Source organism: Megasphaera massiliensis, from assembly GCF_000455225.1.
Classification (GTDB): Bacteria; Bacillota; Negativicutes; order Veillonellales; family Megasphaeraceae; genus Megasphaera; species Megasphaera massiliensis.
Genome location: NZ_HF954535.1, coordinates 123,622 through 181,292, shown reverse-complemented (window position 1 = coordinate 181,292; position 57,671 = coordinate 123,622). Strand labels below are relative to the sequence as shown.

Genomic DNA, 57,671 nt, shown 5'->3' with positions numbered 1-57,671 from the left:
GGCCGGATCTTCTTTTCCCCAGCGGTCGAGGAGATCGGCATAACCGGCGATGACCGTAATGGGTGTCCGAAGTTCATGAGAGGCGTCGCTGATAAACTGCTGCTGCTTCTTGTAGCCGTATTCGATTCGGTCTAGGGCCTGATTGATGGTTACGGCTAAGTCGTGGAGTTCATTTTTATTGTCCGATAGGGCAATTCGGTTGTCGAGGCGGTTGACTTCGATGGTCTTTACGGTGTCATTGATGACCTTTAACGGTGCCAATGATTTTCTCATGAAGTACATGCCGGTGACGATGGTTAGAATGAGGCTGATGAGGATGGAGGCTAACAGCTGTTTGGACAGGAGGGAGATGAAGTTCGTTTCTTTATCCGGTCGCTGTGAAAAACGGAGGTAATAATTCATTCCCTGTTTATTTGTCCAAAGACGGTAATAGGAGAATTCTGAAGCTTCATTCCCTTGGACCTTCGTAGGCAAGGGGTTTTCTTCAGGCGTACTGATAGCGTCGTCGATATAACGGTCGCTGAGTTTTCGAACGGCGTGAGTCGGCCCATTGTCGATGATAAGATGGCCGGCACCGTCATAGATTTGTAAATTCATCTGTGGCGGTATATTGGCTTGGACGAAGATGGTCGTATCGACTTTTCCATACGTATCTAAATAGTGCACGGCTGCTTCGGCATTATCCATCAGTTGATCGCGCAAGGCGTTGTTCATAATATAATGAATGCTGGTAAGAGTGGCGACGGATACTGTCAGCAGGATGAAGAAGACGATGGCGGAGTAGAGCAGGACCATCTTGGCAAAGATGGGCAGTGGTGCGATAAGAACTTGTCGGATAAGCCAGCGATTAATCTTCTGCCACATAGCCGACTCCCCGAACTGTACGGATATAGTTGCGGTAGTCAGGACCGAGTTTGCCGCGAAGATAACGGATATAGACGTCGACGATGTTCGTATCACCGGCAAAGCCGTATCCCCAGACTTCTTCCAGAATACGCGACCGCGATAAGACGATATTTTTATTCACGATTAGATAGACGAGAAGCTCGAATTCTGTCTTCGAGAAGCGGATTTTCCGAGGGCCGATGACGGCTTCATGGCGGTCGACAAATACCGTCATTTCACGGAGATGGAGATATCGTTCTTGATTTTCAAGCTGGCGACGTTCTCTCAGAAGGGCCCGGATACGGGCAAAGAGCTCTTTGCTGTTAAAGGGTTTCGTCAGGTAATCGTTGGCCCCGCTGTCCAGGCTGTAGACCTTAGTTTCGATATCATCCCTTGCCGATAGCATCATAATCGGAACATTCGATAACTCTCTCGTTCGTTTACAGATGCTCAGTCCGTCGATGTCGGGGAGCATGATGTCGAGGAGTATGAGATCGAAGCGTTCCTGGCAAATGCGGTCTAAGGCGGCGGCGCCGTTATACTCAATCCCGCAGTCATAGCCTTCGTGCTCCAGTTCCATTTGGATGAACCGAGCGATTGGTTTTTCGTCTTCAACGATCAAAATACTTGTGTTTCCAGGCATATAAAAACCTCCGATCAAAAGTAGTTTTACACCCCGTTTACTTATATACTTTCTATTATAACGTATATCCTCTCTCTTTTGTACCATCGACTTATGTCTTTTTTGTATCGCTCACCTGGACATTATCACAAAAAAGTCACAACAATTTAATCTCTTTTTAATGTTTAGGCATTTACTTTTTCCGAGAACCTGTTATGATAGTAAGTGTAGAAGAGATCATCTACGAGATGTTGGAGATTTAAGTCTGTTCATTACACCCCTCGAACACCCCTTATCTTATTTCTTCAACTGCTGAGATATTGTCTTCCCCCGATGATATCTTGCAATAAGAAAAAGCCGGCCCCCCTCGCCGGCTTTTTTCTATGGGTGCAATAATGACGATGAACTATGATTTTGAATAAATTTTGAGAAAAATATTTTGTGTTATGCCAAAAAGCTAGGAAATACCTATATCTTCACCCTTTCGGTATTCATTGACAAGTTTTTGGATTCGTGCAATAATGGAACAGACGACGGGGGTTACCCCGAAAATTGATGTTGGGAGGTGAAAAATATGCATGTTATTTCCGACGAATGCGTAAAATGCGGCGCTTGCGCTAGCACCTGTCCTACGGGCGCTATCGAAGAAGGCGAAACGAAATACGTTGTAACTGATTCCTGCATCGATTGCGGCGCTTGTGAATCCGCTTGTCCTACCGGCGCAATTTCTGCTGAATAATTGCCAGGGCAATTCAATAAGAAAAGAGACATGTATTGGCATGTCTCTTTTTTTATTGAATTGTATCCTTGTCCTATGCTAAAATAAAGTGACTGTAAGTTACATAGTAGGAGGAATTTACCTTGTATGTATTAGGCATTGCCTTGGCCGTCGCCTTTGTCGACCAACTCACGAAGTTTGTTGTGCAGCAGGAAATGGCCCTTCATGAATCCATTCCGGTTATCCCGGGATTTTTTCATATTACTTATATTTTGAATAAAGGCGCTGCTTTTGGTATTTTAGAACATCAACAGTGGCTTTTTTTAATTATTGCCCTTATTTTATTCCTTTTATACGGTATTTTTCGAAAGAAAATGCCGAAACATCCTGTAGTTTCCGGCGGAACCGGACTGCTTCTAGGAGGAGCTTTGGGCAACGCTGTCGACCGGACCTTTGCCGGTGCCGTGACGGATTTCTTTGATTTTAGAATCTGGCCGGTGTTTAATGTAGCCGACATCGGCATCGTCGTCGGTGTGGCTTTATTGTTATGGTATAGTTGGACGCATCTGTCGGATAAATGAGGTTGAAAAATGGAACATAAAGAATTTGTTATTACAGCAGAAGCGAAGGGAAAACGCCTCGATGTCTATTTGGCGGCAGCCCTCGATGTTTCGCGAAGCTATGCGCAGCAGCTCATCCAAGGTGAAGACGTTGTTGTAAATGATAAGCAGGCAAAGTCTAATTATCGTTTGAGTGAAGGCGACGTCGTCTGCGCTCAGTTAGACGTACAGGAAGAATATAATGTGGAGCCTGAGAATATCCCCCTCGATGTCGTTTATGAAGATAAGGACATCATCGTCGTCAATAAGGCACGAGGCATGGTCGTTCATCCGGCAGCCGGGAATTTTGACGGGACATTGGTCAATGCCCTGCTCTACCACTGTCAGGGGGAACTGTCCGGCATTAATGGCGTCATCCGGCCGGGCATCGTTCATCGTTTGGACAAGGATACGTCAGGAGTCATGGTCGCGGCTAAGACTGACGAGGCTCATAAAGGCCTTGCCGAGCAGATAAAGGCCCATTCGGCGCACCGAACCTACTGGGCCTTGGTCCATGGCAATATTTCCGAAGAAAAGGGTGTTATCGATGCTCCTATCGGCAGGCATCCGAAGGATCGCATACGGATGGCGGTGACCTTTAAGGGCGGCCGCGAGGCCGTTACTCATTTCCGGGTCCTCAAACGTTACGGTGACTATACCTGGGTGGAATGTAAACTGGAGACGGGGCGGACTCATCAAATTCGCGTTCATATGGCCTATATCCATCATCCCGTCGTAAATGACCCCTTATATGGGTATAAGAAAGATGATTTTCCCATTGACGGGCAGGCACTTCATTCCCATTCGCTCGACTTAGTTCATCCTGTCACGAAACAGTTGATGCACTTTGAAGCCCCGGCGCCGGACGATTTTCTCGAATGCCTGAAGCGGGCCGAACAGAAGGAGTGACAGTATGTGGAAAGAAAAGACACTGCTCATGGATGAAAAAGCGATGGGGCGGGCCATTCGCCGTATTGCTCATGAAATCATTGAACATAATAAAGGCCTCGACAGTACGATCCTGGTCGGAATCCATACCCGAGGAGTTCCTTTAGCCAAGCGACTGGGGCAGGAACTGACGGCCATCGAAGGGCGAACGGTCCCGGTCTACGATCTGGATATTTCGGCCTACCGTGACGATGGCCGCAAGAGTCCCATTGCTATTACCGATGCCAGTAAGTTCGATGCTGACGGCAAGACCGTCGTTCTCGTTGATGACGTCTTGTTTACCGGTCGGACAGTCCGGTCGGCCTTAAACGCCATCATGGAATTGGGGCGTCCGCAGTTCATCGAGCTTGCCGTCCTCGTCGACAGAGGGCATCGAGAACTCCCGATTCGGGCCGATTACGTCGGCAAAAATGTACCGACGTCACGTAGAGAAGACGTGGCCGTTCAATTAAAGGAAACGGACCGACAGGATCGCGTTATTCTGCGGGAATTGACGAAATAAAGGCCCAGAGGCTGCCGCTTTGCGGCAGTCTTTTTTTATTGATTTCCCCTTTATTTATGCTATACTTAAGAAAAAACATACGTTTTGCTATATATTCAGAAAGAAGGGGTTGTGATGAAAAAGATTTTAAATGATGTCGATAGTGTCGAAGCCGAAATGATTCAGGGTTTGGTCAAATCGGCACCGAAGATGCTGCGCAAACTCGATTACGGTACGATTGTCGTGAGAGCCAATAAAAAAGAAGGCAAGGTTGCCTTGGTCAGCGGCGGCGGAAGCGGTCATGAACCGGCCCACGCCGGTTATGTCGGAGCGGGGATGCTCGATGGTGCCGTTGCCGGTACGGTATTTACGTCGCCCACACCGGACCAGGTACTGGAAGGTATTAAAGCCGTGGCCACGGAGCAAGGCGTTCTCTGTATCGTTAAAAACTATACCGGTGATATCATGAATTTTGAAATGGCCGTTGAAATGGCCGCCGATGAAGGCATCACGGCAGACTATGTCGTTGTCAATGATGACGTCGCCGTTCGTGACAGTCTGTATACCACGGGTCGCCGCGGTGTAGCCGGTACCGTTTTCGTCCATAAGATTGCCGGAGCCAAGGCGGAACAGGGGGCATCATTGGCAGACGTAAAAGGCGTTGCCGAAAAGGTCGTTGCCAACGTCCGTTCCATGGGCATGGCTATCGAGCCGTGTACTGTTCCGGCAGCGGGGAAGCAGGGGTTTGAACTAGCCGATGACGAAATGGAAATCGGAATCGGCATCCACGGTGAACCGGGGACTCATCGGGAGAAACTGCGTCCGGCTAATGAAATCGCCAAGATGCTCATCGATGAAATTTTATCCGACCTCGACTATAAAGGCAGGGATGTCGTCGTTATGGTCAATGGCATGGGCGGCACTCCGCTTATGGAACTGTATATCGTCAATAATTTTGTACAGGACTATCTCAAAGAGCAGGGCGTCCATGTCTATGACACGATGGTTGGCAACTACATGACCTCCATTGAAATGGCAGGATTTTCCTTGACGCTCCTGCGCTTGGACGATGACATGAAAGCCCTCTATGACGCACCGGCAGATACACTGGCTTGGAAAAAATAAAAGGGGATGATTTCGTTGGATACGAAGCAGATGGCGGCCATCATCGAAGGAATGGCTAAGAAGATTGAAGCAGAAAAAGACTTTTTGACCCAGCTCGACAATGAAATTGGCGATGGGGATCATGGAATCAATATGGCACGAGGCTTTGCAGCCGTAGAAAAGAAACTGCCGTCTTTGCGTGACGGTGATATCGGTTCTCTTCTTAAAGGCGTGGGTATGCAACTCGTGTCGACGGTCGGCGGCGCTTCGGGGCCGCTCTATGGAACGGCCTTCATGAAAGCCGGTATGGCCTGCAAGGGCTTGACGGAACTCGATGGCCCGGCCTTTGTCAAAGCGATGGAGGCTGCTGTAGACGGTATTAAGATGCGCGGCAAGGCGACAGAAGGCGAAAAGACGATGCTCGATGCCTTGTGCCCGGCCTTAAAAGCCTTGCAGGATGATGTCGCTGCCGGCAAATCTTTAAAAGAAGCCCTGACAGATGCAGCCGCTGCTGCTGAAAAAGGGGTAGAATATACCAAGACCATTATTGCTACGAAGGGGCGGGCCAGCTATTTAGGCGAACGCAGTGTAGGCCATCAAGACCCGGGGGCGACATCGGCACTCTATTTGCTGCAGGTCTTGGCAGAAATGGCATAAGATATAGGAGTTGAAGAAAATGGTAGGAGTCGTATTGGTTTCACATAGTCAGAAAGCTGCCGAAGGGGCGGCGGAACTCGCCCTTATGATGGCACCGGATGCGCCGGTCAAGGCTGCCGGAGGCCTCGAAGACGGTAGTCTCGGTACGAGTTTTGAAAAAATCAGTGCTGCCGTTGAAGGGGCAGATCAAGGGGATGGGGTAGCCTTGATCATGGATATGGGCAGCGCCGTCATGACGGCTGAAATGGTGGCCGAAAGCATGGACGATCGGAAAATCCGTCTCTTGGATTGCCCTTTTATCGAAGGCGCTGTCATTGCCGCTATTGAAGCGGCCGGCGGCACCCCTCTTTCGGCCATGCAGGAAAAAGTAGAATCCAGCCGGGATAGGAAGTTGTAAGCAGTCACGATGAAACACTTTTTTAAACGACTCTCCCTCATCTTTATTTGTCTGGCCGTTCTCGTCGCCGGTGTCGGCATGTATATCGGCAATATGGCCTACGAAGAATTTTACGATGCACCGTGGGATCAGATACTGGGGATTGAAAATCACAGCCGCGACGTTTCGACGATCCGTCAATGGGAACGGGAACGGGATTGGGAACCGGTCCGGGTCAATGCGCCGGACGGAAAAATCCTGCGCGGGACCTATATTGAAAATCGCCGCGACTCACACAAGACGGTTATCCTCATCCATGGTTTGTACCAAAATAGAACAATGTGTCTGCCCTACATGGATGAATACCGCCGCCTGGGTTATAACATTCTGCTCATCGATTTGCGGGGCCATGGTGAAAGTGAAGGCGACCACACCGAATGGGGGATAAGCGAAGTCGATGACTTACTGATGTGGTGTCAGTGGCTGCAAAACCGCGATCCGCAGATGACCATCGGTCTGCACGGTATTTCCCTTGGCGCCTCGATGGCCTTATTGTACGCCGGCAGTGAATACGGTCAGGATGTATCCTTTGTCGTCGCCGACAGTGCCTATGGCAATATCATCTCCCTCGGCCGGGAAAAATTATGGCAAGCCGTCGGTGACAAACGGGCTATTTGGGGATATAACCTTCTCGATCCCTTCTTCCAGGCGGCCATGTTCTACCATACCCATAAAATGGTGTCGTCCCTGGAACCGGCCCAGGCTGTAAAACGGATGAAAGTCCCGGTACTTTTTCTTCACGGTAGTGAGGATGAATTGGTTCCGGTGAAGACCGCCAGAAGTTTATATGACAACTGTACGAGTCCTAAGAAGGAAATTCATATTTTTGAAGGATCTCCTCATGCTGTTGGCATTGAGACCGATCAAAGTGAATATATGCGTGTTTTGAGCCAATTCTTAGAAGAGGATGCCGATTCAGTCTAAAAAATGTCTGGATCTATGCATTTCCGATACTTGACTATTTTTCGATACCCGACTATTATTAGTATAGTACATTTCCGCCATCTACTAGATATGGTAGATGGCGGTTGTATGTCTACGATACATTGTTGGAGGAGGAAATGGAATGAACGAACAAGAATGGCTCGGCAGTGACAATCAGCTGGGACTCGATATTTGGAAGAATAAATACTGTGATGATGGCGAAACTTTCGACCACTGGCTTGAACGAATCAGTGGCGGCGACAGTGAAGTGGCTGATTTGATCAAAGAAAAAAAGTTTCTCTTTGGCGGCCGCATCTTGGCAAACCGCGGACTGGAATGCGAAGGCAAAAAGATAACCTTATCCAATTGCTACGTCATGACACCGCCGGAAGACAGTATTGAAAGCATCTTCGACCGGGCCGGGAAACTGGCGCGCACCTATAGCTACGGCGGAGGATGCGGCATCGATATTTCTCAGCTCAGTCCCAAAGGCGCCCGCATCAACAACGCGGCTAAAGAAACGAGCGGTTCCATTTCCTTTATGACTCTCTATTCGCTGGTTACGGAACTTATCGGCCAGAACGGGCGTCGCGGCGCACTGATGATTTCCATCGACTGTGCTCACCCGGACGTGCTGGATTTCATTAAGCTTAAAACGGACCTTGATAAAGTTACGAAGGCCAATATTTCGATTCGCCTTAGCGATGAATTCATGGAAGCCGTCAAGGAGCATAAGCAGTTCCGCCTGCACTTTACTCGTAAAGAAACGGGGCAGGTCATCGAAAGCTTGGTCAACGCAGCTGATGTATTCCGTCTCGTTGCTGAAACGAACTGGGATTATGCCGAACCGGGAGCCCTCTTTTGGGACCGCATCAAGTCGTGGAACCTCTTGGCCAATACGCCGGAATTCTCCTTTGCCGGGGTCAATCCCTGTGCCGAAGAACCCTTGCCGGCCGGTGGTTCATGCCTCCTCGGCAGCCTCAACTTGGCAAACTTCGTAACATCCCCCTTTACGCCGAATGCTTCCTTTGACTTTGACGAATTCAAGCGCTGCGTCGTCATCGCCGTTCGCGCTTTAAATGACGTTCTTGAAGAAGGCCTTCCCCTCCATCCCTTGGAAGAACAGCGGGAAAGCGTTACGGCTTGGCGCCAGATCGGCCTCGGTATCATGGGACTTGGTGACATGCTTATTCAGATGGGACTGACCTATGGCAGTAAGGATGCCGTTGATTTCTGCCATGATATCGGCTTTGCCATGGCGGATACGGCCATTGCCGCTTCGGCGGATCTGGCACACGAACGGGGTGCCTTTGCTAAATGCCATATCGATGAAATCATGAGCACACCGTATTTTAAAGCCAATACGACGGATGCAACGGCTGAAAAGGTAAAGGAATACGGCCTGCGCAATTCCCAGTTGCTCACCATCGCGCCGACGGGAACCTTGTCGACGATGCTCGGCATATCCGGCGGGATTGAACCGATTTATGCCAATTTCTACGAAAGAAAAACTGAATCCCTTCACGGGACGGACGTGTACTACAAAGTCTATACGCCTATCGTGGAACGGTATATGAAGGCCCGTAAGCTGAAAGATGACGGCGAATTGCCGGATTACTTCGTCACGGCCTTGACCCTCGACTACCGCGAACGCGTCGCCATGCAGGCTGCTTGGCAGCGTCACATCGATGCGTCCATCAGTTCGACAGTCAATGTACCCAACAGCTTCACCGTCGAAGATACGGAAAACCTCTACCTCTTGGCCTATGAAAACGGCTGCAAGGGCCTGACCTTATTCCGTGACGGCTGCAAACGGGCCGGCATCCTGACGACGCATGAAGAAGAAAAACCGGTACCGACGGCCGGCGAAGGCCTCGAACGCGGTGAAATCGTCAGCATCGACGACAACGTCATCGGCAAGAAGCGCAAGCTCATTACGGGCTGCGGCAGCCTGCACTGCATGGCCTTCTTTGATCCCCAGACCGGGGCTCTGCTTGAAACGTATTTGAGTAAGGGATCTACGGGCGGCTGCAATAACTTCATGATCGGCCTGTCGCGTATGATTTCTATCAGCGCCCGTGCCGGCATCGATATTTATACCATCGTCGATCAGCTCAATTCGACGGGGAACTGCCCGTCCTATTCGGTCCGCCGGGTGACGCGCGGTGATACCAGCCGCGGCTCGTGCTGCCCCATGGCCGTCGGCAATGCCCTCCTCGACATGTTCGATGAAGTCCAGCAGGAACTGCAGCAGACAGAATCCGTCGCCAGCGGTCATACCCCACCGGTGAAAAAAGCTCCGGTCCGCCCGAGAGCTGAAAAGAAAGTCACGGCTGAAAGCATCCTTTGCCCCCAGTGCGGCGAACCTTTGACCTTCGAAGGCGGCTGCAATACCTGCAAGAACTGCGGCTGGAGTAAATGCAGTTAAGGTAAGTGGGAGGGCTCATCGCCCCAAAAATCGATGCGTCATCCCACTATAGTTATGATGTCGTATCGATCCTATAGGCTGAGATGAGGGGAACCATTTATTAAAAAAATTCCTTGTGTGGATGAGAATGCAGTCTGTAAAGGGCGTAAATGTTTTTTTACTAAAGCCAGTATTGACAGACTGGGACATTATGTTTATAATATACATAATTTTACAGAAAGCGATGAAAGAGAAGCAAATTACGGGTCTTTTCAGAGAGCTGCCGGTCGGTGCGAGGCAGTATGGCTGTAAGGCGTTCCGCTCCGGAGCTGCAAATGATGAATTTGACGGGTACGCCCGATACAGCGGTACAAGTTGGCCGAAAGGCAAGTTGGGTGGCAACGCGGGAATACAACTCTCGTCCCTTTGATGGGACGGGAGTTTTTTTTATAGCAGAAGACTTTCCCTGCGGTCTTCGCTTCATAAGAGGGGGAGAAACATGAAAAGAGTGTACAATTTCAATGCCGGTCCATCGGCAATGCCTTTGGAAGTACTGAAAGAAGTGCAAGATGAATTTCTCGATTTCAATGGAACCGGTATGAGTATCGTTGAAATCAGTCATCGCAGTGCCGCCTATCAAGCTATGCAGGATGATACGGTGGCCATGCTGAAGAAGCTCTTGGTCGTTCCGGATGATTATCATATCGTCTTTATCCAAGGCGGCGGCAGTATGCAGTTTACCATGCATGCAGCCAATTTCCTGAAAAATCGCGGCGGGTATTTGAATACCGGCGTCTGGTCCAATAAGGCTATGGAAGCGGCGTCCTTTTTCGGCGAAACCTATGAAGTCGCTTCGAGTAAGGCTGAGGGATTTTCTTATATTCCCAAAGCGGAGAGCTTCGTCGTAAAAGCGGATACGGACTACGTCTATATGACGTCGAACAACACGATTCACGGGACGCAGTGGAAGAGTTTTCCTTCCTTCGACGTGCCTTTGTTCTGCGATATGTCCAGCGATTTTCTCAGCCGTCCCGTCGATATCAAGCAGTTTGACTTCATCTATGCCGGTGTTCAGAAAAATGTCGGTCCTGCCGGCGTCGTCGTAGCTATCATCAAAGATGATCTCTTGAAAAAAGTCTGCCGCGACTTGCCGGTCATGATGCAGTATAAGACCTACGTCGATCATGATTCAACGTATAATACACCGCCGGTGTTCAATATTTACTTCGTCAATAAAGTCGCTCACTGGCTTGATCGTAACGGCGGCCTCTCGGCCATGGCGAAGCGCAATCAGGAAAAAGCAGCCCTCGTCTATGACGCCATCGATGAAAGCAACGGCTTTTATCGGGGCCATGCCGCGAAAGATTCACGCAGTCTGATGAACGTTACCTTCAACCTGCCGACACCGGAATTGGAAGCTCAGTTCGTCGCAGCCGCAGCCGAACAGGATCTCATCGGCATCAAAGGGCACCGCTCCATCGGCGGCTGCCGGGCTTCTCTGTATAACGCCGTTACGGAAGAAGGCTGCCGGGCCTTGGCGGATTTCATGAAAGATTTCCATAAAAAGCATTAATATTGTATATAAGGAATAGGATCTATAGGGGGATACGAAAATGAAAATTTTAGTCAGCGATGACGTATCGATGAAGGGCGTAGAGCTCCTTCGTGAAAATGGTTACGAAGTCGACGTTAAGAAAAATCTCGATGAAGAAGGGCTCATCGCCTGCATTGGCGAATACGACGGCCTCATTACCCGCTCGATGACCCACGTTACGGAAAAGGTCATCGCCGCCGCAACGAAACTGAAAGTCGTCGGCCGTGCCGGTGTCGGTGTCGACAGCATCGACTTGAAGAGTGCTACGGCTCGCGGCATTGTCGTCGTCAATACGCCGACGTCGAATACGTTAGCGGCGACGGAACACACCTGCGCCATGATTATGGCCATTACCCGCCACATTCCGCAGGCTCATAATTCCCTGATGGCCGGCAACTGGGACCGCAAGACCTTTACGGGCATTCAGCTCCAGAATAAGACTCTCGGCATCATCGGCGTCGGCCGCATCGGTTCGCGGATTGCAAAACGGATGCAGGCCATGGAAATGAAGACCATCGGCTATGACCCGTATATTCCCGAAGAACGGTTTAAACAACTCGGCGTTGAACCCGTCGATTTAGATACCCTTCTCGAACGGTCGGACTACATTACGATGCACACGCCGCTGACCAAGGAAACGACAGGCCTTATCGGTAAGGATGAAATTGCCAAGATGAAAGATGGCGTGCGGGTCATCAACGTCTCGCGCGGTGCCGTCCTCGACATCAATGCCCTGGCCGATGCCTTGAAGAGCGGCCACGTAGCCGGCGCTGCCATCGACGTATTTCCGACGGAACCGCTTACGACGGATATCAATCCCTTCGTTGGTATGGACAATGTCGTCATCACGCCGCATCTCGGCGCTTCGACCGTAGAAGCACAGATCGGTGTTTCCGTTGACGTTGCCGAAGGCGTCATGGAAGCCTTGAAGGGCGAACCCGTTGCTACGGCTGTCAATATGGCTCCCGTTCCGCCTCATGTCTACAACGTTATCCATCCTTATTTCGACCTCATGGAACGGATGGGGAATTTAGGCGTATATTTGGCCGATGCACCCATGAAGGAAATCGAAGTCGAATATACGGGCGAACTGGCCGATACGGAAACGCGCCTTTTGACGACGGCCGTTCTTAAAGGGGCTTTAAATCCCATCCTGCAGGAATCAGTCAATTACGTCAACGCTTCTGAAGTGGCTAAGACGCGCCACATTGCCGTTAAGGAAATCAACAGTCAGTCCAACAACTACTTTGTAAACTCAGTTACTGTCCGCGTTCGGACCAATAAAGGCGAACACGCCATTGTCGGCGTCCTGTTCAATGGGACGGAAGCGAAAATCGTTCAGATCGATGAATACCGCGTCGACTTTAAACCGGAAGGCTACTTGCTCCTCGTACCCCACGTCGACCAGCCGAATATGATCGGTCAGATTTCGACCATCCTCGGCCAGGCTCATATCAACATCATGGGCATGCAGGTCGGCCGCATGACGACGACGGGCAACAACATCATGGCCATTGCCGTCCAGGATGATATTCCTAACGACATCATGGTCAAGCTCCGCTCGATCAACGGGATTCTCGACATTAAACTCATTCACTGTGACACACACTAAAAGGGGAAGATTATGGTACGCATCATACTTATTCGCCACGGCGAAACACAATGGAACATTGAAGGCCGCTACCAGGGACAGGAAGACACGCACCTCAGCGAACGGGGCCAGCTCCAAGGCCGCATGGTTGCTGACGGCTTAAAGAATACGCCCATTGACGTGGCTATTTCAAGTCCGCTCGAACGGTCCTACATGACCTGCTCTTTCTGTGCGGCGCTTCACGGTCTCACGGTCTTAAAAGATGATCGCCTCCTTGAAATCAATCACGGTGATTGGGAAGGGCGGCTGGCTGATGACATCAAGGCTCAGTATCCTGATGAATTTCAGCGCTGGCATACGGCGCCTCACACGGTCACCATGCCGGGCAAGGGCGGCGAGTCCTTGGAAGACGTCCGCAGCCGTGTCCGGGCGGCCTTCGATGATTACGTTCAGAAATATGAAGGCAAGACGGTCTTGGTGGCAGCTCACGATGCCGTAAACAAGGCCATCATTTGTGACGTTCTGGGCCTTGATTTAAGCCATTTTTGGCAGATCAAGCAGGACAATACCTGCATCAACGTCTTAGAATGGCAGGATGGGACCTGGCGTTTGGTCCTGCTCAATTCGACGAATCATATGGGGTATTTGTTCAGTGGTATTGAACAAAAAGGGTTATAATACTATCGCAGCGAGGTAGTTAAAGTATATTTACAGAGGAAGGAAGCAGCTATCATGTTAGATACGAAATTCATCCGCGACCACGTAGAAGAAGTAAAGGAAAATATTAAGAATCGCCACGCCCATGCCGACGTCGACGCCTTCGTCGCCTTAGACGATAAACGGCGTGAAATCCTTCAAAAAGTCGAAGCCATGAAGAATGAACGCAATACGGTTACCAAGGAAATCAGCCAGCTCAAACGCAATAAAGAAAATGCCGACGCCCAGATTGCCGCTATGAAGAAACTCGGCGACGACATCGACGTCCTCGATAAGGAAGTCAAGGCTGTCGAAGCCGATATGCACGCCATCCAGCTCATGATCCCCAATATGTGCCATCCGTCGGTTCCGGTCGGCAACGACGACAGCGATAACCCGGAAGTCCGCAAGTGGGGCGAACCGAAACAGTTCGACTTTGAACCGCTGAACCACTGGGACGTCGGCGAACGCTTAGGCCTTCTCGATTCTGAACGGGCCGCAAAGGTTACCGGTGCCCGTTTCTATTACTATGTCGGCGCCGGCGCCCGTTTGGAACGCGCTGTGTACAATTTCATGCTCGACCAACATACGGAAAAAGACGGCTACACCGAAGTCATTCCGCCATATATCGTCAATCGCGATTCCATGACCGGTACGGGTCAGCTGCCGAAATTTGCGGAAGACATGTATAAGCTCAATGTCGAAGGCGAAGAAATGTATATGATCCCGACGGCAGAAGTACCGCTTACCAACTATTACCGCGGTGAAATCATCGACGGCAGTAAACTGCCGATTTACTTCACGTCCCTGACACCGTGCTTCCGCGCTGAAGCCGGTTCTGCCGGCCGCGATACGCGAGGCCTCATTCGCCAGCATCAGTTCCATAAAGTCGAAATGGTAAAATATTCGGCTCCGGAAACGAGCTACGATGAACTCGATAAACTGACACAGAATGCCGAAGATATCTTAAAGGCTTTGGGCCTTCCCTATCACGTCGTCTGCCTCTGCACGGGCGATATCGGTTTCTCGGCTGCCAAGACTTTCGACGTCGAAGTCTGGTTCCCGGCCCAGGGGAAATACCGTGAAATTTCTTCGTGTTCCAATACGGAAGATTTCCAGGCACGGCGGGCTAACATCCGCTTCCGCCGGAACCCGAAATCGAAGCCGGAATTCGTTCATACCTTAAACGGTTCGGGCTTGGCTGTAGGCCGCACGGTCGCTGCTATTCTCGAAAACTATCAGCAGGCTGACGGCTCGGTCGTAGTACCGGAAGTCCTTCGTCCGTACATGCACTGCGACGTCATTACGAAAGAAAAATAAAAGTCTCGTCCCTGAGATGCTGTTAAAAAAACTCCTGTCTAAAAGCAGGAGTTTTTTACTTTGCCTAGAAATAATACTATATATGTGTTTTCGTTATTTTTAGACAAGGAGGTTCCTTATGAATCGCGTATTGACCTTGGAGTTTGTCCGCGTTACGGAAGCGGCAGCGGTAAAAGCCGGCCGTCTCATGGGGAAGGGCGATAAGAATGGCGCCGATCAACTGGCTGTCGACGGTATGCATTCGATCTTGTCGACGGTTCCCATCGACGGTACGGTCGTCATTGGCGAAGGGGAAATGGATGAGGCCCCCATGTTATATATCGGCGAAAAAGTCGGTGCCGGTGGTACGGAAGTCGATATTGCCGTCGATCCCTTGGAAGGGACGAATTTGACGGCAAAAGGGCAGGACGGATCCATTTCGGTCATGGCTATTGCCGGGAAAGGTGATTTACTTCACGCGCCGGACATGTATATGGAAAAGCTCTGCGTCGGACCGCGGGCTAAGGGGCGTATCGACTTGAATCAGTCGGTGCCGGAAAACCTGCGCCGCATCGCCGAGGGCTTAGAACGAGGCATCGATGACTTGACCGTCGTCATCCTCGACCGGCCGCGCCACAAAGACCTTATCGACGAGTGCCGCAGCGCCGGTGCCCGTATCAAGCTCATTACCGACGGCGACGTTTCACCGGCGGTCGACGCCGGTATCGAAGGTTCCGGCGTTCACGTCGTCATGGGAATCGGCGGTGCACCGGAAGGGGTTCTGGCAGCGGCCGCCTTGAAGTGCCTCGGCGGCGATATGCAGGCCCGCCTCATTCCTTATACCGACGAAGAACGGCAGCGCTGTTTGGATATGGGCATCAAAGATATTAACAAGGTCATGACCCTCGATGATCTGGTAAAAGGGGATGACTGCATTTTCTCGGCGACAGCCATTACCAATACGCCCATGATGCGCGGCGTTCAGTACTTTGGCGGCGGTGCCCGGACGATGTCCGTCGTCATGCGTTACCGCAGCGGAACGATTCGTTTTATCGATACCTTCCACCGCTTCAATAAAGAAGCGAAATGGAGTATCCACCTATAACATTTCCTTTACAAGGTATTCCTAAAAAAGGGCTTGTCGCCTAGGCGCCAAGCCTTTTTTTTTCTTCCGTTTATGGTAGAATAATTTGATAGTAATTATATGCTCAATAGAATGGCATCTTCAGGCATCGCGTCTTTGGAGGCCATTTAGATAAAACTACTCGAATACTATTAGGAGGCACCAGAATTGGAGAAACTTGTTATTCATGGTGGAAAGCCCTTACAGGGCACTGTTCGCGTCAGTGGGGCTAAAAATGCCGTACTGCCCATTATCGTCGCATCTATGTTGGGAACGACGAAAAGTACATTGACCGAGATTCCGAAGCTCGCTGACGTCCATACCGTCTGCGACGTCATCGAATCCCTCGGCGTCCATATAGAACACCCCGAAAGAGATACCCTTATCATTGATGCCCGGGAGTTGACATCGACGACGGCACCGTATGATTTGGTCCGCCGCATGCGTGCGTCCTTTTTAGTTATGGGACCGCTCTTGGCCCGCAAGGGGAGAGCACAGATTTCCCTGCCCGGCGGCTGCTCCATCGGTGCGCGTCCGATTGACTTGCACCTCAAGGCCTTTGAAGCCATGGGTGCCGTCATCAACCTTGAAAACGGCGATATCGAAGCCGTAGCCCCAAATGGGCTGCAGGGCGCTCAGATTTACCTTGATTTCCCCAGTGTCGGTGCGACGGAAAACATCATCATGGCTGCTTCCATGGCTAATGGCAAGACGGTCCTCGAAAATGCTGCTGAAGAACCGGAAATCGTCGATTTGGCAACCTATCTGAACAGCATGGGTGCCAATATTCGCGGTGCCGGTACCAACGTCATCCGCATCGAAGGTGTCAAGGAACTCCACGGTGCCAGCCACGCCGTTATCCCCGACCGCATCGAGGCCGGTACCTTTATGATCGGCGCCGCTATGACCAAGGGCAACATCTTCGTTGAAAATGCCATTTCAGAGCATTTGAAGCCCCTTATTTCTAAGTTAAAAGAAGTCGGTGCCGAAGTGGAGGAAGAAATCGACGGTATCCGCGTCATCGGCCATGAGCCTTTGCGGCCGGCCGATATAAAGACCTTGCCTTATCCCGGCTTTCCGACGGATATGCAGGCGCAGTTCATGGCGTTGACGACGCTCTGCCAAGGAACGAGCGTCGTTACGGAAACGGTCTTTGAAAACCGCTTCATGCACGTCGATGAATTTAAACGGATGGGTGCTAAAATCCGAATCGAAGGACGCAGCGCCATCGTAGAAGGCATAGAACAGCTTAAAGGCGCCTCGGTCAATGCCACCGACCTGCGTGCCGGAGCCGCCCTGGTCCTGGCGGGCTTGGTCGCTGAAGGCGAAACGGAAGTCGGTTATCTATACCACATCGACCGTGGTTACGATAATTTTGTATTAAAATTACAAAGGCTAGGTGCAGATATTGTTCGCGTCAATATTGAGGAAGAAGAAAACTAAAAAAAAGGTACAGCCGGCACGGCATTCCCGCTCGTTCTTTTTATCGAACTGGTTTGCCAGTGATATTGCCATTGATTTGGGGACGGCCAACATTATTGTATTCGTTAAAAATAAGGGCATCGTCGTCAATGAGCCGGCCGTCATCGCCGTCGATACGATGGAAAATAAGGTCGTTGCCATCGGCCGCGAAGCCCAGGCTATGATCGGGCGGACGCCGCGCAACATCCATGCCTACCACCCCCTGCGCAACGGCGTCATTGCCGACTACGATGCGACGGAGTACATGCTGCGGTATTTCATCCGCCGGGCCATTGGGAAGTCCTTGTTTTTTAAACCCCGCGTCGTCATCTGTGTCCCGTCGAGCGTTACCAACGTCGAACGGCGGGCTGTCATCGAAGCGGCCATGCAGGCCGGAGCCAGAAAGACGACGGTCATGGAAGAACCGCTGGCAGCAGCCATCGGGGCCGGCCTCGATATTGCCACGTCGAACGGGTCTATGGTCGTCGATATGGGCGGAGGCACGACGGATGTCGCCGTTCTCAGCCTGAGCGGCATCGTCATCAGTGAATCCCTGCGCATCGGCAGCAATACCTTTGATGAAGCCATCATCCGTTATTTGGAAAAGATAAAGCACGTCACCATTGGCCAGCACACGGCAGAAGAGCTGAAAATCTTAATCGGCACGGCTATGAGCGACGGCCGCCGCATGACGGCTGACGTCCGCGGCCGCAGCACGGAAACGGGACTTCCCGTATCGATTGATATCGATTCACAGGAAATCCGCCTGGCCATCGACGAACCGATTCAGACCGTCCTAAAGACGATCGTTTCCATCTTAGAAAAGACACCGCCCGAACTGGCGGCGGACATTGCCGACCACGGCATCGTCCTCACCGGCGGCGGATTACTTCTCGATAGTTTTGACCGTCTTATTTCCCGTACGACCGGCATGGCAGCCTATCTTTGCGAAGATCCGCTGCTCTGCGTGGCCCATGGTGCCGGCAAGGCCGTCCGAGAAATGGACCGCTTAAAAGATAGTTTTGATGATTTATAACTGTTTCGCTCTTTCAGTGAAATAGGGAATGGAGGGAGCCGTCATGAAAAAACTTTACAGACTCGCCGTATTAGCCGGACTCGCCGGTCTTCTCGCGATGCCGGCAGCTGCGGCTGATGTATCCTATATAACCGTATTGAGCGGCAGCGTCGTCAGTGTAGCCCCTGTCGGTGCCGCTGTTAAAGAAGGAGATGTTCTTCTTACGGTCAATTCTTTAGCCGGTCCGATGCCGGCAGCCCGTTCTGATAAAGACGGTGTTGTTAAATCGGTCCTCGTCCAGCCGGGCTCGCAGGTACAGCAGGGCGCCGTTGTCGTCGTGGTGGAAACGAAATGATGAAATCCTCCATGACGAAGAAAGTCTCTGCTTTACGGCGTATGGTGGGCCGAGTCTGTCTGACTGCGGCCTTTTCCTGTCTTTTGGCGGTTTCGGCACAGGCTCAGGAATTTATGAACGTCAGTGACGTCCAAATCGGTATGACCGGCTATGCCAAGACCGTCGTTCAAGGGACGGAAATCCAGACCTTCCCCGTTGAAATCTTAGGGGTCATGAAGAACAGCGGCCCGTCGGGGGATTTGATTCTGGCCAAGTTTTCCGGTCCCCTCATCGAACAGACCGGCGGCATTGCCCAAGGGATGAGCGGCAGTCCGGTTTACATCGACGGTAAGCTCCTCGGCGCCGTTGCCTACGGCTGGTCCTTTACCAACTCCCGCATTGGCATGATTACGCCCATCAACGACATGTTGAAACTGTGGAACGTGCCGACCAAGGAGGAAATCCGGCCTTTCAACGCCCGTGAATCGTCGCTCATTCCCATTGCTACGCCGTTGATGATGTCCGGTTTTGATACGACGTCGGCCGAGTGGATGAAGAGCAAGCTGCCCGATTATAATTTCATGCCCGTCGATACGGCATCGGCCAGCACCGATGATGTCGCCATGCCTTTAGAACCCGGCAGCAGTGTGGCTGCCGCCTTCGTTAACGGCGATATGAAGATGGGCGCTATCGGTACGGTTACCTACGTTGACAACGATCACATCGTCGCCTTTGGTCATCCTTTTTTGAAAAAGGGCAGTATCAATTATTTCATGCATAATGCCTATATTTTTACGGTTGTCAACAACCTGTCCAGCTCTTTCAAATTAGGATCTATCGGTGCTGAAGTCGGCAAGATTACCCAGGATCGGGGCGCCGGCATCAGCGGTCAGTACGACTATTTGGCACCGGGCATTCCGGTTACGATCAACGTACGCGATACCGATACCGATACGGCCATGACTAAACGCGTTAAGATCATTGAAGACAATGAACTGACCCCTGTTTTAGCTGCGACGACGGTCTATAATACGGTCAATAAGACCATCGACCGCACCGGCGGCGGCACGGCGACCTTGTCCTATACCATTCGCTCGTCTAATGGCCGCGATAAGGACATTACCCGCCACAATATGTATTATTCTGAAGAAAATATCAATGAAAAGAGCATTGATGAATTGTACAATGTTCTCGATATCTTAAAGCACAACGAATTTATTGATTATCCCGTTCTCGATATCACCATGAACGTCGATATTACCCAGGCCCGCAAGTCGGCCTCCATCGTCGATGCTACAGCCGCTCCGGTTGTCGTAAGTCCCGGGGACAACGTATACTTTAAAGTAAAACTCCATCCCTACCGCGGTGTCGATGAAGTGAAGACCATGAGCTTTACCGTGCCTAAGGATCAGCCCTTGGGGGATATGGTATTAGAAGTCCGCGGCGGCGGTGTCATTCCTTTGCCGTATTTGATCGAAAAGCAGCGCTACAACTTGACCGATGAAATCATCAAACGCCTGCGTCGCTACAAAGATTTTGATGCTTTGAAAAAAGAAATTGACAAGGAAGACTCCAATAATGATTTGGTCATTGAAATCCTCGATCAGGGCGTCAGCATGATCAATGAAAGCGGGACCAAGGTGAGCAAGGAGAAAATCCGCGGTAAAGAACCGGGAACCAGTGCCAAAGATGTCATTAAGCCGAGCAAGCACAATGTGGGCGACGACAATCAAAGCGATGCCAAGTCATCCATCGCTACGCCGTACATCGTCAAAGGCGACGGCCAGATAACGATTAAAGTCGTAACCCCGGAAAAACGCGATGCCTTCCTCGCCAAGAACCACAATATCAATGAAGCCAAGGCGATCATCGGTGATGAATCGGATGGAGCGTCTCAAGATGACGAACTGGTAAAATCCGACAAGACCGATGACAGCAAGGATACCGATAAAAAGAACGACAAAAATCAAGATAAGGACGGCGGTAAAGATGCGGCTTCCGTGATTCGGACAGTCGACCTCGATCTGTTCCACTGAGTGTAAAACCGGCTCTTTTACCGGACAAATCGTCCTGCTTTAATAAGACCTGAAAAGGGCTGTCTTCGGACGGCCCTTTTTACTTGCCATTTTTCGCATAAAATGCTATTATTTTACCTATGGAAACTCAAATTAGAATTTTAGTTTTCAGCCTTTATTTTCTCACAATTTAGGCACAATTAAATATTGGTGTTTTACATCCATTTTTAATAATGGTATAGTAAAAGTAGTCTACTACTTAGGGAAAGGGCGGTCTTTCATGCAGAAACTTTTAGAAGACATTGGGAAGTTTACCATCCATGTCTTTGAACAAGTCGGTGTCATCGCCATCCTTTTTGCCCGGACGCTGCGCCAGCTTCCGAAGAATCAACGGCAGCTGATGTTCAACCAGATGGCTCATCTCGGCGTCAATTCCCTGCCTATCGTCAGTATGACACTGCTCTTTGCCGGTATGGTCATGACCTTACAGATCGTCGACATTCTCCTGCGCTACGGAGCACAGTCGACCTTAGGCGGCGTCATGTCCGTTGCTATGGGGCGTGAGTTGGGTCCTATCTTAACGGGCGTCGTCATGGCCGGCCGCGTCGGCGCTGCTATGACGGCAGAAATAGGGACCATGAAGGTTACCGAGCAAATCGACGCCCTGCGCTGCATGGCCGTCAATCCTATTGCTTATTTGGTCGTTCCTCGATTTATTGCCTGCGTCATCATGGTGCCGATGCTGGCTTTTTACGGCTATGTCATCGGGACGGCCGGCGGCTACGGCGTGGCGACCCTCGGGGCCGGTCTGACGCATTTTACGTATGTAAATTCGATTGAATTATTTACGAACATAAGCGATGTCGTCCTGGGCATGGTCAAAGCTATGTTTTTTGGCGGTATCATTGCCCTCGTTGCCTGCAATGAAGGCATGAATGCTCAAAGTGGTGCTGAAGGCGTCGGTCAGGCGACGACGAAATCCGTCGTGACATCGATCATCTTTATTTTTATCTGCAATTATATCTTATCCGTTTTATTATATTGAGGAGGATCATGATTCGTCTTCGCGATGTGACCGTCGCTTATGGCGATAAGGTCATACTGGACAACATTAATTTAGACATTCATCAGGGAGAGACCTTGGCCGTCCTCGGTGCCAGCGGTTCCGGCAAGAGTACGATCCTGCGCCTCATCATCGGTCTGCAAAAGCCGACAAGGGGCCATGTTTTCTTCCATGATACGGATATTACCACTTATGATGAAGACCAGCTGATGGAGGTTCGCCGTCACATGGGGATGGTTTTTCAGTATTCCGCCCTCTTCGATTCCATGACGGTTGGTGAAAACGTAGCCTTCGGCCTTCGTCAGCATACTCACGACGATGCGGCGACGCGGCAGCGAATCGTCAAGGAAAAACTCCATCTCGTCGGTCTCGATGGGATTGAAGATATGATGCCCAATGATTTATCCGGCGGTATGAAAAAACGCGTCAGTTTAGCCAGGGCCATTGCCCTCGACCCGCAGGTCATCCTCTATGATGAACCGACGGCCGGCCTCGATCCGCTGCGCTGCATGGATATCAATCGTCTGGTCGTCAGCATGCAAAAACAGATTCACGCCACCTCGGTCATCGTTACCCACGATATGGATTCGGCTTTTTTTGTCGCCGACCGGTTGGCTTATTTACAGGATGGGCGCTTTCGGCTCATTGCCGATAAAAAAAGTTTTGCCCAAACCGATGACGAAGACGTTCAACGCTTTATCCACGGCGGTCGTCTTCCGGAAGAAAGAGGGGATAGTCTATGAAGTGGAGCTCAGAAGCCAAAGTAGGTTTCGTCACCATCGTCGCTGTCCTCTTATTCAGCGGCGTCGTCATGGGCCTGGCCCATATCGAACTCTTTGGCAAGCCGGGCTTTGTCATCCATACCGAATTTAATGATGCCAACGGGCTGCAAAAAGGAAATTCTGTCCGCTACGTAGGCGTCCATGTCGGTAAGGTCGAAAAAGTAACGCCGTCGCGAAACGGCGTCGACGTGACCATGAAAATCGATAAGGGAACAGAAATTCCGAGGGACTCGAAAATCGTCATTACAACGGACGGTCTCTTAGGGGAGAAAATCGTTTCTATTTCTCCCGGTGCCGACCGCAGCCACCTCTTAGCTGACGGCGATTATATCGACGGCAAGCAGGGCAAGACCATGGACGATATGATGGACAGCGCCAGCAAACTCATGGGGAGCGCCGATGAGATGGTCAAGAGCCTCAATGCCGTTATCGGTGATGAAAAAACTCAGGCTGCCATGCGCGGTTCCATTCAAAATATCGATGCTATTACGGGCCGGACCAGTCAGATGCTCGATGCCAACGCGGCCAATGTTGAAGCGATTACGGCTAACATGGCGGCGGTGACGGCGCAAATGAATGCGTCTATGCAGCAGCTCGATGGTGACGGTGCGACCTCGGCCAATGCCCGGGAAACGGCGGCCAATATAAAATCGATTACCGATCGCTTTGAAAATATCGCCCAGTCTATGGAAAAGATGACGACTGACCCCAAGACCCAGGCCAATATCCAGACGACGCTCGATAATACGGCCCAGATAACGACCAAGGTCAATAAAATCCTTGGCGGTTCATCGGATATCAAAGTCGAAGGCGAAGGCGGACTCTTATATAACACGACGAAGAACGAAACGAGCGGCAATGTAAATTTTAGGGTGTACCGCGGCGATAGCTTTGGCTTGATCGGAGCTGAAAATATCGGTAACGGTACGAACCTCAACTTACAGTACGGCCGTCGTAACGGCATCTTTGATTTGAGGGCCGGATTGATCAACGGCGACCTCGGTATCGGTACTGATTTATTCCACGACGGGCCTTTTCGCCTGTCCCTTGAAGGGTACGATCCCGATGACTGGCGTTTTCGCTTAAAAGCCCAGTATCGGCTGACGTCGGATCTCTACCTTTTCAGCCAGTTCACGCGGCCCATGAGTCGTCGCGATGGCGGCAACTATTATGGTATTAATTATGCTTTTTAGCAAATTCTATATAAAGAAAACAGGGGGTACCCATGATGAACAACAAACTGTATAAGAAATTGGTCATCGCCATGATGATTACAACCATAAGCACAGTCGCCGTTGCGTCCGCTGACGATACGACGGCATCGGTCCGTCCTGTCGATCTGTCCCAGGCCGATGAAGTCCAGGCCCGGGCTAAAGCGGAAGATAAGGAAATCAAAGCCCAGCAGGCACAGCAGAAAAAGGCTGCTAAGGCCGAAGCGAAGGCACGTGCCAAAGCCAATGCCCAGACCGCGGATATTACGCCGGAAATGCGTGAAACACTGGCCCAAAAGATTGCCGATGATTCGGCGAAACTGGCTGAGAAAGAAGCGGCTAAACGGGCTAAGAAAAATGAAATCGATCCGGTCATCGTCGTCGGCCGCGTGCCGACGAACGGCGTCGTCGATTTGACCTTGCCCAGAACGGTTCAGATGGCCCTCGATTACAACCGCGATATCAAGAACTCCAAGTACTCCCTGCGCAAGGCAGAATATGCCATCGATGAAGCCAGAGCCGGCAGAGCCCCCGTCGTCGACTACACCTTCAGCGCTCAGCGTACGCGGGCTACGAACGCCAGCCTCGCTTCGTCCCGGAGCACAAATGCCATTTCCAATGCCTTTGGAAACTCCCTGGCTGTGACCATTCCTCTCTATACGGGCGGTAAGGTCGAAGGCAGTATTGACGTTGCCAAATTGGGTAAAGTCGATGCCCAGGAAGAAATCCTCCGTGTCGAACAGGCGACGAAATATTCGGCTGTTGAAGGCTACTATGCCCTCTTAGCCTATCAGGAATTACAAGGCGTCTATCAGGAGGCCGTTACCAATCTCCAGGGCCATTTAGATAACGTCCAGGCCCAGTACAACGTCGGCACGAAAGCCCGCGTCGACGTCTTGTCGTCTGCTGTTTCCCTGGCCAATGCCAAGACGACAGCCGTTACGGCCGAAAATAATGTGGCCATTTCCGAATCGAATTTAAATAATATCCTCGGCCTGCCGTTACAGACGCAGCTCAATCTGGCCGATCATCAACTGCCCTTTAATACTTACAACATTTCCCTTCAGGAAGCCACGGACTACGCCATGAGATACCGCCCGGAAGTCCTCCAGGCAGCCCTTGCGGTACAGCAGGCTGAACGAAACATCTCTATTGCCGACGCCGGCAATAAACCGACGGTTTCGGTTACCGGCGGCAATAGCTGGTCGGATAATAACTTCCCCGGCGTCGATTCCGACCGCCGCAGCTGGAATATCGGTGCCGGTGTAACCTACACCTTCTATGACGGCGGCGCGACTAAAGCCAAGGTCAACCAGGCTAAACAAGACCTCTTGGTTGCACGGGAAACGGAACAGGCCACGCGCGAATCGGTACAGCTCGCCGTCAAGCAGGCCTACCTCAATATTCGCAGTGCAGCGCAAAAGGTCGAAGAAACGCAGACCATTGTCGACCAGGCCCGCGAAAACTATCGTATCCAGAACATCCGCTATCAGGCAGGTGTCGGCATCAACCTGGACGTTCTTGATGCCCAGCTGAGCCTCAATGAAGCTCAGGTCAACCACATCCAGGCCCTGTACGACTACAACGTCGGCATTGCCAAACTTGAACAAGTCATGGGTGTCGACGTCGAATCAGGCGTCATCCATCCGTCTTTGAACGGAACAGGCGGTCAATATTAAGGGAAGAGGACGATGACAGGTTTTTAACAATTTTCGGAGAAACGTTCCGATTTGTCATCTATTTCTTGATTTTCCGCAATACCATAGGTAGAATAAAGAGAGAATTAGAACGTGTAATTCTCTCTTTTTTCGTATGTGGAGCTTGCTTATGAAGAAAAAATGGATTGCTGCCTGCGGTTTTTCCGCTTTTTTTCTATCTGCCGGCATTGCCTTGTGGATGGAAAAACCGGCTTTAACCCAAATGGCGAGCAATATGATTACGACAACTGCAAACAGTAAACTGAATGGAACCTTGGGGTTCTCTTCTCTTGATATATCTTTGACCGGCCAAGTGGTCTTGGCAAAACCGGTTATTAAAGATTCGCAGGGCCGCATCGTTTTCGAAGGCGAGGACGTCCGCATCTATGTCAATCCCGGTAAGATTGTAACGGCGTTAAAGCAAGGGGAAATCCTCCAGGCATTGGATACAGCCGACGTCAATGAACCGGTCCTTCATCTGTGGCAGAATCGAGACGGATCGTGGAATATCACGTCGATTTTGAAACCGACGGAAAGCAGCAGTGATTCCGGCTTTCGCGGCGTGATCCGTGTTCATGACGGTACGGTACGGGCGCTGTTGCCTGATAATACCCTCGTCGTCGGGAACGACGTTATGGCCAGTGTTTCCTTCGCCAAGTACCCGTCCATGGACATCGATGCCGATATGAATGTCGACGGACAGAAAATCACGGCTCATGGAAGGTATGCTTCCAGTCGGCAGTATGACTTTGTCGTCAATGCCGATGCCGTCGACGCCCGGTATGCGTCCTTCCTCATTCCGGCCTCAAACGACGTCGTCCTTCAGAACGGCACTGTCAAAAATGCCAAGGTCCGCGTTGCTGACAGTCACAAGGGCTTTTTCATGTCCGGTCAGGCCGATTTTGCGGACGGTAAATTGGATGTAAGCGGCGTTGCCATTGACGAATTAAAAGGCCATGCCGATCTTACGACCAACGACGTTACCCTGTCAGGTGTCGAGGGCTTGGCCAACGGTCAGGCCTTCCGCATCGACGGTAAGGTCGTAACCAATGGGGATGTTCCCGTTTTCAATCTCAACGTCGACGTACCCGGTGCGGATGTGACGGCTTTCGCAGGCTACATCCCGGAAGGAACCAGCGGGACGGCGGATTTTAAAGGTATTGTCTGGGGCTCGACAGAGGATGTCCGAGTGAAGGGAACTGCCGGTATTCATAACTTTGCCTATAACGGCTACACCGTCGATGAGGCTTCGGCTGACGTCAACTACAGCGGTCAGATGGTGACCGTCGATTCTCTGACGGCCCGGGCTTTTGGCGCCTACATCAAGGGGAAGGCCCAATATGATGTAAATACAGGTGCCTATGCCGCCGAAGCCGACGTAAGAGGCCTTGATTTGACGGCTGTCCCCGATATGCCGGTCGGGGTTATGGGCCTCGTTTCGGGCTCGTTCCGAGCTGGCGGAAACAGTAAGGATGGCTCTATCCTGGCGACGGGGACGGTACAGGCATCGAATCTTTCCTACAATGGACTGGCAGCGGACCGGGCTCAGGCCGATGTGACCTATGACGGCCATGTCGTCAACGTCAATCAAGGGCATGCCGATGTCGGCGGCGGCAGTCTTGATATCAGCGGCTCCTATGATGTCGATCAACAACGACCGCAATTTTCCTTTACAGCTCATGATATCCCCCTCGATATGGCTTCGCCGCTATTGTCTGTTCCTATGAGCGGGACCGCGGATGCTGCCGGACATATTGACGGACAAAATTGGGACTTGGCCTTCAGTGCCAAAGACGGCCAAATCAAAGGGATGCTCTTTGACAGCATTAACGGGTCGGCTCACGGTCAGGGAAAACAGATTGAAATTCCGGCCCTCTACTGGCGGCGCGGTGAAGGCCTGCACACCTTGACCGGCCGAGCGGATCTGGACAGCCGGACTGTCGACGCTTCGCTTACGACGTCCCATATTCGCGTGGAACAACTGCTGCCCCTTGTCGGCAAGGAAGATTTGCCGCTCACGGGCTGGGCCGATAATACGGTGACGATAAAGGGAACCCTTGACAATCCGTCGGCTGCCGGTTCCTTCCGACTGACCAGCGGTTCCTATGCCGGTTACTTGTATAAGAATATCAGTGCTGACTACCGCCTCAATCAGGGAACCGTCTATTTGTCGAACGGGGATATTTCGTCCTATACGGCTTCGGTAGCTCTGGAAGGTTCTATTGGTGATACGCTGGATCTCGATGTGACCGGGAAAAATATCGACGTTTCCCGACTGGCCCCGCAGAATCAGACGCCGCGCAGCGGTTCTTTTGATCTGACGGCGCATATTGGAGGAACTATGTCCGCTCCGACGGCATCCGGGGCTTTGAAGGCAGATAATTTGGTTATTAATCATATGGTCCTCAACGACGTCCATGGTGATTTTGCCTATTACGACAGCATACTGCGGCTGACCAATCTGCATTTCTCACAGCTCGACGGCAATTATGATGCCAATTTGATGTATAATACGAAAACCTCCTTTATTCGTGGCCAGGCGACGGTCGTCAACGGCGACATTGCCGGTTTGATTAAAGTGGCGGATATGCCGGTACAGGATATTACCGGGAAACTGAACGGTCAGATTGATATCAGCGGTACCAGTGACAATCCGACAGTCTCTATGAAGGGGAATATCAGCCAAGGTACTTTTGGCGGCGAAACCATCGATCCGTCTGACGTCGACGTCAGACTGGAACAAGGCATCGTCAATATCAATAAGCTGGCTCTTAAAATCGGAGACGGCACCTTAGCGGCCAAGGGTTCCTATGCCCTTCATGGCCCGGTGGCTTTATCGGTGGCAGCGAAACAGTTCCCGTCTAAGGCCTTGATGACTGTATTGGGCAAGACTGATTTCGTCGTCGATGCGCCCATCGATTTTGCCGCTGACCTCAGCGGGACCTCTGATGACCTTCAGGCCGACGTATCGGCTCAGCTTGGAAGCGGTACGGCCAATGGCATTTCCATCAGCGGTGCCTTTGCCCTGTTTAATATTCGTCGCGGCATGATTACGGTCCAGCAAGCCAGTGCCAGCCGCGACCCTTATAAAATCAGCGCCAAAGGGACGATTCCTGTCAGTGCCCTTTCCGGCGGTAAGACCGATGAGTCGATGGATGTCGACTTCCAGCTCTCGAATACGAGCCTCGATATCCTGACCTTCCTTACCCCTTATGTAACGGATGCCGACGGTCAGATACAAGGGGCCGTTAAGGTTAGCGGAACTCTGGCGGATCCGCAGGTTACCGGCGACGTTACCGTAAAAGACGGGACCATTAAGTTCAAGGATACGGTTTATCCGCTAAATGATATCAACGCCGATTTATCCTTCAAGGGACGCAGCGCCGTCCTCAGCGGCAGCGGCACTATGGATAAAAAAGGCAAGAAGGATCCCGGCAGTGTCAGTATCAGCGGCAATGCCTCGTGGAGCGGCCGCAGCCTCGATACGTACTCCTTATCGGCAGATTTTGCCAATCTCAATGTGGATAATCCTTACTATAATGGGCCCCTTACGGGGTATATCAACGTCACGCCCGGTGACGGACGACCGAAAATCGGCGGCCTTATCGATATCAACAACGCGACCATTGACGTCCCGCTGACCCTCAGCGAAAGCTCATCGACGCCTGATTTGGACCTCGACTTTACCTTATCCTTAGGCGACAAGGTCCGTCTTTATAACTCGGCTCTCTATGACCTCATGGTGACCGGCGCCGTTTCCTTTAAGGGCAGCCTGGAACATCCGAATCCGTCAGGCCGTTTTGAAGCTACGCGCGGTTCGGTTCACTACTTGGATACGAATTTCCGCGTTTCCAAGGCCATTGCCGACTTTTCACGCTACGACTCACTTCTGCCGTATATCGATGCCGAAGGTATCAGCCGCGTCGGCCAATATACGGTCATGCTGACCCTGCGCGGTCAGGCCGATAACATGGATCTCCTGCTTCGTTCGGATCCGCCGCTCACCAAGCCGCAGATCGTATCGCTCATTACCCTGCGCAATGGCAGCGGCCGCCCCCAGAGTTCCATCGGTGAAGATGATATGAGTTCCCTCCTCGGTTCGGGCATCCGCATGACGCTGAACAGCTTGGGTATTACTCAGAGCCTGGAAAAAGCCTTGTCCTTAGATATGCTGACCGTAACCAACGGGTCCCTCGACCTCAATGATAGAAATACGGATGTCGGCAACAACTACTACAATATTGAAATGGGCAAATACCTGTTCAATGACTTTATGGTCACAGCGGCCTTTGGCCTCAATCACGATGACAATCGTTTCGGTATCATGTATGATTTGGGCAGCCGCTTCAGTCTCAGTGCCTGGACATCGAGCGACAACAACTTTATCGGTGCCCTCTATAAATACAATTTCTAAATCTATCTTTTTATGTGCCTCATGGAAACGATGAAAGGAGGTGAAAGGCCATGCTGGAAGATTATTTGCAGGAACTGCAGAAGATAACCTTGTTGCAGCCGGAAGAAGAAGCTGCTTTGTGGCAGGCTTATAAAGAAGGTGGCGATGCCGGGGCCCGCAGCCGTCTTATCGAACAGTACCAGCCACTGGTATTTAAAGAAGCCATGCGCTGGAATATCCACACGGATCTTTTGCTCGATGCCCTGCAAGAAGGGACACTGGGGCTCATGGAAGCCGTTGAGCGCTATGACCACAGCCGCGGTGTGGCCTTTCCCTTATTTGCTGTTCATCGCATCCGCGGGGCTATCCTCGACTATTTAAAGCGGGAAGGGGCCGTCAGTGCCATGTCCCTCGATGCACCGGACGAACAGGGGATGACCCTGCAGGATACCTTGTGCGATGACAGAGAGGATCCGGTGGAAGCGGCGAGTCGCCAGTTCCTTTTTGAAAAAGTCAGCGGGGTATTGCAGCGCCTGCCTGAAAAAGAGCAGGCCGTCGTCGAAGGCGTCTATCTGAAAGATGTCGAGCAGAAGCATTTAGCGAAGGCCCTCGATATCAGTCTGCCTTACGTATACCGTCTGCAAAAGCGGGGCATCCGCAGGGTGAGGGGGATGCTCAGCCGCTTTATTCACGACAGCCGGGATTAAATTTTTTGTAATTTCGTAAATTTGGCCTGTTTTTAGGTGAAAAGAATTGGAAAATGCTGTAAAATATAGATTATGGCATATTTTTGCTTTCTTTTGCCGGTATAAACTCATATGGCCTCATCCGATATTATAAGCGTATTCGTTTATACAGAAAGGAGAAGGCTGTATGAAACGCTCCCAAAACGATACCCTTCACCGTGTTCGGGCTGTTCAGTCCTGGCTGGAAAAGGCGGAAGCATCTTTTGACAAAGAGTCCGATATCAAGGGCGAACTCAATTTGATGCTGGCCGAGGCGGAAATGAAGAATTTACGCCGACACCGTCCCGCCCATAAGCGCTTTTTGCGCCTTGGAGCCATCGTCACGGCCCTTTGTTTGGTGACGGGCGGCTGGTATCTTTTCCATCAGCCGCGGCAGACTGACTTGCCGCGGTCGGTAGAAGCATCCGTTTATGGAGAACGGCCAAAGCATGAATCAGGCGATACTGCGGACAGCGCAGCCCCGCCGGCTGCAGTTTCCAAAGAAGCTGCCGGAAAGTCCGGCACGGATCAGGAAACGCAGCTCTCTGTTCAATCCTTGCCGCAAACGTCGATGGCAGCAACTCCTGCTGTTGTCGAAGAACTGGCTGAACAGCCGTCCGCTCCGGCTGCAGGCGACCAGCAAACGGCATCGCCCGCTGTGCGGGAAGAAAAGGCAGTCCTGTCGGACAGCCAATTACAAGCTACTGTACAAGAAGCGCGTCATACCCTACGCGGTACCGGTATGGCGAAATAACTAATGGAGGATTTTTATGAATATGCGGAAGAAGAAACTGCTCGCGCTGATGGTAACCAGCGCGATAATGACTTGCCCCGTCTGGGCAGAGGATACGACGGCGACGACCGGGTATGAAGCGTCGACTACCGGAACGGTTACGACTTCAGGCTCGGCGGCAGCACCGACGGATGATGACAAGAAAACAGCGGTCAATGCTGTCGTAACTTCGCCGAATGATGAGTCTAAAGAAGAAGCGATCCAAGCTGCTAAATCAGGCCTTACGGGTTATGAAACGGAAGATGAACTGGCTTCCATTGCAGCCGGGAGAAGTCCTGAAGCCGTTCAGCAGGAAGCGGAAGAAGCGGCTCGCAAGGCTGAAGAAGCCAGAAATCCCGAACCTGTCGATACGACACCGCAGATTTCCGGTGAAAAAGTTACTTATATGAGCGGGACCAGCGATATGCAGTTCGATACTTCCATTCCCGGATATCCCATGGCGGTCATCCAACCCGGACAGGACGTATCCCTGCCCTACGGTGAAGCCGTAACCGATGCCGAACTGAAGCCTTATGTCGATAAGGTCGCAACGTCTGTTTCGGTCAGCCCCGTACCGGAACCGCAGATTGAACAGAACATCCTGCCTCGTCTGGCCATGCGCGTCGGCGATGCCATCAACATGGACTACATTCGTCATGACCTCAATGTCATCGGGGCGACGGGTTTATTTTCAACGGTTAAACCGGCCTTTACCAACGTCCCTGAAGGCGTTGTCCTGAACTATACCGTTCAAATGAATCCTGTCGTTAAGAAAATCGACATCGTCGGCAACGAATCGATCAGCACCGGCGATTTGATGAAACTTGTCGCTACGACGCCGGGCACGACCCTCAATACGGCCGTCGTCAGCCATGACGTTGCCAATATCAATACGGCCTTTGCCAATGCCGGCTATATGATGAGTCACGTATCTGATGTCCGTTTGGACGACGAAGGGACCCTCCATATTGCGATTACCGAAGCCCGCATTGAAAATATCAACCTCCGCGGCAATACGAAGACTCGGAATAACGTCATCATGCGTGAACTGCGCATGAAGAAGGGCGATATCTTCAATAAAAATGCGGCTAGCCGCAGTATTCAGCGTGTTTATAATACGGGCTATTTTGAAGACGTCAACGTCCGCCTCCTCCAGGGCCAGAAAAATGCCCAGAACGTCATCGTTGAAATCGACGTTACCGAACAGAAGACGGGGTCCGTTACCATCGGTGCCGGCTACTCCGATTCGGACGGCTTAGTCGGTATTCTCGGCCTCAGTGAAACGAACCTTCGCGGTACCGGTGATAAGGTCAATATCAGCTGGGAATTCGGCGGTAATACGGATTCCAATAAGAACTATATCTTCTCCTATACCCATCCGTACCTCAATGATGCCGGAGACTCCATCGGCTTCAGCCTCTTTGACCGCGAATCGGAATACGAAGACTATAATGAAAAGGGCGACTCCGTTGCCGACTATGACCGCCGGACCAACGGCTTCAACGTTACCTACGGCCGTGTCCGCAGTGAATACGTCAGCGACTATGTCACCTTAGAAACGAAGAAAACGAAATATACCGACTATAATAGCGGGGCTGACTATCAGTCCTGGGTTGATGGGACGGGCGACTACTATGGTTATTGGGGCGGCAGTGCCGATGCCTATCGCAATTATTTAAAGAATAACTTCGGCCGGACCAATAGCATGACCTGGTCTCACGTTTTCGATAACCGCGATAACGTCTACGATCCGACGAAGGGGAAACGCTTGGCCTTCACCGGTGTTTGGGCCGGTCACGGCATGGGCGGTGACTTCGACTACTTCAAGTTCATTGCAGAAAACCGCCTCTATTATAAAGTCGGCCGGGCTCACGTCATTGCCGTTCGTCTCATGGGCGGTATTGCCACCGGCGACATGCCCTACAACGACCTCTTTACCTTGGGCGGTGCCGATACGCTGCGCGGCTATGAAGACGATGAATTCCGCGGCAACAAAATGTATGAAGCGACCATTGAATATCGTTACCCCATTGCTAAAAAAATCCAGGGCGTCGTCTTTACCGACGTGGGTAATGCCTGGGGCGGCGTAGAAAACATTCCTTGGTATAAAGAAAATAATAAGATTCACTATTCCGGCGGTATCGGCTTCCGTATTACGACGCCGATCGGCCCGATTCGTTTAGACTACGGTATCGGCAGCGAAGGCGGCAAGTTCCACTTCAGCTTTGGCGGCAAGTTCTAGGGTCGTGAAAGGTCGTGGATGATGAGAATCCGCACTTGTTTATTGACTGTCTTTACTGTCTGTGCTAGTCTTAGTAGTGTTGCCGCTGCCTCCGTAGAACAGGTGGCGGTACACCTGTCTTCTGTCCAAGAGGCAATCCCTCCCTTGGTCCAGAGACGGATTGCTGCCAGTATTCAGACTGTCGGCAATCATGTATTTCTCAATCAGGACAGCGAAGACATTGCCGGCCGCTCTGAGGAATACGAGCGAATCGTCAACGATATCATCAATCGCGTCCTCATCGGCTATACCGTAGAGTCTATCGCCATCAACCCGGGGAGCCGGACCGACCTCGATGTCCGTATCCGGCCTTGGGGCGATACGATCCGCAAGGTGAACCTGACCGTCGATTACGGGGCTTTGCCGGAAATGGGACGCCAGATGGTTGATAAAGACCTCAGCGGTGCCGGTGACATGGTGGAAAACCTGCTCATCGGTCTGCCCGTCGATGCCCTCGATTGGGCCAATGGTGCCGTCAAATCGGTCATGGAAACGGAATTGGAAACGAGAGTTCCCGAGTTTTATCCGCATATCGTGATTCGCGGCGGTCAGGAAACGGACGTGACGGTCTATATGATGCCTAAACTTCCGGTCGTTCGCAACGTTCGCGTAGCCATTAAAGGAGAAGATGTGCCTAAGGTCATCTTTCTCAGCGCTCGGAACAATCTGGAGCATACCTATGCCGGTTTGGAAGGGTTGCCGGTCGCTTTCGTCCGTCGTCATGAACCGGACGTTATGGCGGATCTTTCCGGTGATGTGAAGCGCCAATGGGTCGTCAAGCACTACGGGCTCCAGGTGACACCGACCCTTTCTGTCGATGAAAATACGACGATCTATGTCACACCGAAAACGGATTTTTATGACATCCGCGGCGGTGCCTATCTCGATGTGGGCCGCAGGAACAGTGATGACGATGATACCGTTCTCATGGCCCATCTGGGCCGGAAACTCGGCAGTCACCACGAAGTGTACGGCGAGGTCAAATTTATGCCTTCGCAGCTTGAGTGGAATATCATTCCCGGGTACTTCTACCGTTTTACGGCCGGTACCGAGATGGGCTATCAGTTTGAAAGCCTCGACGACAGCCATCACCTGTGGTTTCGGCAGCCCCTTGGCAGCTGTTGGGCCCTGCGGTATGACCGCGATATGACGCATACCGAAAATGAAATAGGTCTTCAGTATCGTGTGGACGATTACGTCGGCTTAGAGTATGTCGTATCCGACCATGATCATTGGCTTCGAATCATAGGTTATTTGTAAGATAAAGGAGATTTTCTATTATGATGTCTGAAATGGGTAAGAAACGCAATATTAAAATTTTCTCGGCAGTCATTGCCGCTATCTTTGTATTCAGTATCGCCGGTCTTGCTATCATGCAGACGGGCAATCCGGTAAATGCAGCGCCTTCGAGCAATATCGGCGTCGTCGATACCAGCAAAATCATTACGCCGGATAACCAGGATGCCGTTGAAGTACAGAAACAGCTCCAGCAGGCCGAAGCAGATATGCAGAAACAGTTTGAACAGCAGTCGGCCAACATGGATGATCAGCAGAAACAGGAACTCTTCCAGAAGATGCAGGGCGAACTGACTACGAAACGTCAGGAACTCTTTAAAGGCCTGAAAGATAAGGTTGATACGGCTGTCGGTAATGTAGCCCAGACGAAAGGCCTCAGCCTGGTTGTTGAAAAGAGCGTCGTTCTCTATGGCGGCACGGATATTACCGATCAGGTTACGAAAGAACTGAACCAGAATTCGAGTGCTTCCTCCAGCAGCACCAGCAACAATCAGTAAGGAGTTCTTATGAAACGGATATATGCGGCAGCCGGTGCCGTGGTTCTCTTCGTTTGCCTCTTGGCCGGCTGGTGGTTTTTCAACCATCGGGATCAATCCGTGCCAGCGGCAGCAGCGACGCCGGTCTATGCCTATGCAGACTTGGAACACGTCGTCATGAGCCATCCGCGCTACAGCGAGTATCACCGGTTAGAACTGGAATACAATGCCATGGTTGCCCAATATCAGTTTGAACAATGGAATTATTCCCGTAAGGCTCAAGCCGAAGGCGTGTCGATGCAGCAGTTTGCGGCTGTCGATGCAGCCGGTACGGCGGCTCTCAATCAGGAATTACAGGCTAAAGTCGCCATCAAGCAGGACGAGCTCAACAACCGTTTAAAACAGCAGTATGACGCCCTCGTCGAAGAAAAGAAAAAGACGACACCGGTCATATCAGATGCCGATGCCTTAAAAATCGTCAATCTCCAGCTGAAGCTGAAGACCTTAGACCTTTCAAAAGAAGAGCGGGCAGCGACGGAAGAACAGCTGCAAGCCCTCTTGAGAGGCAGTAATGCAGAGGTGTTGGTGACTGGCAGTACGGCCAATGAAATCGCTGCGGCTATGGAGCCCTACAAGGCTCAGGCTAAGAAGGAACTCGAAGACTATGCCCAGCAGGTCAAGACCGACCTTGAAGGGCGCAAACTTCAGAGTCAAGCGGTTTTCCAACAGCAAATGGGGGAACTGAAAAATCGGCCCGAACCGGCTGTGTGGAATAAAGAGTGGAAAGATAAGCTCGATGCAAAAGAAAAAGAAATGAACGATGTGAAAGAAGCCATCATGGCAGATATCCGTGATAAGGCGGCTGCCGTTGCTCAGGAACAGGGCATCGACATGATCTTTTCCGACTATGAAGGTGTCGGTACAGCCGCCGATGTGACTGATGATATCATTGCCAAATTGGCATAACAGGAGGCTTTTAGGAATGAAAAAAGTTTGGAAGCGCTTTGGAATCGTCGCCGTCATGGTAGCCCTTACAGGGGCTCTTGCCGGCTGCGGCGGTAAAGATAATGTAGGTGTTGTCGATATGTCGCGCATACAGAAAGAAGCGCCCCTTGTTCAGCAATATAAGCAGAAGACGGAAGATAAGCAGAAGGCTATCGATAAAGAACTGCAGGATGCGAAACAGACCATGTCTGCTGAAGATTTTCAGAAGAAGCAGCAGCAGGCTCAGCAGGAACTCAATATTTTCGGCGCCAGCATGCAGCGTCAATTCATGTCGGATCTTGAAAGCCGGTTAGGTGATATCGCTAAGGATAAAAACGTCGGCATCATCGTCATGAAAGAAGCCGTTCCTTCCGGTGGCATCGATGTTACCGATGATCTTATTGCCAAAATGCAGTAAAAAGGGGTTGTATATAGTGAATAAAACAGTACAGGAATTAGCAGTATTGCTGGGCGGGACGGTCATCGGCAACGGTGATGCCGTCATTGGTGACGTAAAAAGCTTGGAAGAAGCAGGTCAAAACGATATTACCTTTGCCGTTGATCCGTATACGGAATATTTGCCGCAGGTCCATGCCGGCGCCGTCATTGTCGACAAAGAAGTACCGGCCGGTGATAATACACTGGTCATCGTAGAAAATCCCCGTTTGGCTTTTTCGCAGCTCCTGGTCTTGTTTCACCCCCGTCAGTCGATTACGCCCGGTATTCATCCGACGGCTATCGTCGATGAGACTGCCGTCATCGGGGAAGATGTCTCCATCATGCCGTATGCCGTCATCGGCAAAAATGTTGAAATCGGTAAGGGGTCTGTCATTTATCCCTACGTCTTTTTAGGTGACCATGTCAAAATTGGCGAAGGCTCGGTCCTCTATCCCGGCGCCGTCATCCACGAACACTGCGTCCTCGGCAAAAATGCTGTCATCCGGGCCCATGCCGTCATCGGCGGCGAAGGCTTCGGCTTTGCCACGGAAAAAGGGAAGCATACCCGCATTCCGCAGATCGGAAACGTCATCCTCGGTGACGACGTCGAAATTGGCGCCTGCACCTGCTTGGACAATGCGACCCTGGGGGCGACGAAGGTTGGCAGAGGTACTAAAATCGATAACCTGGTCCACCTGGGGCACAACGTTGAAATCGGTGAAGATTGCTTTATCATTGCCCAGTCCGGCATTGCCGGCAGTACCAAGGCCGGCAATCACGTTATCTTTGCCGGACAGACGGGCTGTACGGGCCACGTTACGATTGGCGACAACGCTGTCTTTGCCGGTAAGTCAGGAATTATCGGCAATATCAAAGGCAATCAGACCTATGCCGGGTTCCCGGCACGGCCTCACATGGAATGGAGCCGCACCCAGGTATTTTTGAAGCATTTACCGGAAATGGCCAAGACCATCAAGGACCTGCAGAAAAAGATTGCCCAGTTAGAACAGAAATTAGAACAGCAGTAAGAGGACAAGTTTATGTACACCTTCATGAAATGTCTGAGCTGGATTATCTGCCATCTTCCTGACGGCTGCTGCCGCAGCCTGGGCATTTTTTTAGGTTCTTTTTTCTGGACTTTTGTCCCGAAAAAACGAAAAGTATTGGCTCAGGAGCAAATTTTGAAATGCGGCATTACCGACGATCCGAACGAGGCCATGGCTATTGCCAAAGCCAGTACCCTTCGCTTTGGTCCTATGATCATAGAAGTCTTACGGTATCCGGTCTATACGAAGGAAACCCTCGATGAGAAAGTCTCCTTCGTCGGCCGCGAGCATTTAGACGCGCTCAAGGAAAGCGGTGACGGAGCCATCATCATGGCTTCCCATGCCGGAAACTGGGAGCTCCTCGGAGCCGTCCTTGCCATGAACGGCTATCCCCTCATTTCCGTGGCTCAGGAGCAGGACAGTCATAGTGCCGATAAGTTCATCAACGAATATCGGGCCATGATGAAGCAGCACGTTACCTATAAGACGGGCATTCGCGATATGGTGAGGCTCCTCCGGGACGGTCACTATATCGGCCTGCTCATGGATCAGGACCCGGGATATACGGGTATCATGGTTAAATTCTTTGGTCTTGATACGCTGACGGCTGACGGGCCGGCCAAGATGTCCGGTATCGCCAACTATCCCATCGTACCTATCTTTATCCGGGAAGACAGGCCGTACCATCACGTCGTTGAAGTACAGCCGCCGCTGCGCCCTTACACGGCAGATCACAAGCTCTCAAAAGAAGAAAAAGAGCGTATTATGTACGAAACGACACAGGAACTCAATGACCGTTTAGAAGCCCATATCCGTCAATATCCGGAAGACTGGTTCTGGTTGCACAATCGCTGGAAATGGACAAAACGTTATAAAGAAAAGCAAGCTGAAAAAGAAGCTGCCCAATAGTGAACTGACCCTCTGACGTCGGATTTTTGGTCCCACGTTAGGGGGTCAGTTCCCAGGCAGCTTCTTTTTTTGGTAAATATTAACAGAATGACGACAAATGTCCGGGAAATATGGTATGATTAACAAAAGAGAATCTTTATACGGAGGAGGCAATATTATGCGCGTTCTTATGTTTTTTATAGCCCTTCTTTGTTTCGTAACGGCAGGGATCCTGGAAATTACCAATATCCCGGGCATTCTTGCTTTAATCGTCGGTCTTGTTGCCCTTCGGTTTGCCTTTCGGGGGAAGAAGTTCAAGCCTAAAGTCGTCGTTTCCAGCGGCAATGAAGAGCTCGACAAACTCAACACCGACCTCTTTAAGCGGGCCGTCGAAGACTTCAATACCCTTGATCGGGAAATGAAGACCTTAAGCGATAAGGAACTGCGTAAGCAGGTTGGCAAGATGCAGGGCATTGCTAAAAATTTTTTGACGTATCTCCAAAGTCATCCGGAACGAATCAGTCTGGCACGCCGCTTCGTCGATTATTACCAAGATCGAGCCATTTTGTTGGTACAAAAGTATAAAGAACTGGAACAGACCGGCCTTGACGCTGCGGAAGTACAGCAGTCTAAGCTTCAGATTAAACGACTCTTGAATAATTTTGATGAAGCCTATGCCGACCAATTTTCTAAGGTCCTCAATGCCCAGCTCATGGACCTCGATGCAGAAATGAAGGTTATGAAGGACAATATGGCTGCCGACGGCTTAAAGCCTGAAATTCCCGAAAGCCGAAAAATTCCGGAACGCAATAATGATTTGGTCAACTCAATCATTGATTTGACGGATAAATTTTTAAATACGAAACGAAAGTAGGGTGTTATTATGGCGGAGATTAATTTGAACGACCTTTTGGATAAAAAACAGTCCGATGAGGGCACTCCCAAAAGTTATGAAAAGAAGGAACTGGTCAATTTTAATCGTCAGGTGGAAACGCTTACAGCCGAAGAACGGAAACAAGTCGATACCATCAAAGAGTCGATAAACTTGGTCACGGCCAATGCCATTGCCCAATACGGCATTGCTGCCCAAAACAATATCGCGTCTTTCTCCAACAGCATCTTATCGACCGTAAAGAGTACTGATCAGACGGCAGCCGGTGACCTTCTCAACGACCTGGTAAAGAAAGTTCACGATTTTGAAGAAGAACAAGATGGCCCTAAGGGATTCTTGGCGAATATCCCTGTCGTCGGGTCCTTATTTAAAAAGGTGCCGGCATTGCAGCAGTCTTATTTGACCTTGTCGGCTCAGATCGACAATATTCAGGCCGGTCTCGACAGGCAGAAGATGATCCTCATGAAGGACGTAGCCATGTTCGACGGGCTGTACGATAAGAATTTGGAATATTTTAAGCAGCTCCAGCTCTACATCCAGGCCGGGGAAGAAAAAATTCAGGAATTGAATGAAACGACGATTCCTCAATTGGAAGCCCAGGCTCAGGCCTCAGACAACCCGATGGCGACACAGGTTGTCCAGGATTTTAAAAATTCTGTCAGCCGCTTTGAAAAGAAGGTTCATGACCTGAAAATCAGTAAGACCATTGCCATTCAGACGGCGCCGCAGATCCGGATCATCCAGGACAATGACAAAATCCTCGTCGATCGGATTCAGAGTGCTATTTATAATACGATCCCCCTGTGGAAGAACCAGATGATCCTGGCCCTCGGTCTTAGTCGGCAGAAGGAAGCCCTCCAGATGCAGCAGGCTGTGTCCAATACGACGAATGACCTCTTAAAGCGCAATGCCGCCATGCTCAAGCAGAATTCTCATGACACGGCCGTTGAAAATGAACGGGCCATCGTCGATATCGAAACGGTAAAACAGGTCAATGACGATTTGATTGCTACCATTGAAGATACGCTTCGCATTCAAAGTGAAGGCCGTCAGAAGCGGCAGGCAGCCGAACAGGAACTGCTTCAGATCGAAGACCGGCTGAAAGATGCACTCCTTAAAGGGGCCGGCCGGAACGATCCCTTATAACCAGCCGAATTTTTTACAGGCCTTTAAAATGCCGCCCTTGTCGTGGTCGTCTGTGATATAGTCGGCTCGCTCTTTGAGGGCCTCCCGGGCGTTGCCCATGGCGATGGCGAAGAATGGCTTTTCGAACATGGTGATGTCGTTGAATCCGTCACCGAATACGACGGCGTCCTCCGGCTTTCCGCCGACGCGGGACAGCATGCGCAGGATGCCGCGGCGCTTATCCGTCGGTTCGATGAGGTATGTATGGTCGATATATTCCAAGTGAGGCAGACCGTATGAATCGGGTTCATCATCTTTTTTCTCCGGCCGGGCGTACATGATTTTATAGACCGTCGTCAACTCGTCGATATCGATGGGTTTGACGACGGTTTTCATATAGTTGCGCGGGTCGGCGTGAGGAAAGGTCTCATAGGGGGTGTAACGATGGATCGTGTTGTCGGTGACGACGGCCCAGGCAAAGCCGCGCCGATCCAATTCGTGTAAAAGGGATTTGCAGTTTTCAAGGGGAAGGCCGGTCATTTCGAACACGTCTCCGTTTAAGGACAAGCTGTTGCCGCCGTCGGCTACGACGGCCGGTATCCCATAGCGGTCGGCAAAGGTCTGAGCATCGTGCTGTAATCTTCCCGAGGCGATGGATACAAAATGGCCGGCCTTCATGAGGCGGCGCAGGCAATAGAGGCTGTCAGCCGGAATGATGCTTGAAATTCCAAGACCCAGGGTCCCGTCAATGTCAAAGAAAAGTATTTTTTAGTCATGATCCTATCCTTTCTATGCGAAATATACAGGCCTTTTTATTATAGCATAATTCTTTTTGGCTATCCTAAATGACAGCCAAGCGAATGAATTCATATTCGAAAAGACATTTTGCCATTGACAGGACAGTCCTTTTTTTACATAATAAAGTGTAAATGTTTATTTATATTTAACGAACCTAAAAAGGAGCGATTTGACTAATGAGCACCATTGATACGACTTGTGTAAATGCCATTCGTGTATTGTCGGCGGATGCAATCCAAAAGGCAAATTCCGGCCATCCCGGACTGCCCTTGGGGGCTGCTCCGATTGCCTATGAACTTTGGGCAAATCACATGAACCACAATGCAAAAGACCCGAAATGGGCGAACCGGGACCGCTTTATCCTCTCAGCAGGCCACGGCTCGATGCTGCTGTATTCGCTGCTTCACTTGTATGGCTACGGCCTTACCCTGGATGATATTAAGCAGTTCCGTCAAGACGGCTCCTTGACACCGGGCCATCCGGAATATGCCCATACGACCGGCGTTGAAGCTACGACGGGTCCTCTCGGTGCAGGCCTTGGCATGGCTGTCGGCATGGCTATGGCCGAAGCTCATTTGGCGGCTGTTTTCAATAAACCGGACTATCCCGTCGTCGACCACTACACCTTTGCTCTTTGCGGCGACGGCTGCCTGATGGAAGGCATTTCGTCCGAAGCCCTTTCTTTGGCCGGAACCCTCGGTCTGTCCAAGTTGGTCATCCTCTATGACAGCAACAATATTTCCATTGAAGGCAACACGGATTTGGCCTTCACGGAAAATGTCCAGGCCCGCATGGCTGCTTTCGGCTTCCAGACGATTACTGTCGAAGACGGAACGGACACGGCTGCTATCGGCAAAGCTATCGAAGAAGCAAAAGCCGATAAAGAACATCCGTCGTTCATTACCATTAAGACCCAGATCGGTTACGGCTGCCCGGCTAAACAGGGTTCTGCCGATGCTCATGGCTCGCCTCTCGGCGAAGAAAACGTCGTCGCTATGAAGAAAAACCTCAACTGGCCGAAGCCGGAAGAAACCTTCTACGTTCCCGACGAAGTCTATGCACATTATGAAGAACTGAGCAAAAAAGCAGCAGCTGCTGAAAGTGATTGGCAGAAACTGTTCGACGCTTACGTGGCTGCTTTCCCGGATATGAAGGCTAAATGGGATGCTTACCATTCCGATATCGATGCCAACGCCCTCTTAAACGATGAAGAATTCTGGGCTTATGAAGATAAACCGCAGGCAACGCGCAGCCTGTCCGGCACGATGATCAACCGCTTGAAAGATCGTATGCCGCAGCTCTTTGGCGGCAGTGCTGACCTGGCTCCGTCGAACAAGACGGAAATGAAGGGCGAAGGTTCCTTCGGCAAAGCCGATTACAGCGGCCGCAACATCCACTTCGGTGTCCGCGAACTGGCTATGGGTGCCATGACCAACGGTCTTGCCCTCCACGGCGGCGTTCGCCCCTATGCCGGTACCTTCTTCGTATTCAGTGATTACATGAAACCGATGATCCGCTTGGCTGCCCTCATGGGACTTCCGACGACGTACGTCCTGACCCACGACAGCATCGGCGTCGGCGAAGACGGCCCGACACATGAACCGATTGAACAGCTGGCTATGCTGCGCTCCATTCCCAACGTCAACGTCTTCCGTCCGGCCGATGCTACGGAAACGGCTGCCGGTTGGTATTTGGCTGTTACCAGCCAGAAGACGCCGACGGCTTTGGTCCTCACGCGTCAGAACCTGCCGCAGCTTTCCGGCAGCAGTAAAGATGCTTTGAAGGGTGCTTACGTCATTGCCGACGCTTCGAAAGCCGTTCCCGATGCCATCATCATGGCCAGCGGCTCTGAAGTTGAATTGGCTGTCAACGCTAAAGCAGAACTGGCTAAGGCCGGTATCGATGTCCGCGTCGTCAGCATGCCCTGCCTCGAACTCTTCGAACAGCAGGATGAAGCCTATAAAGAACAGGTACTCCCGAAAGCCGTACGGGCCCGTGTCGCTGTAGAAGCCGCTTCCGATTTCGGTTGGGGCAAATACGTCGGCCTCGACGGTGCTACGGTTTCCATGAAGTCCTTCGGTGCTTCGGCCCCGGCAGGCACACTGTTTAAAAAATTCGGCTTCACGACAGAAAATGTCGTCGAAACGGTTAAAAAGGTTGTAAAATAAGACCGATTTTCATCGGTGTCATAAAGTCGTTAACAGGTCCTTCCGGGGCCTGCTAAGGTCTTGAAAAGGGGATGCTGTATGGGCAGCAGCCCCTTTTCACATTGTCAAGGCTTGATTTTTCTTGAGTATTTTATTATACTATGTACAAGAAGAAACCCTACTGTGTACGTAAATGGTCTCGATGTTTTGAACCAACACTTTTTACATTGGGAGTTCGGTCTCTATATTGCGAGGCAATGCCTTCACTGGACTGTCGACCCATATAGGAGGACACCCACCTGCTTAGGCAGGCTCAAAACTCGGTTTATAAACGGCATGGTGGGGCTCTTTTCTTGTTCACGAATGTATGTATGTTTCCGCCGCTAAGAACCTCTTGGCGGCGTTCTATTTAGTCTGGAGAGCAAACAAATGAGCGGAGACGATTTATTTTCCATGGCCGATGAACGGAGCGGCAGGGAGTATGCGCCGCTGGCCGTCCGCATGCGGCCTGAATCATTGGATGACGTCTATGGACAGGATGAATTGATAGGTCCGGGGAGTTTCCTTCGGATGATGATCGAACGGGATACGATTCCGTCGCTCTTGTTCTATGGCCCGTCCGGCGTCGGTAAGACGACGCTGGCCCATGTCATCGCAACGGAAACGGACAGCCGCTTTGTGACCTTGAATGCCGTAACCGCCGGGACGGCAGAGCTGCGAAAAGTGATTGCAGCTGCCAAGGAAGCGGTTCATTTATATCAAAAGCGGACGATTCTCTTTATCGATGAAATCCACCGCTTCAATAAGAGTCAGCAAGACGTGCTCCTGCCTTATGTCGAAGACGGGACGGTCATTTTGGTCGGGGCCACGACGGAAAATCCTTATTTTGAAGTCAACCGACCTTTATTATCCCGGCTGCGGGTCATTTCCCTTCAGCCCTTGTCAGAACAGGCCGTCGTGTCTGTGCTGCGCAGGGCCCTGACCGATACGGTGAAGGGATTGGGAAACCTCGGCATTGAAGGCAGCGACGAAATGCTGGGAACCATTGCCCGCCTGGCTGATCGCGATGCCCGCGTCGGCCTTAATCTGTTGGAACAGGTTGCCATGGTCGTTCCTGTCGGCGGGAAGTTGACACAGGAAGCCATCGAAAAAGTAGCCGGTCATAAGGTGTATACCTATGATAAGAAAGGCGATGCCCATTATGATACGGTATCGGCCTTTATAAAAAGCATGCGCGGTTCTGATCCCGATGCGGCCCTGCATTACCTGGCCCGCATGATCGAAGCCGGCGAGCAGCCGTCCTTTATTGCCCGCCGCCTGGTCATCTGTGCTGCTGAAGACGTCGGCCTTGCCGATCCCCAGGCCTTGGTCATCGCCAATGCAGCGGCCCAAGCCGTTCAATTTGTCGGCTGGCCTGAAGGACGGATCATCTTGTCGGAAGCCGTCATCTATGTTGCCTGTGCACCCAAGAGCAACAGCGCTTACCTTGCTGTCGATGCGGCCCTCAGCGATGTGCGCCGTAAAGACTGCGGCGACATTCCGGCTCATTTGCGGGACAGTCATTACAGCGGAGCCGCCAAGTTGGGGCACGGTATAAATTATCAGTATCCTCACGATTTTGACGGCGCCTGGGTCGATCAGCAGTATTTGCCGGAGGCCCTGAAAGGTGCGTCGTATTATCAGGAAAGACCTTATGGCCATGAAAAAGATATGGCCGCTGCCTGGCATAAACGCCGCAGTGACAAGTAATCTATTAGTGGAAGGTGAACTATTTTGGCAAACGGAAGGACCCCTAAAAGCCCCCGCCGCAAGCGGACGACCCGGCGGACTCGGACTGCCAAACGGGCAGAGAAGTCGCCCCTTTTAAAATATGAGATTATCGGTATTTTCTGCATCTTATTCGGCGTCTTCGCGACCGTCGGGTTTATGGGCATCGATACCGGTCGTATCGGACATAATGTGGACAATGTCTTATCGTATATCTTTGGCTTGGGACGGATTGTCGTCAGCCTGTCTTTGGTCGTTCTGGGGCTGAAGTATATTGTCGTTCGCAAGGCCTGCCCCGTATCGCGGTCCTGGCTCATCGGCACTTGGATTTATGTGCTCCTTTTGGGGCTTATTCATTTGTTGGTCATTCCGGAAGGGACGGAATTCCTGCCGTCCAGCTTGTCTGTCGGAGGAGGTATCATCGGGGCCGTCGTATCCTCGGTGCTGCAGCAGTTTCTCGGCTTTTTTGGGGCCTTTATGGCCATTGTGGGAGCGGCTATCGTTACCTTTCTGATTTGGAAGAATTGGTCGATTTCTCAACCTGTAGCCGTCGTAGCCGATAAGGCCGGCCAGGAAGCGGCCCGCGTTTCCGGAAAAGCCGTCGAAGGCCTGCAGGATGCCTCCCAGTCCCTGCGCCAATGGCATGAAAAGCGGAAGATTTTCGATTTTCAAGCTCTTGATCAGGCTCCCAAGGAAGAGCCGGACAAGGCACCGACTGCCGTTCCGGAAGCACAGCCCGAGGGCATTCAGATTTCCGATGCCCGGGATCTTGGAAACGGCGTTGAAGAAGTCAGCTTTGATTCTCGTCCTATCGAGGAAAACCTGTCTTCCGAAGAGGCAGATGATTATTGGGATAACATCCTTGAACAGGGCGTAGACGATATGGAAGAGGCTCCCGATTACAGTCAGATCCATGAAACCGTCGTTTCCGATGCGGAACCGACGGCGCACGACGTTCAGCCGACCAAGGCTCCATCCTTAGCCGAAGAACGGGATGTCCTCAGCCACGATATGGACGATATCAAACCGATTGAAGTCGAACAGAGCAGTGTAGCTGTCGAACTCAGTGATGAAGGCAGCAGTGCCGTGCCTAAAGCGGAGGGCAAGAAATTGTACCGCCTGCCGTCTGTTTCCATTCTGAAGCCAGGTCCCCAGCATACGGTCGGTCTCAGTGATGAAGTTCGGGAAAATGCTGCTATTTTAAAAGAAACCCTGCAGAGCTTCAACATCGATGCCAAGATTTTAAATGCCAGCCAGGGGCCGTCCATTACACGCTATGAACTGGAACCGGCTGCCGGTGTCAAGGTCAGTAAAATTGTCCACTTGGCCGATGACATTGCCCTTAAATTGGCAGCGACGGATATCCGTATCGAAGCGCCGATTCCCGGCAAGGCTGCCGTTGGCATTGAAGTGCCGAATAAGAAACTGACCGGCGTCAACCTGCGCGACGTCATCGAAAGTGAAACCTTCCAAAAGGCCGCAAGAGGCGTTCCTGTCTGCTTGGGGAAAGATATTGCCGGCAATCCCATCGTAGCCGATTTGACCAAGATGCCGCACCTTCTGGTGGCAGGGTCTACGGGTTCCGGGAAGAGTGTCTGCATCAATACCTTCATTGCCAGCATCCTCTTTAAGCAGCGGCCGGAAGATGTAAAATTGATCCTCATCGATCCGAAAGTCGTTGAATTATCAAACTACAACGGAATTCCTCATTTGCTGACCCCGGTCGTGACCGATCCCAAGAAGGCTGCCAGTGTCCTGCGCTGGGCCGTTCGCGAAATGGATGACCGTTACAAGCGATTTGCCCTCACCCATACGAGGGATATTTCTCGTTATAACGAACTTCATCCTGAGGAAACGATGCCCTTTATCGTCATCATCATCGACGAATTGGCTGACCTCATGATGATGGCCTCCGATGACGTCGAAAAGTCGATCATCCGCCTGGGCCAGAAAGCCCGTGCCTGCGGCATGCACTTAGTCCTGGCCACGCAGCGTCCGTCGGTAGACGTCCTGACCGGCCTTATTAAGGCCAATGTGCCCAGCCGTATTGCCTTTGCCGTATCGAGTCAGGTCGATTCTCGGACGATCCTGGACATGGCCGGCGCCGATAAACTCATCGGTAAAGGGGATATGCTCTTTTATCCGCTCGGTGCTTCCAAACCGCTTCGCGTCCAAGGAGCCTTTATTTCCGATTCGGAAATCGACGAGATGGTCGAATTTATCAAGGGGCAGGACGGACCTCATTACGACGAGTCGGTCCAAAAGGCACAGTCTGAAAACGCCGAAGACAGCGTCGATTTTTTTGAAGATGACCTCATGCGTCAGGCCATCGATATGGTTCTCGAGACCGGCCAGGCTTCAACGTCTATGCTCCAGCGCCGCTTCCGCATCGGCTATACGCGGGCTGCCCGCATGATCGATATGATGGAAGCTATGCACATCGTCGGCCCCAATAACGGCAGTAAGCCGCGGGATATTTTGATGACTGCCGACGAAGTCCAACAGAAGTATTTGGGCTGAACCCCTGTACCCTTTGTCGTATCTGTTATATAATAAAGGATACGATTATAGTAAATAGGGAGAGAAAGACAGTGAAGGAATCTTCGATCGGTGACGTATTACGATTAGCGAGAGAACAACAGGGTCTGACCTTACAAGACGTATCGGAGGCCCTCAATATAAAGCGGGAATACTTGGAAGCCTTGGAAGCCAATGAATATGATGCCATTCCCGGCGCCGTATTCGTCAAAGGCTTTATCCGAAACTACGGCAATTTTTTGGAACTGGACGGCATTGCCTTGGTCCAAGAATATAAGGCCTCCGTTGAAGAACGGACGCCAAGACCCGAAGTGCGGACCATCGTTCCTGCCAAACATCAAAAAAATAGGAAAGACAGTAAGAAGAAAAAGACGCGGCAGGGAAATTGGCCGGAAATTACGATTGTGGCCGGCATCATCATTTTTCTGTTGCTCATCATTTGGATTTTAATGTAAATAAGGAGCCATATGCGCGAGAATTTCTTAGTAACCAGTCGGGATGATATGAAAAGACGCGGCTGGGATCAACTTGATTTTGTCTACATCAATGGCGACGCCTATGTCGATCACCCCGGTTTTGCCGCAGCCCTTATCGGCCGCGTCCTCGAAAGCCGGGGCTATCGTGTCGGCCTGATTTCCCAGCCTGACTGGCACAGTGCAGACGCCTTTAAAGCCTTAGGCCGTCCGCGGCTGGCCGCTTTGATTACGGCAGGCAACCTCGATTCCATGCTCAATGAAAAAACGGCGGCTCGAAAGTTCCGCAGTCGCGACAGTTATTCACCGGGTGGGGAAACGGGGCATCGGCCGGAACGGGCGACGATTGTCTATGCCAATCGCATGCGCGAGGCCTATAAAGACGTGCCCCTCATCATCGGCGGTATCGAGGCCAGCCTGCGCCGCTTTGCTCATTATGACTACTGGTCCGATAAGGTGCGCCATTCGATACTCCTCGACAGCAAGGCCGATATCCTCAGTTATGGCATGGGGGAACACTCCATTGTAGAAATCGCCGATGCCCTGGCTGAAGGTAAGTCCGTCGCTGAGATGTACGACATCCGCGGCATCTGCTACGTGACCGGGAAACCGCCTATTTCGGACAAGACCGTCGTCTGCCCGTCTTATGAAGAGGTCCGGGCCGATAAAGCGGCTTTTGCCAAGGCTTTTAAAATGCAGTATGAAGAGCAGGATCCTTTTTACGGAAAGACCATCATCCAGCCGTCAGAAAACCGCTTCGTCGTCCAGACGCCGCCGGCACTGCCCCTTTCGACGGAAGAGATGGATGCCATTTACGAGCTGCCCTTTCAGCGTCGCTGGCATCCTGATTACGATGCTGCCGGTGGGGTTCCGGCTTTGCAGGAAGTACAGTTCAGCCTGACCAGTCAGCGCGGCTGTTTCGGCCACTGTCATTTCTGCGCCATTGCCAGCCACCAGGGACGCATCATCCAGCACCGCAGCCAGGAATCCCTCGTTCGCGAGACCGAACGGATGACGAAGCTTCCGGGCTTTAAAGGCTATATCCACGACGTCGGCGGTCCGACGGCCAACTTTCGTCACGTGGCTTGTCAAAAGCAACTGACTGACGGCGTCTGCCGCAATCGCCACTGTATCGGCAGTGAAACCTGTCAGAACCTCAATACGTCCCATGACGATTATCTGCAGCTCCTGCGGAAAATTCGTCATGTAAAAGGCGTGAAGAAGGTCTTCGTTCGCTCCGGCCTTCGCTATGATTACGTATTGGCCGACGGCAACAAAGAATTCGTTAAAGAACTCTGCCAGTATCACGTCAGCGGTCAGCTGAAAGTCGCGCCGGAACACGTCGTCAAACACGTGACCGACCTCATGGGAAAGGCCGATGTCAACGCATTTCTGACCTTTAAGGACTGGTTCGATGAAGCCAATCGGGAACTGGGCAAGAAACAGTACTTGGTCCCCTATTTCATGTCCAGTCATCCGGGCTGTACCTTAAAAGATGCCGTAGCCCTGGCCGAATTTCTGCGGGACATGCATATGCAGCCTGAACAGGTCCAGGATTTTATCCCGACGCCGGGCAGTTTGTCGACGGCCATGTATTATACCGGTATCAATCCCTTGACCGGGCAAAAGGTCTACGTGGCTCGCAGGGCAGAAGAAAAGCAGATGCAGCGGGCCCTTATGCAGTACAAGAACCCGGCGAATTATGATATTGTCTATAAGGCCTTATGCCTGGCGGGCCGTCGTGACCTCATCGGTTACGGGCCGAAGTGCCTCATTGCACCACGGCGTCATCAAAGTCAGTCAGGCCGTCCGCTCGGCAGCGGCCGCCATGGCCGTTCGCCTGTCCGTTCCGGACAAAGGCGGAAGGATTTGAATCGAACTAGAAAATTCAGGTGAATACAATGAAGAAATACGTGCCTTTTGTCGTGCTCAGCGTCTTCGTCATCTTACTGTTGGGTCTGGCGTGGCCCATCTTGATGAAGCACCAGCAGGAAGAAGCACAACGGGCTTATGAAGCCGGCCGTCATCTCGTCATCTTTTCGGATTTGCCCCAGGATGTCAATGACGGTTTGGCCCGAGAATTTTATAAGCAGAAGCATTTGCGGGTGCAGATTTATTCTAAGACCGACAGCGATATGCGCCAGTCGCTGGGGAATATCAACGGTCCTAAGCCGGATATCCTCATCGCTTCGGAAGATGATTTGCGCACGCAAAAGCAAAATGGCATTCTCCAGCCGTATGAGTCGGCCTATACCGACAATATCCCGTCGTCCATGAAAGATGTCGATGGCATGTGGAGCGGTTTATGGTACAATCCGATGGTCTTTGTCGTCAGTCAATCTTATTATGAACGGCGAGGCCAGCTCCTTTCTACTTGGGATGACCTGTTGACCGATCCTCAGATGCTGCTGGCCTTTCCGGACCTGGCTGCCATGGATATGGCCGGCGAATTCCTCTGTTCTTTCGTAGAGATGAAGGGCCTCGATGAAAGTGAACGCTATCTGCGTGCCTTGCAAAGTCACGTCGCTTCCTATTCGAAATCGATGTCGGTTAACGTCCGCCGCGTTGCCAGCGGGGAAGCCGATATCGGCGTAGCCGATGCTTCGTCTGCCAAGCAGTATCGAAATGACGGAGCGCCTATTTATATCATCTATCCCCAAGACGGCACGTCGTACTGGCTGACGGGGATAGCTGTCACTAATTGGTGCGAAGACGGAGAATTAGCCAATGCTTTTGCCGATTGGATCTATTCTCCGGAGGCTAATGCCGTCTTACAGCAAAAGCACATTTTTATGAGCGATGCCCTGCCGCAGGCTCAGCCTGAGCTCGACGCCAACGGACGGGGACTCGTCTTATTCCCGGTAAAAAAATTATATTCTGATGAAGGCCGCCGCAGTTTACAGTCATGGTGGATCAAATCAATTCGCTTCGGAAAGGAAAAATAACGATACATGGAAAAGATCGGATTTGTCAGCTTAGGCTGTTCTAAAAATCTCATCGATACAGAAGTCATGCTGGGCATCCTCCGCGACCGCCACATGGAGATCACAGAGAATCTCTCCCAGTCTGACATTATTATCGTCAATACCTGTACCTTTATTGAAAAGGCAAAGCAGGAATCCATCGATACCATCTTGCAGGCAGCCCGCTATAAAACGGAGGGCAACTGCAAGATTCTCATCGTAACGGGCTGCCTCAGCCAGCAGTATAAAGAAGAACTGATGAAGGAAATGCCGGAAATCGACGCCCTCTTGGGTACCGGTTCATGGGACCGCATCTGGGAAGCCATCGATACCGTCAAAAAGGGCCGTAAAGCCTGCTTCATCGACGATGTCAGTCATTTGTACGATCAGCATACGAGCCGCATGCGGACGACGCCGACGTATAGTGCCTATGTAAAAATCGGCGAAGGCTGCAACAACGGCTGCTCTTTCTGCATTATTCCTCACGTTCGGGGGAAATTGTACAGTCGTCCCATCGAATCGATTGTAGCTGAAGTGCAGCAGCTGGCTGCCGACGGCGTAAAGGAAATCAACCTCATTGCCCAGGATACGACGAGTTACGGCGTCGATATTGCCGGCCACTCCCTGCTGCCGGATCTCCTGCGTCAATTGGTTCCCATCGAAGGCATCCGCTGGATCCGTCTGTTCTATCTCTATCCCCATTACTTTACGGATGAATTGATGGATCTCATCGTGAAGGAAGATAAAATCTGTCCCTATGTCGATTTGCCGCTCCAACACATTGCCGAACCGGTCCTGCGCCGCATGAACCGCCGCGATTCGGAAGACGATGTGCGCCGCCTCATTAAAAAACTGTGCAGTCACGGCCGCAAGCTTACCCTGCGCTCGACCTTTATCGTCGGGTTCCCCGGTGAAACGGAAGCTGAATTCCAGGCTCTCTGCGACTTTGTAAAGGAAACAGAATTTGATGACGTCGGCGTCTTTACCTATTCTCAGGAAGAAGGGACGCCGGCGGCCACCATGGACGGCCAGATCCCGGAAGAGATAAAAGAAGAACGCTATCACCAGCTCATGGCCATCCAGGCCAAGGTGTCGGAAATCCGCAACCAAGAACTGGAAGGTTCGGTGCATACGATGTTAGTCGAAAAAGTAGAACAAGAAAAAGGTGTGACCCAAGCCGTCGGACGCATTGAAATCCAGGCGCCCGATGTCGATGGCCTGACCTATTTGGAAGATGCGGAGGGTGTACAGCCCGGGGACATGATCCCGGTCCGCATTGCCCAGGGCTTTGCCTATGATCTCGTGGCTGAACGGCTCGATTAACCGAGGTGATTGGGAATGATAGTAGAACTTGTTACGACGGGCTCTGAATTATTGCTGGGTGAAATTACCAATTATAATTCGGCCTACTTATCGAAACAGCTCAATGAAATGGGATACTTCGTCGTCTATCATACGACGGTCGGCGATAACCCGAAGCGTATGAAAGACGTCTTGAAGACGGCCCTTTCCCGGGCCGATATCGTCATTACGACGGGCGGCCTCGGGCCGACACAAGGCGACATGACCAAGATTATCGGTGCCGAATTGATGAATTGCCCCCTGGTTTATGACCCGGCCATTGCCGATGCGGTCCAGGCCTGGGTGACAGCCCATCACGGTACGGTGACGATGACCGAAAACCAGAAGCGTCAGGCCATGATTCCTGAAGGCGCTGATGTCTTTGACAACGAGGCCGGCACCGCGCCGGGCGTTGCCATGCAGGGCGGTGGCAGGACCTTGGTCCACTTGCCGGGACCGCCCAGTGAAATGCGATGGATGTATGAAAATCGGCTGAAACCCTGGCTTCTTCAGACTTTTGGCAGCCAAGGGTCCATCCGCTCTCTCTATATCAAGATTTATGATATGGGTGAAGCTTTTATTGAAGAACGGCTGATGGATCTCGTCAAAGACCAGTCGAATCCGACCTTGGCCATGTACGCCCGCCCGGGATTCGTCGAAGTCCGCCTCACGGCCCGCGCCGACAGTGAAGAACAGGCCGAGGAGCTTCTCTTACCGCTCGAAGAAGAAGTACGCCGCCGTCTCAATGACCAAATCGTCAGTTTTAATGATGAAACGATGGCTGACGTCCTGGGACGAGAAGTCCGTCAGGCGGGCTATATCGTCAGTGCGGCCGAATCCTGTACGGGAGGCTTGGTCGGGTCCCTTATTACAGATGTCCCCGGTGCTTCCGACTATTTTCGCGGTTCGGCCGGAACGTACTGCAATGAAATGAAAGAGAAACTCCTCGGTGTCTCTCATGAGACACTGGAACGATATACGGCCGTCAGCTCGGAAACCGCTGCTGAAATGGCGGACGGAAGCCGCCGCCTTTATGGGAGCGACATCGCTGTCAGCACGACGGGCATTGCCGGACCCGGCGGCGGTACGGAAGAACAGCCTGTAGGCCTTGTCTATACCGGCGTCAGCGGCCCTTGGGGGACTTTGGTCCACCGTGACGTCTATCACGGGGGCCGTGCTGAAATCAAGCGCCGAGCTGCCGTACGGGCCATCTATTATGTAGTGCGCTATCTTGTGAACCATAAAAACAAATAACCGTTAGGAGGAATGATTTTGGACGCGAAACAGACAGCACTTGAAAATGCAATGCGCAAGATTGAAAAAGACTTTGGTAAGGGCGCTATCATGCGCCTCGGCGACATTGCTGACAAGATGAACTTAGAAGTTATCTCCTCGGGTTCCCTGGCCGTCGACTTGGCCGTCGGCGTCGGCGGATATCCCCGGGGACGAGTCATTGAAATCTATGGCCCCGAATCGTCCGGGAAGACGACCCTGGCCCTGCACGCCATTGCGTCAGCCCAGAAGAACGGCGGCATTGCAGCCTTTATCGATGCTGAACACGCCCTCGATCCGGTCTATGCCCGCCATCTCGGCGTCGATACGAACGAGCTGCTCATTTCCCAGCCGGATAACGGCGAACAGGCCCTTGAAATTACGGAAGAACTCGTCCGCAGCGGTGCCGTCGACGTCATCGTCGTCGACTCCGTAGCCGCCTTGGTTCCGAAAGCCGAAATCGAAGGCGAAATGGGCGACTCCCACGTCGGCCTCCAGGCCCGCCTCATGAGCCAGGCTTTGCGTAAATTGACGGGGATCATTTCCAAGTCGAAGGCCATGGTCATCTTCATCAACCAGCTCCGTGAAAAAGTCGGCGTCATGTTCGGCAACCCGGAAACGACGACCGGCGGCCGGGCTTTGAAATTCTATGCCTCTATCCGCATGGAAATTCGTAAAGGGGAAGCTATCAAATCCGGCGGCGATGTCATCGGCAACCGAGCTCGGGTCAAAGTCGTCAAAAATAAAGTGGCACCGCCCTTTAAACACTGCGAATTCGATATCATGTACGGTCAGGGCATTTCCCGTGAAGGGACGGTCCTTGACTTGGGCACGTCCATGGATATTATTGAAAAGAGCGGCACCTGGTACTCTTACAAAGGAGAACGACTGGGACAAGGCAAGGAAAATGTCAAGATTTTCATGAAGGAACATCCGGAAATCACGGACGAAGTCGAAAAGATCATTCGCGATACCCTGGCGGCAGAACCGGAAAAATTCGACGATGTCATGGATGAAGAACTGATGGAATCGGCCGCTGAAGCCGTACCGGAAAGCGACGAAGCGGAATAAATGACCTATAGTGAGGCCTATGAAAAAGCCCTGCAGCTGCTCAATGTCCGCTTCTTAAGTGAAGGCGAACTGCGCACCAAGCTGCGGCGACGGGACGTCAGAGACGACGTCATCGACGAAGTAATGGCTATGCTGAAAGAGGAACACTTCATCGATGATGACCGCCTGGCTCGTCAGGTCTATGCCTACTATGTACGGAAAAAGCAGTACGGCCATCTGTATATCGCCAATTGCCTTCGACGCCGTCAACTGACGGTGCCGGACGATATTGAACGTCCTGATGAATACACCTTGGCAGAAAATCTTGCCGAGCGAAAGTTTTCCCGCCGGTACGATGAAAAGAGAAAGGCGGCGCGATATCTCCAATACCGCGGTTTTTCTCCCTCCGTCATCGCCGAAGTCATCGCTTCCTTTACGGTTGGCGACGAGGGTTGACAATCGGTCAAAATAGGGTCGGAGACGCCAAGTCCATCTTGACATTGATATGAAAAAAAATTACAATTAAAGGAGCCGGTTTGATACACTGGTCCATATTTTGCATAATTGTAGGTTTTTTGAACATGAAGTAAATTTTACATACTCATAAAAAAAGCCGGACGGTAAGTTCGGCTTTTTTTTGTGAAGGGGAGGTGAATTTGTTACTATGCTGACTACTACTATGGCTGCTGTCGTAGCCATTGTTTGTATCCTCATCGGCGTCGGTGCCGGTTATGTCTATCGCAAGAAAATTGCTGAAGGCAAAATCGGCCAGGCTGAAGTCGAAGCGCAGCGGATCATTGCCACAGCCCAGCAGAATGCGGAAGCTCGCAAAAAAGAACTGGTCCTTGAAGGCAAGGAAGAAATCCATAAACTGCGAAGCGATGCCGAGCGGGAGAACAAGGAACGTCGCACGGAATTACAGCGCTTTGAACGGCGTTTGATGCAAAAAGAAGAACATTTAGACAAAAAGTCCGATTCCATGGAAAAGAAGGAAGACGTCTTGCAGCGCAAAGAAGAAGAAGTGACGCGCATGCAGGAAAAAGTCGAAGCCATTCACGAACAGAAGATGGCCGAATTGGAACGGATTTCCGGCTTGACTTATGAAGATGCTAAAGAACTGCTTTTGAACAACGTTCAAAGTGAAGTAAAACATGAAACGGCACAGATGATCAAGATGCTTGAAGAACAGGCTCATGAAGAGGCCGAAAGCAAGGCTCGGGAAATTATTTCCGTGGCTATCCAACGCTGTGCTGCCGACCATGTCGCTGAAACGACGGTGTCTGTCGTGTCCCTGCCGAACGATGAAATGAAGGGCCGTATCATCGGCCGTGAAGGGCGAAACATCCGGGCTATTGAAATGCTCACCGGTGTCGACCTCATCATCGACGATACGCCGGAAGCCGTCATCTTGTCGTGCTTCGATCCGATCCGTCGGGAAATCGCCCGCATTGCCTTAGAAAAACTGATTGCCGACGGCCGTATTCATCCGGCACGGATTGAAGAAATGGTCGAAAAGGCTCGTAAAGAAATCAACCAGAAGATCCGCGAAGCCGGTGAACAGGCGACGTATGAAGCCGGGGTTCACGGACTCCATCCGGAACTCATTAAGATTCTCGGCCGCTTGCGCTACCGCACCAGCTATGGCCAGAATGTACTGCGCCATTCTATCGAAGTTTCCCAGCTGGCAGGCATTATGGCTGCTGAATTGGGGGTCGATGAAAAGCTGGCTAAGCGAGCCGGCTTGATTCACGATATCGGGAAAGCCTTGGACCACGAACTGGAAGGGACACACGTCTCTATCGGTGTCGAAATCGCCAAGAAATACGGCGAATCGAAGCTGGTTGTCAACGGCATTGCCGCCCATCACGGCGATGAAGAAGCACAGAGTGTGGAAGCCGTCTTGGTCGCTGCTGCTGACGCTGTATCGGCCGCTCGCCCGGGCGCCCGTCGGGAAACGTTGGAAAACTATCTGAAACGCTTGACGAAGCTCGAAGAAATTGCTGAGTTCTTTGATGGTGTCGAAGACTGCTTTGCCATCCAGGCCGGACGTGAAATCCGGGTCATGGTCAAACCGGATAAATTGGATGAATCCGATTGTGTCCTCTTGACCCATGACATCATTAAACGTATTGAAGCTGAACTGGAATATCCGGGACAGATTAAAGTTGTCGTCATTCGCGAAACGCGGATGGTCGATTATGCAAAATAACCTTATATGACTTGCAGGGCCGCCGTATAGGCGGCCTTTTGCATGATGCGGCAAGGCGTAGAAGCACGGATCGAAATGTCAGGCCGAATTGTCTCGAGTGTCCTAATTGGTATTGCAATTAACCCTGAAAAAATA

The 57,671-nt window shown here is 51.5% G+C and carries 48 protein-coding genes and 1 other RNA gene (1 of these 49 running past the window's edge); 46 read left to right on the top strand and 3 right to left on the bottom strand.

The window, feature by feature from the left end; genetic code table 11:
- Together TX77_RS02785 and TX77_RS02780 are read right to left on the bottom strand one after the other, a co-directional pair.
- Nucleotides 1–864 carry the 5' portion of a sensor histidine kinase gene (locus tag TX77_RS02785; RefSeq protein ID WP_044503293.1) on the bottom strand. 615 nt of this gene lie to the left of the window's left edge, so only the first 864 of its 1,479 coding nucleotides appear in the window; its start codon is at nucleotides 862–864; its stop codon lies beyond the left edge, outside the window.
- Complete coding sequence (locus TX77_RS02780) at nucleotides 848–1,528, bottom strand: response regulator transcription factor (protein WP_044503292.1); 681 nt, start codon at nucleotides 1,526–1,528, stop codon at nucleotides 848–850. The genes TX77_RS02785 and TX77_RS02780 overlap by 17 nt, the downstream gene beginning before the upstream one ends.
- 553 nt (nucleotides 1,529–2,081) lie before the next feature.
- Here TX77_RS02780 and TX77_RS02775 point away from each other — a divergent pair.
- From TX77_RS02775 to TX77_RS02600, 34 genes are all read left to right on the top strand, one after another.
- Complete coding sequence (locus TX77_RS02775; protein ID WP_014015850.1) at nucleotides 2,082–2,246, top strand: DUF362 domain-containing protein; 165 nt, start codon at nucleotides 2,082–2,084, stop codon at nucleotides 2,244–2,246.
- Nucleotides 2,247–2,368: 122 nt separating this feature from the next.
- Nucleotides 2,369–2,806: a signal peptidase II gene (gene lspA / locus TX77_RS02770; protein ID WP_044503291.1), complete on the top strand. Its 438-nt coding sequence runs from the start codon at nucleotides 2,369–2,371 to the stop codon at nucleotides 2,804–2,806.
- A gap of 9 nt (nucleotides 2,807–2,815) precedes the next feature.
- On the top strand, nucleotides 2,816–3,733 hold the full coding sequence (locus TX77_RS02765) for an RluA family pseudouridine synthase (protein WP_044503290.1): 918 nt from the start codon (nucleotides 2,816–2,818) through the stop codon (nucleotides 3,731–3,733).
- 4 nt (nucleotides 3,734–3,737) lie between these two features.
- The gene (pyrR, locus tag TX77_RS02760; protein ID WP_044503289.1) at nucleotides 3,738–4,274 is read left to right on the top strand and encodes a bifunctional pyr operon transcriptional regulator/uracil phosphoribosyltransferase PyrR; all 537 of its coding nucleotides are present in this window, start codon (nucleotides 3,738–3,740) and stop codon (nucleotides 4,272–4,274) included.
- A gap of 114 nt (nucleotides 4,275–4,388) precedes the next feature.
- Nucleotides 4,389–5,378: a dihydroxyacetone kinase subunit DhaK gene (gene dhaK, locus TX77_RS02755; RefSeq protein ID WP_044503288.1), complete on the top strand. Its 990-nt coding sequence runs from the start codon at nucleotides 4,389–4,391 to the stop codon at nucleotides 5,376–5,378.
- Nucleotides 5,379–5,393: 15 nt separating this feature from the next.
- The gene (gene dhaL, locus TX77_RS02750; RefSeq protein ID WP_081651680.1) at nucleotides 5,394–6,014 is read left to right on the top strand and encodes a dihydroxyacetone kinase subunit DhaL; all 621 of its coding nucleotides are present in this window, start codon (nucleotides 5,394–5,396) and stop codon (nucleotides 6,012–6,014) included.
- A gap of 19 nt (nucleotides 6,015–6,033) precedes the next feature.
- Nucleotides 6,034–6,411 (top strand): dihydroxyacetone kinase phosphoryl donor subunit DhaM, encoded by a 378-nt coding sequence (gene dhaM, locus TX77_RS02745; RefSeq protein ID WP_044503286.1) that lies wholly within the window; start codon nucleotides 6,034–6,036, stop codon nucleotides 6,409–6,411.
- Between the two features lie 9 nt (nucleotides 6,412–6,420).
- Entirely contained in the window at nucleotides 6,421–7,374 is a 954-nt protein-coding gene (locus TX77_RS02740; protein WP_044503285.1) for an alpha/beta hydrolase, read from the top strand.
- Nucleotides 7,375–7,516: 142 nt separating this feature from the next.
- Nucleotides 7,517–9,802 (top strand): adenosylcobalamin-dependent ribonucleoside-diphosphate reductase, encoded by a 2,286-nt coding sequence (locus TX77_RS02735; RefSeq protein WP_044503284.1) that lies wholly within the window; start codon nucleotides 7,517–7,519, stop codon nucleotides 9,800–9,802.
- 478 nt (nucleotides 9,803–10,280) lie between these two features.
- Nucleotides 10,281–11,354 (top strand): 3-phosphoserine/phosphohydroxythreonine transaminase, encoded by a 1,074-nt coding sequence (gene serC, locus TX77_RS02725; RefSeq protein ID WP_071822288.1) that lies wholly within the window; start codon nucleotides 10,281–10,283, stop codon nucleotides 11,352–11,354.
- 40 nt (nucleotides 11,355–11,394) lie between these two features.
- Nucleotides 11,395–12,987, top strand: a complete 1,593-nt coding sequence (serA, locus tag TX77_RS02720; RefSeq protein WP_044503282.1) for a phosphoglycerate dehydrogenase — start codon at nucleotides 11,395–11,397, stop codon at nucleotides 12,985–12,987.
- A gap of 12 nt (nucleotides 12,988–12,999) precedes the next feature.
- Nucleotides 13,000–13,644: a histidine phosphatase family protein gene (locus TX77_RS02715; protein ID WP_044503281.1), complete on the top strand. Its 645-nt coding sequence runs from the start codon at nucleotides 13,000–13,002 to the stop codon at nucleotides 13,642–13,644.
- 54 nt (nucleotides 13,645–13,698) lie between these two features.
- Nucleotides 13,699–14,982 carry a serine--tRNA ligase gene (serS, locus tag TX77_RS02710; protein WP_044503280.1) on the top strand — a complete coding sequence of 428 codons (1,284 nt, stop codon included), beginning with the start codon at nucleotides 13,699–13,701 and terminating at the stop codon, nucleotides 14,980–14,982.
- Between the two features lie 118 nt (nucleotides 14,983–15,100).
- Nucleotides 15,101–16,066, top strand: coding sequence for a class II fructose-bisphosphatase (glpX, locus tag TX77_RS02705; protein ID WP_044503279.1), 966 nt, complete (start codon nucleotides 15,101–15,103; stop codon nucleotides 16,064–16,066).
- Nucleotides 16,067–16,252: 186 nt separating this feature from the next.
- Entirely contained in the window at nucleotides 16,253–17,527 is a 1,275-nt protein-coding gene (murA, locus tag TX77_RS02700) for a UDP-N-acetylglucosamine 1-carboxyvinyltransferase (RefSeq protein WP_044503278.1), read from the top strand.
- Complete coding sequence (gene mreB / locus TX77_RS02695; protein WP_276525025.1) at nucleotides 17,493–18,581, top strand: rod shape-determining protein; 1,089 nt, start codon at nucleotides 17,493–17,495, stop codon at nucleotides 18,579–18,581. Before murA ends, mreB begins: the two co-directional genes overlap by 35 nt.
- Nucleotides 18,582–18,624: 43 nt before the next feature.
- Nucleotides 18,625–18,915: a biotin/lipoyl-containing protein gene (locus TX77_RS02690; RefSeq protein ID WP_044503277.1), complete on the top strand. Its 291-nt coding sequence runs from the start codon at nucleotides 18,625–18,627 to the stop codon at nucleotides 18,913–18,915.
- 11 nt (nucleotides 18,916–18,926) lie between these two features.
- Entirely contained in the window at nucleotides 18,927–20,930 is a 2,004-nt protein-coding gene (locus tag TX77_RS02685) for a SpoIVB peptidase S55 domain-containing protein (RefSeq protein WP_071822298.1), read from the top strand.
- Between the two features lie 259 nt (nucleotides 20,931–21,189).
- On the top strand, nucleotides 21,190–21,954 hold the full coding sequence (locus TX77_RS02680) for an MlaE family ABC transporter permease (protein ID WP_044503276.1): 765 nt from the start codon (nucleotides 21,190–21,192) through the stop codon (nucleotides 21,952–21,954).
- An 8-nt stretch (nucleotides 21,955–21,962) separates the two neighbouring features.
- Nucleotides 21,963–22,715 carry an ABC transporter ATP-binding protein gene (locus TX77_RS02675; protein ID WP_044503275.1) on the top strand — a complete coding sequence of 251 codons (753 nt, stop codon included), beginning with the start codon at nucleotides 21,963–21,965 and terminating at the stop codon, nucleotides 22,713–22,715.
- Complete coding sequence (locus TX77_RS02670) at nucleotides 22,712–23,947, top strand: MlaD family protein (protein WP_044503274.1); 1,236 nt, start codon at nucleotides 22,712–22,714, stop codon at nucleotides 23,945–23,947. The genes TX77_RS02675 and TX77_RS02670 overlap by 4 nt, the downstream gene beginning before the upstream one ends.
- Nucleotides 23,948–23,979: 32 nt before the next feature.
- A complete protein-coding gene (locus tag TX77_RS02660; RefSeq protein WP_230198009.1) occupies nucleotides 23,980–25,644 on the top strand; it encodes a TolC family protein in 1,665 nt (554 codons plus the stop codon).
- A 148-nt stretch (nucleotides 25,645–25,792) separates the two neighbouring features.
- Nucleotides 25,793–30,076: a translocation/assembly module TamB domain-containing protein gene (locus TX77_RS02655; RefSeq protein ID WP_044503272.1), complete on the top strand. Its 4,284-nt coding sequence runs from the start codon at nucleotides 25,793–25,795 to the stop codon at nucleotides 30,074–30,076.
- A 50-nt stretch (nucleotides 30,077–30,126) separates the two neighbouring features.
- Complete coding sequence (locus TX77_RS02650) at nucleotides 30,127–30,762, top strand: sigma-70 family RNA polymerase sigma factor (protein WP_044503271.1); 636 nt, start codon at nucleotides 30,127–30,129, stop codon at nucleotides 30,760–30,762.
- A gap of 166 nt (nucleotides 30,763–30,928) precedes the next feature.
- Complete coding sequence (locus tag TX77_RS02645; RefSeq protein ID WP_044503270.1) at nucleotides 30,929–31,534, top strand: hypothetical protein; 606 nt, start codon at nucleotides 30,929–30,931, stop codon at nucleotides 31,532–31,534.
- A gap of 16 nt (nucleotides 31,535–31,550) precedes the next feature.
- A complete protein-coding gene (locus tag TX77_RS02640; RefSeq protein WP_044503269.1) occupies nucleotides 31,551–33,794 on the top strand; it encodes a BamA/OMP85 family outer membrane protein in 2,244 nt (747 codons plus the stop codon).
- Between the two features lie 18 nt (nucleotides 33,795–33,812).
- Nucleotides 33,813–35,093 (top strand): hypothetical protein, encoded by a 1,281-nt coding sequence (locus TX77_RS02635; RefSeq protein ID WP_230198008.1) that lies wholly within the window; start codon nucleotides 33,813–33,815, stop codon nucleotides 35,091–35,093.
- A 20-nt stretch (nucleotides 35,094–35,113) separates the two neighbouring features.
- The gene (locus TX77_RS02630) at nucleotides 35,114–35,626 is read left to right on the top strand and encodes an OmpH/Skp family outer membrane protein (protein ID WP_044503267.1); all 513 of its coding nucleotides are present in this window, start codon (nucleotides 35,114–35,116) and stop codon (nucleotides 35,624–35,626) included.
- Between the two features lie 9 nt (nucleotides 35,627–35,635).
- Nucleotides 35,636–36,571, top strand: coding sequence for an OmpH/Skp family outer membrane protein (locus tag TX77_RS02625; protein ID WP_044503266.1), 936 nt, complete (start codon nucleotides 35,636–35,638; stop codon nucleotides 36,569–36,571).
- 16 nt (nucleotides 36,572–36,587) lie between these two features.
- A complete protein-coding gene (locus TX77_RS02620; protein WP_044503265.1) occupies nucleotides 36,588–37,007 on the top strand; it encodes an OmpH/Skp family outer membrane protein in 420 nt (139 codons plus the stop codon).
- A 16-nt stretch (nucleotides 37,008–37,023) separates the two neighbouring features.
- Nucleotides 37,024–38,055 (top strand): UDP-3-O-(3-hydroxymyristoyl)glucosamine N-acyltransferase, encoded by a 1,032-nt coding sequence (gene lpxD, locus TX77_RS02615; protein ID WP_044503264.1) that lies wholly within the window; start codon nucleotides 37,024–37,026, stop codon nucleotides 38,053–38,055.
- 12 nt (nucleotides 38,056–38,067) lie between these two features.
- A complete protein-coding gene (locus tag TX77_RS02610) occupies nucleotides 38,068–38,982 on the top strand; it encodes a lysophospholipid acyltransferase family protein (protein ID WP_044503263.1) in 915 nt (304 codons plus the stop codon).
- Between the two features lie 157 nt (nucleotides 38,983–39,139).
- Nucleotides 39,140–39,835 carry a 5-bromo-4-chloroindolyl phosphate hydrolysis family protein gene (locus TX77_RS02605; RefSeq protein ID WP_044503262.1) on the top strand — a complete coding sequence of 232 codons (696 nt, stop codon included), beginning with the start codon at nucleotides 39,140–39,142 and terminating at the stop codon, nucleotides 39,833–39,835.
- A 9-nt stretch (nucleotides 39,836–39,844) separates the two neighbouring features.
- Complete coding sequence (locus TX77_RS02600; protein WP_044503261.1) at nucleotides 39,845–40,999, top strand: toxic anion resistance protein; 1,155 nt, start codon at nucleotides 39,845–39,847, stop codon at nucleotides 40,997–40,999.
- Here the strand turns inward: TX77_RS02600 and TX77_RS02595 are convergent.
- Nucleotides 40,994–41,692, bottom strand: a complete 699-nt coding sequence (locus TX77_RS02595; protein ID WP_420891007.1) for an HAD hydrolase family protein — start codon at nucleotides 41,690–41,692, stop codon at nucleotides 40,994–40,996. The two genes, TX77_RS02600 and TX77_RS02595, sit on opposite strands and share 6 nt — an antisense overlap.
- A gap of 260 nt (nucleotides 41,693–41,952) precedes the next feature.
- Between TX77_RS02595 and tkt the strand changes: the two genes are divergently transcribed.
- From tkt to rny, 12 genes are all read left to right on the top strand, one after another.
- Nucleotides 41,953–43,944, top strand: a complete 1,992-nt coding sequence (gene tkt, locus TX77_RS02590; RefSeq protein WP_044503259.1) for a transketolase — start codon at nucleotides 41,953–41,955, stop codon at nucleotides 43,942–43,944.
- Nucleotides 43,945–44,095: 151 nt separating this feature from the next.
- Nucleotides 44,096–44,273, top strand: a non-coding RNA gene (gene ssrS / locus TX77_RS13130) — 6S RNA.
- Between the two features lie 79 nt (nucleotides 44,274–44,352).
- Entirely contained in the window at nucleotides 44,353–45,672 is a 1,320-nt protein-coding gene (locus TX77_RS02585; protein WP_044503258.1) for a replication-associated recombination protein A, read from the top strand.
- Between the two features lie 24 nt (nucleotides 45,673–45,696).
- Entirely contained in the window at nucleotides 45,697–48,210 is a 2,514-nt protein-coding gene (locus TX77_RS02580; RefSeq protein ID WP_044503257.1) for an FtsK/SpoIIIE family DNA translocase, read from the top strand.
- Between the two features lie 71 nt (nucleotides 48,211–48,281).
- On the top strand, nucleotides 48,282–48,683 hold the full coding sequence (locus TX77_RS02575) for a helix-turn-helix domain-containing protein (protein WP_081651679.1): 402 nt from the start codon (nucleotides 48,282–48,284) through the stop codon (nucleotides 48,681–48,683).
- A gap of 48 nt (nucleotides 48,684–48,731) precedes the next feature.
- The gene (locus TX77_RS02570; protein WP_044503313.1) at nucleotides 48,732–50,597 is read left to right on the top strand and encodes a YgiQ family radical SAM protein; all 1,866 of its coding nucleotides are present in this window, start codon (nucleotides 48,732–48,734) and stop codon (nucleotides 50,595–50,597) included.
- A gap of 5 nt (nucleotides 50,598–50,602) precedes the next feature.
- A complete protein-coding gene (locus tag TX77_RS02565; protein WP_044503256.1) occupies nucleotides 50,603–51,646 on the top strand; it encodes an ABC transporter substrate-binding protein in 1,044 nt (347 codons plus the stop codon).
- Nucleotides 51,647–51,652: 6 nt separating this feature from the next.
- Nucleotides 51,653–52,987, top strand: coding sequence for a 30S ribosomal protein S12 methylthiotransferase RimO (rimO, locus tag TX77_RS02560; RefSeq protein WP_044503255.1), 1,335 nt, complete (start codon nucleotides 51,653–51,655; stop codon nucleotides 52,985–52,987).
- 15 nt (nucleotides 52,988–53,002) lie between these two features.
- Nucleotides 53,003–54,259, top strand: coding sequence for a competence/damage-inducible protein A (locus TX77_RS02555; RefSeq protein WP_044503254.1), 1,257 nt, complete (start codon nucleotides 53,003–53,005; stop codon nucleotides 54,257–54,259).
- Nucleotides 54,260–54,271: 12 nt separating this feature from the next.
- The gene (recA, locus tag TX77_RS02550) at nucleotides 54,272–55,348 is read left to right on the top strand and encodes a recombinase RecA (protein ID WP_195891155.1); all 1,077 of its coding nucleotides are present in this window, start codon (nucleotides 54,272–54,274) and stop codon (nucleotides 55,346–55,348) included.
- Nucleotides 55,349–55,783: a regulatory protein RecX gene (locus tag TX77_RS02545; protein WP_044503252.1), complete on the top strand. Its 435-nt coding sequence runs from the start codon at nucleotides 55,349–55,351 to the stop codon at nucleotides 55,781–55,783.
- Between the two features lie 208 nt (nucleotides 55,784–55,991).
- The gene (gene rny, locus TX77_RS02540; RefSeq protein WP_044503251.1) at nucleotides 55,992–57,536 is read left to right on the top strand and encodes a ribonuclease Y; all 1,545 of its coding nucleotides are present in this window, start codon (nucleotides 55,992–55,994) and stop codon (nucleotides 57,534–57,536) included.
- Nucleotides 57,537–57,671: the final 135 nt, after the last annotated feature.

What these genes read in the sequence shown, in the direction of transcription:
- TX77_RS02780 (WP_044503292.1), bottom strand. Translation starts at nt 1,528, where the DNA reads ATGCCTGGAAACACAAGTATTTTGATCGTTGAAGACGAAAAACCAATC.
- TX77_RS02775 (WP_014015850.1), top strand. Translation starts at nt 2,082, where the DNA reads ATGCATGTTATTTCCGACGAATGCGTAAAATGCGGCGCTTGCGCTAGC.
- TX77_RS02765 (WP_044503290.1), top strand. Translation starts at nt 2,816, where the DNA reads ATGGAACATAAAGAATTTGTTATTACAGCAGAAGCGAAGGGAAAACGC.
- pyrR (WP_044503289.1), top strand. Translation starts at nt 3,738, where the DNA reads ATGTGGAAAGAAAAGACACTGCTCATGGATGAAAAAGCGATGGGGCGG.
- dhaK (WP_044503288.1), top strand. Translation starts at nt 4,389, where the DNA reads ATGAAAAAGATTTTAAATGATGTCGATAGTGTCGAAGCCGAAATGATT.
- dhaM (WP_044503286.1), top strand. Translation starts at nt 6,034, where the DNA reads ATGGTAGGAGTCGTATTGGTTTCACATAGTCAGAAAGCTGCCGAAGGG.
- TX77_RS02740 (WP_044503285.1), top strand. Translation starts at nt 6,421, where the DNA reads ATGAAACACTTTTTTAAACGACTCTCCCTCATCTTTATTTGTCTGGCC.
- TX77_RS02735 (WP_044503284.1), top strand. Translation starts at nt 7,517, where the DNA reads ATGAACGAACAAGAATGGCTCGGCAGTGACAATCAGCTGGGACTCGAT.
- serC (WP_071822288.1), top strand. Translation starts at nt 10,281, where the DNA reads ATGAAAAGAGTGTACAATTTCAATGCCGGTCCATCGGCAATGCCTTTG.
- serA (WP_044503282.1), top strand. Translation starts at nt 11,395, where the DNA reads ATGAAAATTTTAGTCAGCGATGACGTATCGATGAAGGGCGTAGAGCTC.
- TX77_RS02715 (WP_044503281.1), top strand. Translation starts at nt 13,000, where the DNA reads ATGGTACGCATCATACTTATTCGCCACGGCGAAACACAATGGAACATT.
- serS (WP_044503280.1), top strand. Translation starts at nt 13,699, where the DNA reads ATGTTAGATACGAAATTCATCCGCGACCACGTAGAAGAAGTAAAGGAA.
- glpX (WP_044503279.1), top strand. Translation starts at nt 15,101, where the DNA reads ATGAATCGCGTATTGACCTTGGAGTTTGTCCGCGTTACGGAAGCGGCA.
- TX77_RS02690 (WP_044503277.1), top strand. Translation starts at nt 18,625, where the DNA reads ATGAAAAAACTTTACAGACTCGCCGTATTAGCCGGACTCGCCGGTCTT.
- TX77_RS02685 (WP_071822298.1), top strand. Translation starts at nt 18,927, where the DNA reads ATGACGAAGAAAGTCTCTGCTTTACGGCGTATGGTGGGCCGAGTCTGT.
- TX77_RS02680 (WP_044503276.1), top strand. Translation starts at nt 21,190, where the DNA reads ATGCAGAAACTTTTAGAAGACATTGGGAAGTTTACCATCCATGTCTTT.
- TX77_RS02675 (WP_044503275.1), top strand. Translation starts at nt 21,963, where the DNA reads ATGATTCGTCTTCGCGATGTGACCGTCGCTTATGGCGATAAGGTCATA.
- TX77_RS02670 (WP_044503274.1), top strand. Translation starts at nt 22,712, where the DNA reads ATGAAGTGGAGCTCAGAAGCCAAAGTAGGTTTCGTCACCATCGTCGCT.
- TX77_RS02660 (WP_230198009.1), top strand. Translation starts at nt 23,980, where the DNA reads ATGATGAACAACAAACTGTATAAGAAATTGGTCATCGCCATGATGATT.
- TX77_RS02655 (WP_044503272.1), top strand. Translation starts at nt 25,793, where the DNA reads ATGAAGAAAAAATGGATTGCTGCCTGCGGTTTTTCCGCTTTTTTTCTA.
- TX77_RS02650 (WP_044503271.1), top strand. Translation starts at nt 30,127, where the DNA reads ATGCTGGAAGATTATTTGCAGGAACTGCAGAAGATAACCTTGTTGCAG.
- TX77_RS02645 (WP_044503270.1), top strand. Translation starts at nt 30,929, where the DNA reads ATGAAACGCTCCCAAAACGATACCCTTCACCGTGTTCGGGCTGTTCAG.
- TX77_RS02640 (WP_044503269.1), top strand. Translation starts at nt 31,551, where the DNA reads ATGAATATGCGGAAGAAGAAACTGCTCGCGCTGATGGTAACCAGCGCG.
- TX77_RS02635 (WP_230198008.1), top strand. Translation starts at nt 33,813, where the DNA reads ATGATGAGAATCCGCACTTGTTTATTGACTGTCTTTACTGTCTGTGCT.
- TX77_RS02630 (WP_044503267.1), top strand. Translation starts at nt 35,114, where the DNA reads ATGATGTCTGAAATGGGTAAGAAACGCAATATTAAAATTTTCTCGGCA.
- TX77_RS02625 (WP_044503266.1), top strand. Translation starts at nt 35,636, where the DNA reads ATGAAACGGATATATGCGGCAGCCGGTGCCGTGGTTCTCTTCGTTTGC.
- TX77_RS02620 (WP_044503265.1), top strand. Translation starts at nt 36,588, where the DNA reads ATGAAAAAAGTTTGGAAGCGCTTTGGAATCGTCGCCGTCATGGTAGCC.
- TX77_RS02610 (WP_044503263.1), top strand. Translation starts at nt 38,068, where the DNA reads ATGTACACCTTCATGAAATGTCTGAGCTGGATTATCTGCCATCTTCCT.
- TX77_RS02605 (WP_044503262.1), top strand. Translation starts at nt 39,140, where the DNA reads ATGCGCGTTCTTATGTTTTTTATAGCCCTTCTTTGTTTCGTAACGGCA.
- TX77_RS02600 (WP_044503261.1), top strand. Translation starts at nt 39,845, where the DNA reads ATGGCGGAGATTAATTTGAACGACCTTTTGGATAAAAAACAGTCCGAT.
- tkt (WP_044503259.1), top strand. Translation starts at nt 41,953, where the DNA reads ATGAGCACCATTGATACGACTTGTGTAAATGCCATTCGTGTATTGTCG.
- TX77_RS02585 (WP_044503258.1), top strand. Translation starts at nt 44,353, where the DNA reads ATGAGCGGAGACGATTTATTTTCCATGGCCGATGAACGGAGCGGCAGG.
- TX77_RS02570 (WP_044503313.1), top strand. Translation starts at nt 48,732, where the DNA reads ATGAAAAGACGCGGCTGGGATCAACTTGATTTTGTCTACATCAATGGC.
- TX77_RS02565 (WP_044503256.1), top strand. Translation starts at nt 50,603, where the DNA reads ATGAAGAAATACGTGCCTTTTGTCGTGCTCAGCGTCTTCGTCATCTTA.
- rimO (WP_044503255.1), top strand. Translation starts at nt 51,653, where the DNA reads ATGGAAAAGATCGGATTTGTCAGCTTAGGCTGTTCTAAAAATCTCATC.
- TX77_RS02555 (WP_044503254.1), top strand. Translation starts at nt 53,003, where the DNA reads ATGATAGTAGAACTTGTTACGACGGGCTCTGAATTATTGCTGGGTGAA.
- recA (WP_195891155.1), top strand. Translation starts at nt 54,272, where the DNA reads ATGATTTTGGACGCGAAACAGACAGCACTTGAAAATGCAATGCGCAAG.
- TX77_RS02545 (WP_044503252.1), top strand. Translation starts at nt 55,349, where the DNA reads ATGACCTATAGTGAGGCCTATGAAAAAGCCCTGCAGCTGCTCAATGTC.
- rny (WP_044503251.1), top strand. Translation starts at nt 55,992, where the DNA reads ATGCTGACTACTACTATGGCTGCTGTCGTAGCCATTGTTTGTATCCTC.